59 protein-coding genes and 1 tRNA gene (2 of these 60 running past the window's edge) are annotated in these 54,370 nt (G+C 61.7%); 35 read left to right on the top strand and 25 right to left on the bottom strand.

Features of this window, described 5'->3' with window-relative positions; translation table 11 throughout:
• On the top strand, window positions 1-801 hold the 3' portion of the coding sequence (locus GTF44_RS03650) for a BMP family ABC transporter substrate-binding protein (RefSeq protein WP_145211825.1). It extends 279 nt beyond the left edge of the window; only the last 801 of its 1,080 coding nucleotides appear in the window; its start codon lies beyond the left edge, outside the window; the stop codon is at window positions 799-801.
• 91 nt (window positions 802-892) lie between these two features.
• On the opposite strand, the gene GTF44_RS03645 is transcribed toward GTF44_RS03650, so the two are convergent.
• Window positions 893-1,648 (bottom strand): cyclopropane-fatty-acyl-phospholipid synthase family protein, encoded by a 756-nt coding sequence (locus GTF44_RS03645; protein WP_171557591.1) that lies wholly within the window; start codon window positions 1,646-1,648, stop codon window positions 893-895.
• Between the two features lie 337 nt (window positions 1,649-1,985).
• Here GTF44_RS03645 and GTF44_RS03640 point away from each other — a divergent pair, with 337 nt between their 5' ends.
• The 4 genes from GTF44_RS03640 (at window position 1,986) to GTF44_RS03625 (ending at window position 4,783) form a co-directional block, all read left to right on the top strand.
• A complete protein-coding gene (locus tag GTF44_RS03640) occupies window positions 1,986-3,065 on the top strand; it encodes an FAD-binding oxidoreductase (RefSeq protein ID WP_171557589.1) in 1,080 nt (359 codons plus the stop codon).
• Entirely contained in the window at window positions 3,062-3,691 is a 630-nt protein-coding gene (locus tag GTF44_RS03635; RefSeq protein ID WP_171557587.1) for a DUF938 domain-containing protein, read from the top strand. The genes GTF44_RS03640 and GTF44_RS03635 overlap by 4 nt, the downstream gene beginning before the upstream one ends.
• Before the next feature lie 65 nt (window positions 3,692-3,756).
• Window positions 3,757-4,113 carry a carboxymuconolactone decarboxylase family protein gene (locus GTF44_RS03630; RefSeq protein WP_171557586.1) on the top strand — a complete coding sequence of 119 codons (357 nt, stop codon included), beginning with the start codon at window positions 3,757-3,759 and terminating at the stop codon, window positions 4,111-4,113.
• A gap of 139 nt (window positions 4,114-4,252) precedes the next feature.
• A complete protein-coding gene (locus tag GTF44_RS03625; RefSeq protein WP_171557584.1) occupies window positions 4,253-4,783 on the top strand; it encodes a dihydrofolate reductase family protein in 531 nt (176 codons plus the stop codon).
• Window positions 4,784-4,813: 30 nt separating this feature from the next.
• On the opposite strand, the gene GTF44_RS03620 is transcribed toward GTF44_RS03625, so the two are convergent.
• From GTF44_RS03620 to GTF44_RS03605, 4 genes are all read right to left on the bottom strand, one after another.
• The gene (locus GTF44_RS03620) at window positions 4,814-7,312 is read right to left on the bottom strand and encodes an FAD-dependent oxidoreductase (protein WP_171557582.1); all 2,499 of its coding nucleotides are present in this window, start codon (window positions 7,310-7,312) and stop codon (window positions 4,814-4,816) included.
• A 122-nt stretch (window positions 7,313-7,434) separates the two neighbouring features.
• Window positions 7,435-8,802, bottom strand: coding sequence for a mannitol dehydrogenase family protein (locus tag GTF44_RS03615; protein ID WP_171557580.1), 1,368 nt, complete (start codon window positions 8,800-8,802; stop codon window positions 7,435-7,437).
• A complete protein-coding gene (gene uxaC, locus GTF44_RS03610) occupies window positions 8,799-10,196 on the bottom strand; it encodes a glucuronate isomerase (RefSeq protein WP_171557579.1) in 1,398 nt (465 codons plus the stop codon). Before uxaC ends, GTF44_RS03615 begins: the two co-directional genes overlap by 4 nt.
• 104 nt (window positions 10,197-10,300) lie before the next feature.
• Entirely contained in the window at window positions 10,301-10,507 is a 207-nt protein-coding gene (locus GTF44_RS03605) for a ParD-like family protein (protein WP_171557577.1), read from the bottom strand.
• Window positions 10,508-10,593: 86 nt separating this feature from the next.
• Between GTF44_RS03605 and map the strand changes: the two genes are divergently transcribed.
• The gene (gene map, locus GTF44_RS03600; RefSeq protein WP_171557575.1) at window positions 10,594-11,448 is read left to right on the top strand and encodes a type I methionyl aminopeptidase; all 855 of its coding nucleotides are present in this window, start codon (window positions 10,594-10,596) and stop codon (window positions 11,446-11,448) included.
• Window positions 11,449-11,518: 70 nt separating this feature from the next.
• Here map and GTF44_RS03595 read toward each other — a convergent pair whose 3' ends face one another.
• A complete protein-coding gene (locus tag GTF44_RS03595) occupies window positions 11,519-12,505 on the bottom strand; it encodes a D-glycerate dehydrogenase (RefSeq protein ID WP_145211886.1) in 987 nt (328 codons plus the stop codon).
• Between the two features lie 276 nt (window positions 12,506-12,781).
• Between GTF44_RS03595 and GTF44_RS03590 the strand changes: the two genes are divergently transcribed.
• Complete coding sequence (locus tag GTF44_RS03590) at window positions 12,782-13,219, top strand: SH3 domain-containing protein (RefSeq protein WP_253261169.1); 438 nt, start codon at window positions 12,782-12,784, stop codon at window positions 13,217-13,219.
• Here the strand turns inward: GTF44_RS03590 and GTF44_RS22365 are convergent.
• A complete protein-coding gene (locus GTF44_RS22365; RefSeq protein ID WP_171557572.1) occupies window positions 13,216-13,779 on the bottom strand; it encodes a TetR/AcrR family transcriptional regulator in 564 nt (187 codons plus the stop codon). The two genes, GTF44_RS03590 and GTF44_RS22365, sit on opposite strands and share 4 nt — an antisense overlap.
• 112 nt (window positions 13,780-13,891) lie before the next feature.
• Between GTF44_RS22365 and GTF44_RS03580 the strand changes: the two genes are divergently transcribed.
• The gene (locus tag GTF44_RS03580; protein WP_171557570.1) at window positions 13,892-14,932 is read left to right on the top strand and encodes an aldehyde reductase; all 1,041 of its coding nucleotides are present in this window, start codon (window positions 13,892-13,894) and stop codon (window positions 14,930-14,932) included.
• Window positions 14,933-14,946: 14 nt separating this feature from the next.
• Here GTF44_RS03580 and GTF44_RS03575 read toward each other — a convergent pair whose 3' ends face one another.
• From GTF44_RS03575 to coaBC, 7 genes are all read right to left on the bottom strand, one after another.
• Complete coding sequence (locus tag GTF44_RS03575) at window positions 14,947-16,965, bottom strand: M3 family metallopeptidase (protein WP_171557568.1); 2,019 nt, start codon at window positions 16,963-16,965, stop codon at window positions 14,947-14,949.
• A 155-nt stretch (window positions 16,966-17,120) separates the two neighbouring features.
• Window positions 17,121-17,558: a DUF4399 domain-containing protein gene (locus GTF44_RS03570; protein WP_171557567.1), complete on the bottom strand. Its 438-nt coding sequence runs from the start codon at window positions 17,556-17,558 to the stop codon at window positions 17,121-17,123.
• A 57-nt stretch (window positions 17,559-17,615) separates the two neighbouring features.
• A complete protein-coding gene (locus GTF44_RS03565; RefSeq protein WP_171557565.1) occupies window positions 17,616-18,419 on the bottom strand; it encodes an amino acid ABC transporter permease in 804 nt (267 codons plus the stop codon).
• Between the two features lie 60 nt (window positions 18,420-18,479).
• A complete protein-coding gene (locus tag GTF44_RS03560) occupies window positions 18,480-19,268 on the bottom strand; it encodes an ABC transporter substrate-binding protein (protein WP_171557563.1) in 789 nt (262 codons plus the stop codon).
• 72 nt (window positions 19,269-19,340) lie between these two features.
• The gene (locus tag GTF44_RS03555) at window positions 19,341-20,390 is read right to left on the bottom strand and encodes a HesA/MoeB/ThiF family protein (protein ID WP_171557561.1); all 1,050 of its coding nucleotides are present in this window, start codon (window positions 20,388-20,390) and stop codon (window positions 19,341-19,343) included.
• Entirely contained in the window at window positions 20,390-20,857 is a 468-nt protein-coding gene (dut, locus tag GTF44_RS03550; protein WP_171557560.1) for a dUTP diphosphatase, read from the bottom strand. The genes GTF44_RS03555 and dut overlap by 1 nt, the downstream gene beginning before the upstream one ends.
• Window positions 20,854-22,056, bottom strand: a complete 1,203-nt coding sequence (gene coaBC / locus GTF44_RS03545; RefSeq protein ID WP_171557558.1) for a bifunctional phosphopantothenoylcysteine decarboxylase/phosphopantothenate--cysteine ligase CoaBC — start codon at window positions 22,054-22,056, stop codon at window positions 20,854-20,856. The genes dut and coaBC overlap by 4 nt, the downstream gene beginning before the upstream one ends.
• Before the next feature lie 63 nt (window positions 22,057-22,119).
• Here coaBC and GTF44_RS03540 point away from each other — a divergent pair, with 63 nt between their 5' ends.
• Window positions 22,120-22,590 carry a hypothetical protein gene (locus tag GTF44_RS03540; protein WP_171557556.1) on the top strand — a complete coding sequence of 157 codons (471 nt, stop codon included), beginning with the start codon at window positions 22,120-22,122 and terminating at the stop codon, window positions 22,588-22,590.
• 47 nt (window positions 22,591-22,637) lie between these two features.
• Here GTF44_RS03540 and GTF44_RS03535 read toward each other — a convergent pair whose 3' ends face one another.
• Entirely contained in the window at window positions 22,638-23,519 is an 882-nt protein-coding gene (locus tag GTF44_RS03535; RefSeq protein WP_145211924.1) for an RNA polymerase factor sigma-32, read from the bottom strand.
• 102 nt (window positions 23,520-23,621) lie between these two features.
• Between GTF44_RS03535 and cobU the strand changes: the two genes are divergently transcribed.
• The 4 genes from cobU to GTF44_RS03515 are packed head-to-tail and all read left to right on the top strand — an operon-like array spanning window position 23,622 to window position 27,058.
• On the top strand, window positions 23,622-24,167 hold the full coding sequence (cobU, locus tag GTF44_RS03530; protein ID WP_171557555.1) for a bifunctional adenosylcobinamide kinase/adenosylcobinamide-phosphate guanylyltransferase: 546 nt from the start codon (window positions 23,622-23,624) through the stop codon (window positions 24,165-24,167).
• On the top strand, window positions 24,164-24,736 hold the full coding sequence (locus tag GTF44_RS03525) for a histidine phosphatase family protein (protein ID WP_171558595.1): 573 nt from the start codon (window positions 24,164-24,166) through the stop codon (window positions 24,734-24,736). The genes cobU and GTF44_RS03525 overlap by 4 nt, the downstream gene beginning before the upstream one ends.
• A 58-nt stretch (window positions 24,737-24,794) precedes the next feature.
• Window positions 24,795-25,475, top strand: coding sequence for a glutathione S-transferase (locus tag GTF44_RS03520; RefSeq protein ID WP_171557553.1), 681 nt, complete (start codon window positions 24,795-24,797; stop codon window positions 25,473-25,475).
• A gap of 44 nt (window positions 25,476-25,519) precedes the next feature.
• Window positions 25,520-27,058 (top strand): YifB family Mg chelatase-like AAA ATPase, encoded by a 1,539-nt coding sequence (locus GTF44_RS03515; RefSeq protein ID WP_171557551.1) that lies wholly within the window; start codon window positions 25,520-25,522, stop codon window positions 27,056-27,058.
• Between the two features lie 52 nt (window positions 27,059-27,110).
• Here the strand turns inward: GTF44_RS03515 and gshB are convergent, their stop codons facing one another.
• The 3 genes from gshB to rsmI form a co-directional block, all read right to left on the bottom strand.
• The gene (gshB, locus tag GTF44_RS03510) at window positions 27,111-28,058 is read right to left on the bottom strand and encodes a glutathione synthase (protein WP_171557550.1); all 948 of its coding nucleotides are present in this window, start codon (window positions 28,056-28,058) and stop codon (window positions 27,111-27,113) included.
• A 75-nt stretch (window positions 28,059-28,133) separates the two neighbouring features.
• Window positions 28,134-28,487, bottom strand: a complete 354-nt coding sequence (locus GTF44_RS03505) for a YraN family protein (protein WP_171557548.1) — start codon at window positions 28,485-28,487, stop codon at window positions 28,134-28,136.
• Entirely contained in the window at window positions 28,487-29,380 is an 894-nt protein-coding gene (rsmI, locus tag GTF44_RS03500) for a 16S rRNA (cytidine(1402)-2'-O)-methyltransferase (RefSeq protein WP_171557546.1), read from the bottom strand. Before rsmI ends, GTF44_RS03505 begins: the two co-directional genes overlap by 1 nt.
• Window positions 29,381-29,473: 93 nt before the next feature.
• Between rsmI and GTF44_RS03495 the strand changes: the two genes are divergently transcribed.
• From GTF44_RS03495 to murJ, 3 genes are read left to right on the top strand one after another with little or no spacing between them, the layout of a single operon-like run.
• Window positions 29,474-30,646: a penicillin-binding protein activator gene (locus GTF44_RS03495; protein ID WP_171557544.1), complete on the top strand. Its 1,173-nt coding sequence runs from the start codon at window positions 29,474-29,476 to the stop codon at window positions 30,644-30,646.
• Window positions 30,627-33,437 (top strand): [protein-PII] uridylyltransferase, encoded by a 2,811-nt coding sequence (locus GTF44_RS03490; protein ID WP_253261168.1) that lies wholly within the window; start codon window positions 30,627-30,629, stop codon window positions 33,435-33,437. The genes GTF44_RS03495 and GTF44_RS03490 overlap by 20 nt, the downstream gene beginning before the upstream one ends.
• 3 nt (window positions 33,438-33,440) lie before the next feature.
• Window positions 33,441-35,036, top strand: a complete 1,596-nt coding sequence (murJ, locus tag GTF44_RS03485; RefSeq protein WP_171557541.1) for a murein biosynthesis integral membrane protein MurJ — start codon at window positions 33,441-33,443, stop codon at window positions 35,034-35,036.
• On the opposite strand, the gene GTF44_RS03480 is transcribed toward murJ, so the two are convergent.
• Window positions 35,033-35,716, bottom strand: a complete 684-nt coding sequence (locus GTF44_RS03480) for a rhomboid family intramembrane serine protease (RefSeq protein WP_171557539.1) — start codon at window positions 35,714-35,716, stop codon at window positions 35,033-35,035. The genes murJ and GTF44_RS03480 overlap by 4 nt on opposite strands.
• 97 nt (window positions 35,717-35,813) lie before the next feature.
• Between GTF44_RS03480 and trpS the strand changes: the two genes are divergently transcribed.
• The 4 genes from trpS to GTF44_RS03460 all read left to right on the top strand — a co-directional run bounded on the left by trpS (window position 35,814) and on the right by GTF44_RS03460 (window position 38,692).
• Window positions 35,814-36,836: a tryptophan--tRNA ligase gene (trpS, locus tag GTF44_RS03475; protein ID WP_171557537.1), complete on the top strand. Its 1,023-nt coding sequence runs from the start codon at window positions 35,814-35,816 to the stop codon at window positions 36,834-36,836.
• A gap of 187 nt (window positions 36,837-37,023) precedes the next feature.
• Entirely contained in the window at window positions 37,024-37,521 is a 498-nt protein-coding gene (locus GTF44_RS03470) for a VOC family protein (protein WP_171557535.1), read from the top strand.
• Window positions 37,522-37,644: 123 nt separating this feature from the next.
• The gene (locus GTF44_RS03465) at window positions 37,645-37,785 is read left to right on the top strand and encodes a hypothetical protein (protein WP_171557533.1); all 141 of its coding nucleotides are present in this window, start codon (window positions 37,645-37,647) and stop codon (window positions 37,783-37,785) included.
• Window positions 37,786-37,825: 40 nt separating this feature from the next.
• On the top strand, window positions 37,826-38,692 hold the full coding sequence (locus GTF44_RS03460; protein ID WP_171557531.1) for a branched-chain amino acid aminotransferase: 867 nt from the start codon (window positions 37,826-37,828) through the stop codon (window positions 38,690-38,692).
• Here GTF44_RS03460 and GTF44_RS03455 read toward each other — a convergent pair.
• A complete protein-coding gene (locus GTF44_RS03455; protein WP_171565950.1) occupies window positions 38,678-39,145 on the bottom strand; it encodes a YdeI/OmpD-associated family protein in 468 nt (155 codons plus the stop codon). The genes GTF44_RS03460 and GTF44_RS03455 overlap by 15 nt on opposite strands.
• A gap of 79 nt (window positions 39,146-39,224) precedes the next feature.
• Here GTF44_RS03455 and GTF44_RS03450 point away from each other — a divergent pair, with 79 nt between their 5' ends.
• From GTF44_RS03450 to GTF44_RS03390, 13 genes are all read left to right on the top strand, one after another.
• Window positions 39,225-39,680: a universal stress protein gene (locus GTF44_RS03450; RefSeq protein ID WP_145211972.1), complete on the top strand. Its 456-nt coding sequence runs from the start codon at window positions 39,225-39,227 to the stop codon at window positions 39,678-39,680.
• 135 nt (window positions 39,681-39,815) lie between these two features.
• Window positions 39,816-40,379: a NifU family protein gene (locus tag GTF44_RS03445; protein WP_171557528.1), complete on the top strand. Its 564-nt coding sequence runs from the start codon at window positions 39,816-39,818 to the stop codon at window positions 40,377-40,379.
• Entirely contained in the window at window positions 40,336-41,058 is a 723-nt protein-coding gene (gene tsaB, locus GTF44_RS03440; RefSeq protein ID WP_367383366.1) for a tRNA (adenosine(37)-N6)-threonylcarbamoyltransferase complex dimerization subunit type 1 TsaB, read from the top strand. The genes GTF44_RS03445 and tsaB overlap by 44 nt, the downstream gene beginning before the upstream one ends.
• Window positions 41,055-41,471, top strand: coding sequence for a ribosomal protein S18-alanine N-acetyltransferase (gene rimI / locus GTF44_RS03435; protein ID WP_171557526.1), 417 nt, complete (start codon window positions 41,055-41,057; stop codon window positions 41,469-41,471). The genes tsaB and rimI overlap by 4 nt, the downstream gene beginning before the upstream one ends.
• 180 nt (window positions 41,472-41,651) lie before the next feature.
• Entirely contained in the window at window positions 41,652-42,650 is a 999-nt protein-coding gene (locus GTF44_RS03430) for a BMP family protein (RefSeq protein WP_145211984.1), read from the top strand.
• A 144-nt stretch (window positions 42,651-42,794) separates the two neighbouring features.
• Complete coding sequence (locus tag GTF44_RS03425) at window positions 42,795-44,336, top strand: ABC transporter ATP-binding protein (protein ID WP_145211986.1); 1,542 nt, start codon at window positions 42,795-42,797, stop codon at window positions 44,334-44,336.
• Window positions 44,336-45,448, top strand: a complete 1,113-nt coding sequence (locus GTF44_RS03420; RefSeq protein WP_145211990.1) for an ABC transporter permease — start codon at window positions 44,336-44,338, stop codon at window positions 45,446-45,448. Before GTF44_RS03425 ends, GTF44_RS03420 begins: the two co-directional genes overlap by 1 nt.
• A 5-nt stretch (window positions 45,449-45,453) precedes the next feature.
• Window positions 45,454-46,080, top strand: a complete 627-nt coding sequence (locus GTF44_RS03415) for a LysE family translocator (protein WP_145217298.1) — start codon at window positions 45,454-45,456, stop codon at window positions 46,078-46,080.
• A gap of 4 nt (window positions 46,081-46,084) precedes the next feature.
• Complete coding sequence (locus GTF44_RS03410; RefSeq protein ID WP_171568470.1) at window positions 46,085-46,711, top strand: LysE family translocator; 627 nt, start codon at window positions 46,085-46,087, stop codon at window positions 46,709-46,711.
• Window positions 46,712-46,714: 3 nt separating this feature from the next.
• Entirely contained in the window at window positions 46,715-47,680 is a 966-nt protein-coding gene (locus tag GTF44_RS03405; RefSeq protein ID WP_145211996.1) for an ABC transporter permease, read from the top strand.
• 160 nt (window positions 47,681-47,840) lie between these two features.
• On the top strand, window positions 47,841-48,764 hold the full coding sequence (locus GTF44_RS03400) for a sulfite exporter TauE/SafE family protein (RefSeq protein WP_145211998.1): 924 nt from the start codon (window positions 47,841-47,843) through the stop codon (window positions 48,762-48,764).
• Complete coding sequence (locus tag GTF44_RS03395; RefSeq protein ID WP_216364852.1) at window positions 48,761-49,519, top strand: TIGR02186 family protein; 759 nt, start codon at window positions 48,761-48,763, stop codon at window positions 49,517-49,519. Before GTF44_RS03400 ends, GTF44_RS03395 begins: the two co-directional genes overlap by 4 nt.
• 3 nt (window positions 49,520-49,522) lie before the next feature.
• A complete protein-coding gene (locus GTF44_RS03390) occupies window positions 49,523-49,933 on the top strand; it encodes a GFA family protein (RefSeq protein ID WP_171557522.1) in 411 nt (136 codons plus the stop codon).
• 3 nt (window positions 49,934-49,936) lie between these two features.
• On the opposite strand, the gene GTF44_RS03385 is transcribed toward GTF44_RS03390, so the two are convergent.
• The 5 genes from GTF44_RS03385 to GTF44_RS03365 form a co-directional block, all read right to left on the bottom strand.
• Window positions 49,937-50,665 (bottom strand): SDR family oxidoreductase, encoded by a 729-nt coding sequence (locus tag GTF44_RS03385; RefSeq protein WP_171557521.1) that lies wholly within the window; start codon window positions 50,663-50,665, stop codon window positions 49,937-49,939.
• Entirely contained in the window at window positions 50,662-52,191 is a 1,530-nt protein-coding gene (locus GTF44_RS03380; RefSeq protein ID WP_171557519.1) for an ATP-dependent RecD-like DNA helicase, read from the bottom strand. Before GTF44_RS03380 ends, GTF44_RS03385 begins: the two co-directional genes overlap by 4 nt.
• A gap of 54 nt (window positions 52,192-52,245) precedes the next feature.
• Window positions 52,246-52,572: a hypothetical protein gene (locus GTF44_RS03375; RefSeq protein WP_171557517.1), complete on the bottom strand. Its 327-nt coding sequence runs from the start codon at window positions 52,570-52,572 to the stop codon at window positions 52,246-52,248.
• A gap of 327 nt (window positions 52,573-52,899) precedes the next feature.
• A tRNA-Ala gene (locus GTF44_RS03370) sits at window positions 52,900-52,975 on the bottom strand.
• Window positions 52,976-53,077: 102 nt separating this feature from the next.
• Entirely contained in the window at window positions 53,078-53,431 is a 354-nt protein-coding gene (locus GTF44_RS03365) for a TIGR02300 family protein (protein ID WP_171557515.1), read from the bottom strand.
• A gap of 113 nt (window positions 53,432-53,544) precedes the next feature.
• Here GTF44_RS03365 and GTF44_RS03360 point away from each other — a divergent pair, with 113 nt between their 5' ends.
• A complete protein-coding gene (locus GTF44_RS03360) occupies window positions 53,545-54,255 on the top strand; it encodes a M48 family metallopeptidase (RefSeq protein WP_216364850.1) in 711 nt (236 codons plus the stop codon).
• Window positions 54,256-54,283: 28 nt separating this feature from the next.
• Window positions 54,284-54,370, top strand: partial view of a GntR family transcriptional regulator gene (locus GTF44_RS03355; RefSeq protein ID WP_171557513.1) — the 5' end (the start) only. It continues 567 nt past the right edge of the window; the window shows 87 of its 654 coding nt (coding positions 1-87); its start codon is at window positions 54,284-54,286; its stop codon lies off the right edge, out of view.

Here is a 54,370-nt window from a genome sequence, read left to right as displayed (position 1 = left end):
ACCTCGTTTGGCTATATGGATGCGACCAACGCTGTGGCCGAACGCTTCCCCGACGTGCGTTTTGAACATGCCACCGGGTATCGCCGCGATCATCCGAACGTCTCGACCTATTCGGCGCGTTTCTATGAAGGCCGTGCCGTGATCGGCCATATCGCGGGTCATATGACCGAGAGCAATATCGTCGGCTACATCGCGTCCTACCCGATCCCCGAAGTGATCCGGGGTATCAACGCGGCCTATCACCATGCCCGCGCGGTGAACCCGGATGTCGAATTCCGCGTGGTCTGGGTCTATACCTGGTTTGACCCGGCGCAAGAAGCCGACGCGGCCCAGGCGCTGGTCGATCAAGGTGCCGATGTGATCATGCAGCACACCGACTCCACCGCGCCCATGACCGTGGCCGCAGAGGCCGAAGTTGTGGCCTTCGGTCAAGCCTCGGATATGGAGCAATTCGCCCCCTTCCCGCGCGTCGCCTCGATCATCGACAACTGGGCGCCCTATTACATCGACCGGACCCAGGCCGTGATGGATGGCACCTGGGAAAGCGTCGATACCTGGGACGGCATAGCGCCCGGCATGGTGGAGCTGGGTGAGTTCTCCGAGCGCATCCCGGCAGAGGTCCGCGCGTCGGCCCAAGCGCTTGCCGACAGCATTGCCGATGGCAGCTATCACCCCTTCACCGGCCCGCTGAACCGGCAAGACGGCACCGCCTGGCTGGCCGAGGGCGAAGTGGCCGATGATGGCACCCTGGCGGGGATGGATTTCTACATCGAAGGCATCACCGGCGAGATCCCGAACTGATCCGCCGATCGTCAGACAGTCGAAAGGCCCGCGATGTATGCGGGCCTTTCTTGTTTTTACGGCGCGGTCACAGCAGCCACTCGTGATCGGGTCAGACGGCCTTCAACACATAGAAGCTGTACCCGTAATAGGCCGCGTATTGCCGGAAGAGGTCGATCTCTCGTCGCGTGTCCGAGATGGCCTCTTGCATCGTCTTCGACGCAGAAGCGGCATGGACCTCAAGCTGCTTGAGAAGCGGATCGTAGTAGGTCGCCCACCATGCTCGCGCAGGCAGGCGCTCGGTGAACAAGAGGTCAAACCCATGCCGTTTCGCCGTGGCGATATTGGCCGCCTCACTGGCCATTTCAGGGTAGGCTTCGCCCCAATAGTCCAGAACCTCCTGCGGACGGTCGGGTCCGAACCAGCTCATCTCCGAGACGACGGCAATACCGTCCTCCGCCATCAGCGGCCGCCAGCGGCGCATCGCCCCATCGAAGGTCAGGTTATAGGCCGCCCCTTCGGACCACAGCAGGTCGAACTGATATAGCTCTGGGTCAAGCGCCCCCATATCCATGCAAAGCGGGGTGATCAGATGCGTCATCTCGCGACGTGCGGCCTCTTCGGCCAAAGCGCTCAGAAACGCCTCGGAGGTATCCACGCATAAGACCGGCTGCCGAAAATGATCGGCGAGCAGAAAGCTGGCAATGCCCGTGCCACATCCCAAATCCGCGATGGAGCAGGTCGGTGGCATATCTGGCAGCCGCCTGAGTATCTCTAAGGAAAACGCATCATCGCCGGGGCCTTGCCGGTCGGTCCCTTCGTGCAGAAAGGTCAATGCGTCATGCATCGTCATGTCGTCAGTGTTCATGTGAAGTCTCTTTCATAGGAACGTAAAAACACGGCCTTGGAAGCAGCCCCAAGCCGTTTCGAAAGCGCAACACCGCGGTCTCGCGCGTGTCGCTACGCTCCTACAATCTCCAACATCTTGTGCTCCTACCGGTTGAGCGATGAACCCCGGCAAAATAGGCACCGGGCAGGCCAGTTCAAGCCGCAAACGATCTGCGCAAGAGAACATATCGCGATGTGGCAAAAGCACATCGTGTTGCGCCTGTGGAGCCGCGGCAGGTGACGCTCAATTCGGCCTCAAATGGATCGGGGCGCATCCCCCTCTTGCTCCCCCTCGGCGCACATGCCACCACTTTGTCATGACTTATGATTTCCTGATCATCGGCGGCGGTATTGCGGGCGTTTCGGCGGGCGCGGAGCTGAGCAAACTCGGCTCGGTCCTGCTGCTTGAGGCCGAAGACGCGCTTGCCTATCACGCGTCTGGCCGCTCGGCCGCGCTCTTTGAAACGCATTACGGCCACCCCGTCACCATCGAGCTGAACAAAGCCTCCAAAGACCATCATATGACCGCCAATGGCGGCGTGCTGTCGCCACGTGGGTTGATGTTTGTGGGCAGCGCGACCGAGGCTGATACCTTCGCCCAAGACGTCGCCACGCTCCATCTCGATGAAATCGGCCTCGACGAGGCGCGCGGACTGATCCCGATCCTTGATCCGTATCACGTGGCCATGGCCGCCTATCACGACGCCGCTTGGGATCTCGACACCGACCGGTTGGTGCAGGACTATGTTCGCGAGATCAAAGCCAATGGCGGCACGGTTCAGAGCGGCGCGCGCGTGACCGAGATCACGCATAACCCCGGCCTCTGGCATGTCTCGGCAGGCACCGACAGCTTTGAAGCGCGGATCGTCGTGAATGCCGCCGGGGCCTGGGCCGATCATGTGGCGGCGCTGGCCGGCGTGCATCCTCTGGGCCTGAAACCACTTCGCCGGTCGATGGCGCGGATGCCGGCGCCGGGCGGTCATGATGTGAGCGGCTGGCCGATGCTGATCGGGGCGGGCGAAAGCTGGTATGCCAAACCCGATGCGGGCGCCTGGCTGGTTTCGCCCGCCGAGGAAGACCCGGCAGAGCCACATGATGCCTGGGCCGACGATCTGGTTTTGGCCGAGGGCATCGCCCGCTATCAGCCCTTCGTCACCGAGGAGGTCACACGGATCACGTCGACTTGGGCGGGTTTGCGCACCTTCTCGCCCGATCGTTGCCTGATCCTTGGCCCTGCCCCGGACAAGCCCGATTTCATCTGGGTCGCGGGGCAAGGCGGCTATGGGTTTCAGACCGCCCCGGCGGCCGCGCGGCTTGTCGCGGATGGGATGGCCGGTCGCGCCTCAGACCTGCCGCCCGAGATCGTTGCAGGGCTCAGCCCAGAGCGGTTCACATGACAGCCCCGCCAGACCTTCCGCCCGGTGCCCTCTCCGCGCCCGCTGCGCTCCGCAATCGTGAGGCGATCCTGTCGGTGTTGACGCGGATCGCGCCGCCAGAGGGGAACGCGCTGGAAATCGCCTCGGGCACCGGTGAACACATCATTGCCTATGCGCCCGCCATGCCGGGTCTGACCTGGCAACCGAGTGATCCAGATCCAGACCGACGCGCCTCAATCGCCGCTTGGAGCGCGGAACACCCCGCGCCGAACCTGCTGCCACCGATCGATCTGAATGCTTGCGCGCCCGGCTGGTCCGAAAACCACGGACCAAAAGACATGATCGTCTTGGTCAATCTGATCCATCTGATCTCGGATGCCGATACCGCGACCCTGCTTGCCGAGATTGCCAAGGCCCTCGCCCCCGGCGGTATTGCGGCGCTCTATGGGCCGTTCCTCCGCGACGGTGAGGCGACCTCGGAGGGCGACGCCACTTTCCATGCCAGCTTGCGCGCGCAGGATCCGGCGATTGGCTACAAGGATGTCATCGACGTGGCCGCGGCGCTGACCCGAAACGGGCTACATCTTTTTGAAACGGTGAAACTGCCGGCCAACAATCTCATGCTCTGCGTCGAACGAAAGATTTGACCCGGATCAAGGCGGCCTCGCCTCGCCATCCCTAAACCCTGGCCAAACACAAAAGGGGACAGAGAATGAGTTGGACCGAGAAAAACACCGAGATGCGGCAAAACCTGCGGGCGCTCTCGGGGGCCGCGCCGGACATGCTGAAAGGCTTCGGCGCGCTGTCGAAGGCGGTGAAGGCACCCGGTGCGTTGGATTTGAAGACCAAGGAATTCGTCGCTTTGGGGATTGCCGTCGCCGACCGCTGTGAGCCTTGTATCGGGTTCCATGTCGAGGCCTTGGTGAACGAAGGTGCGACACGCGAGGAGATCGCTGATGTCCTGTCAATGGCGGTGCAGATGGGCGGCGGCCCGTCGCTGATGTATTCGGCCAAGGCGCTGGCCTGTTTCGATGAATTGGTCAGCGGTATCGCCCAGGCGGCGGAATAGCCGGGGCTTGCCGCTTCCGGGGACGACCTGCTAGGATCGGCACCTCAAAAAGGAGTGCTCTGCCAATGATCAAGACAGCCTAAAACCGACACACGACCCGGATTGGGTCACAGGCTTTCTCGATCAAACGGAGCATTCCATGCATCCCATTATTTACGACGTGGCGGTTTCCGCCGACGGGTTCATTGCGGGCCCAAATGCCGACATTTCGGCCTTCCCAAGCGAGGGCGACGTGTTGAGCGATTACCTCGCGCGGCTGCAAAGCTACAAAACGGTCCTGATGGGTCGGGCGACCTATGAGTTCGGCTATGACTATGGCTTGGCTCCGGGCGACAACCCCTATCCTTGGGCAGAGAGCATTGTTGTCTCAACCGGGCTGAGCCTGCCCGACGGGGCCTCGGTCACGCAGTGGCGCGACCTGACCGACAGCGCGCTCCGTGAGCTTAGACAAGCCAGCGATGGGCCGATCTATCTTTGCGGCGGCGGTCATTTGGCGGCGCAGCTGATGAATATGGGCCAAATCGACCAATTGCGTCTGAAACGCGCGCCCATCCTGCTTGGCAGTGGGACGCAGCTTTTCGACGGGCTGGTCCGACGGCCCCGGCTCACGCTCTCGGACCAGACCGATTATGGTCACGGCTTGATCTATCAGGCGTTCACGGTCGGCTGATCCCCACGCCGCGTTTTCCGCGTCACGATCTCAGCCCGTGACGCGGATTACCGCATTTGTCGGATCATAGGGGCTGTCTTCGACGATTTCGGCCTTCCAAAGCTGGTTCAGCATTTTGACCTTCAGCTTCTGCCCCGTCACCGCCAAATCTGGCCGCACATACCCCATCCCGATGGACTTTCCAAAGGCCACGGAATAGCCGCCGGACGTCAGGCGCCCCACTTTGACATCCCCATCATAGAGCGCCTCTCGACCCCAAGGATCGGCATCTGCAGGCCCGTCAATCAGGAGCGTCACACATTTGGAGCGGATGCCAAGCGCCTCCATCTCGGCCTTGCCATGGAACGCCTTCGAGAGGTCCACAAACCGGTCAAGCCCGGCTTCCAGCGGCGTCGCATCCCGGCCCAGTTCGGTGCCGAAAGCTCGGTAGCTCTTCTCCTGCCGGAGCCAGTTCTGCGCCCGCGCGCCGACCAGTTTCAACCCATGCGGCTCACCCGCCGCCATCAGCTGATCGAACAGGTAAGTCTGCATCTCGATCGGGTGGTGCAACTCCCAGCCCAATTCGCCGGTATAGGCGACCCGGATGGCGCGCACCGGACACATGCCCAACTCGATCTCGCGGCACGAGAGCCAGGGGAACCGCTTGTTGCTCAGAGCGGTTTCCGGATCGGCATCCCTGACAAGGGTTTTCAACACATCACGCGATTTCGGCCCCGCTATCGCAAAGACGCCCCATTGGGTCGTCACATCCTGCTCGTTGATGCGGCCAAACTCGGCCTCTTTCTCCATAATCGCTTTGTAGAGATAATCCTGATCATAGGCGTGCCAGGCCCCGGCGGAGACAAGATAGTAATCCTCCTCGCCGGTCCGCACGATCGTGTATTCCGTCCGTGTCGTACCTGCGCCAGTCAGCGCATAGGTCAGGTTGATCCGCCCCACCTTGGGCAGGCTATTGGTGGTGAACCAGTCCAGGAACGCCGTCGCGCCCGGCCCGCTGATCCGGTGCTTGGTGAAAGCGGTTGCATCGATCAGGCCGACGCCGTTGCGGATCGCCTCCGCCTCGGATTTCGCATAATCCCACCAGCCGCCACGCCGGAACGACCGGCTGTCATGATCGAAGCTCTCCGGTGCGTCCACGGGCCCGAAATAATTCGGCCGTTCCCAGCCATTCACCTGCCCGAACTGCGCACCACGGGCTTTCTGTCGGTCATAGGCGGGCGAGGTCCGCAACGGGCGGCAGGCGGGCCGCTCCTCATCGGGATGGTGGAGAATGTAGACATGGTCGTAACATTCCTCATTCTTCCGCGCCGCATATTCGGTGGTCATCCAGGGGCCGTAGCGCTTGGGATCGAGCGAGGCCATGTCGATCTCGGCTTCGCCATCGACCATCATCTGCGCTAGGTAGTAGCCGGTGCCGCCCGCCGCGGTGATGCCGAAGCTGAAGCCCTCGGCCAGCCACATATTGTGTAGCCCCGGCGCGGGGCCGACCAGCGGGTTGCCATCGGGTGTGTAGCAAATCGGGCCGTTGAAATCGTCCTTAAGACCGCTCTCCTCACAAGACGGGATGCGATGGATCATCGCCATATACTGCGCTTCGATCCGCTCCAGATCGAGCGGGAAGAGATCGGCGCGGAAACTGTCCGGCACGCCATATTCAAACCGCGCGGGCGCGTTTTTCTCATAGACCCCCAAAATCCAGCCGCCGCGCTCTTCGCGCACATAGGACTGCGCGTCGGCATCGCGGATCACCGGGTGCTCGGGGTTGTCCTTGCGCCATTCCTGCAACGTAGGGTCCTGATCCATAACGATGAACTGGTGCTCGACCGGGATCGCCGGGATCTTGATGCCAAGCATTTGAGCCGTGCGCTGCGCATGGTTGCCAGAGGCAGTGACCACATGTTCGGCGGTGATCACGATCTGCTCGTCGGAGGCGACCAGATTGCCGCCCTTCTCCACCATCTTGGTGCAGGTGACTTCCCAGGCCGCGCCGGTCCAATGGAACCCATCCGCCTGCCATTTCCGCTCGATCATCACGCCGCGTTGACGGGCGCCCTTGGCCATCGCCTGGGTCACATCGGCGGGGTTAATGTAGCCGTCGGTGTTGTGATAAAGCGCGCCTTTCAGATCGTCCGTGCGGATGAGCGGCCAGCGGGCTTTGATCTCATCCGGCGTCAGCCATTCATAGGGCACACCAACGGTCTCTGCGGTGGAGGCGTAGAGCATATACTCATCCATCCGCTCTTGCGTCTGCGCCATCCGCAAATTGCCGACGACCGCGAAGCCCGCGTTCAGGTCCGTCTCTTCCTCCAGCGTTTTATAAAACTTCACGCTGTAATCGTGGATATGAGTCGTCGCGTAGCTCATATTGAAGAGTGGCAGGAGCCCGGCGGCATGCCAGGTGGAGCCCGAGGTCAACTCGTCCCGCTCCAGGAGCATCACATCGTCCCAACCCGCCCGCGCGAGATGATAGGCAATCGAGGTGCCGACCGCACCGCCGCCAACAACAAGGGCTTTCACTTGGGTTTTCATCACGTTCACTCCGGGCAGATCTTCGGGCCTGATCTTCCATGCCAGAGCCCGCGCTCGCAAGCCTCGCCCGCCCGACGCAATCCCGCGTAAAAACGACATTGCGCCATCGGTCGCGGGGCAGCCTAGGCCGGGAGCCGCGCCAAAACCCCCTCGCGGAACCAGTGGGCGTCGCTCAGATCGCCAAAGACCGCGCGCAGATCGAGCACCGCGTCAGGTCCTTTTGCGGCGGCCAGCCGCAGCTCATCGGCCATCGGGTCTTCCGGCGCAAACCGCTCCAGATAGCGCAGCCAGCCAGCGACACCCGTGGCCAGTGCGCCCCAAGGCCGTCCCGCTGCATGCGCCTCGGCAATCGGTGCCAAGAGTCGTTGCGGCAGCTTCTGACTGCCATCCATCGCGATCTGCGCGGTCTTGTGATGTAGCGCCGGGTTGCGGAACCGCTCCTGCAAGCGGGTTGCATAGGCCGACAGCTCGTCTTGCGGCAAAGACAGCGTGCTCGCGGCCTGGGTCATCACACCTGCCACAAGCTCGGCCAGTTCCGCATCCCCCATCACGTCCGCGACGGTCTCATGCCCCCGGAGCTGACCCAGATAGGCCAGCGTCGAATGCGCGCCGTTCAACATGCGCAACTTCATATGTTCATATTGTGCAACGTCGGAGACGAACTGCACGCCAGCCGCCGCTAAATCCGGTCGGCCAGCCGGGAACCGATCCTCCACCACCCATTGACAGAAGGGTTCGGTGACCACGGGCCAAGCATCCTCAAGACCGGTTAGTGCCGCAACCTCCGCGCGATCTGCCTCGGTCGTGGCGGGCACGATCCGATCCACCATGCTGGAGGGGAACGCCACCTCTGCCCTGATCCACTCCGCCAGCCTTAGGTCCCGCAACGCCGCGAATTGAAGGACGACCCGGGCCAGCGCTGCGCCGTTTTCGGGAAGGTTATCGCAACTCAGCACGGTGAAAGGCGGGGCGCCCGCCGCCCGGCGCAATCGCAGCGCTTCGACCAGCAAACCCGGGACAGACCCCGGCCTCTCAGGCGTCGCCAAATCTGCCGCAACCGCCGGATGGGCTTGGTCCAAGTCGCCCGCCCCATCGCGGTAATAACCCTTTTCCGTCACGGTCAGGCTGACAATCCGCGTCGCTGGATCCGTCATCGCCGCCAGCACCGACGCGATGTCCTCACCCGCGACCAAAACCTCCAAAACCGACCCGATCACCCGCGCCGCGGTCCCCGCCCCATCGCGCACCGCCAGGGTATAGAGCCCGCTTTGGGGCGCAAGCGCATCCCGCATATCGGGCCGGCGGAGGGAGATGCCGCGAATGCCCCAATCGGGCGTCGCCGTAAGACATTCATCGACATAGACAGCCTGATGTGCGCGGTGAAAATTGCCCAGACCCAGATGCACAATCCCCGGCGTGACATGAGCGCGATCATAGGCGGGCCGCTCGATGTTCCCTGCGCGGGCCAGCGCGTCCGGCGTCAATCTCATAGCCGATAGGCCTTGCGGGGCAGATCCACAGTCAGAACACGCGCCAGCTCAAACGCCTCCGGCTCGCGCAACTGTCCATCCGCGACCAGCCGGGCGAGATAGGCGCAATCCACCCGCCGCGCCATATCATGCCGGGCCGGGATCGAGGGGAAAGCGCGGGTGTCATCGTTGAAGCCCACCGTGTTATAGAACCCGGCTGTCTCTGTGGTCATCTCACGGAACCGCCGCATCCCCTCGGCGCTGTCATGGAACCACCAGGCCGGCCCAAGCCGCAGACAGGGATAGGCCCCGGCCAGGGGGGCCAGCTCGCGGGTATAGGCCGCCTCGTCCAACGTGAAGAGGATCAACGTGAAATTCGGATGCATCCCGACTGCATTCAACAACGGCCGGAGTGCATGGACATAATCGGTCCGGGTCGGGATATCGAAGCCTTTGTCCCGCCCGAACTCGTTGAAAACACGAGCATTATGATTGCGAAAACTGCCCGGATGGATTTGCATCACCATCCCATCCTCGGCGCTCATCTTCGCCATTTCGGTCAGCATCTGTGCCCGGAATAACGCCGCATCTCCCGCCTCGGCGCGCCCAGCGCGCAGGCGATCATAAAGCGCCGCCGCATCGGCCTGGCTCAAATCCGCCGTTTCCGCCGTCGGGTGCCCATGGTCGGTTGCGGTTGCCCCGTGATCCCGGAAATAGGCCCGACGCAGCCGATGCGCCTCCAGATACCCGGCCCAACTCTCGGTCTCGCCGCCGGTGATCTCCGCCAACTGATCAAGCGCACCTGCGAAGCCTTCATAGTCCGGGTCCGTCACCTGATCGGGCCGATAGGTGGTGATCACCCGGCCGGGCCAATCACTCTCGGCGATCGCCTTATGATGGGTGAGCGGATCAAGCGTGCCTTCGGTCGTGGCCAAGACCTCGATCTTGAACCGGTCGAACAGGGCCCGAGGCCGGAACACGTTATCGGCCAAACAGGCGGCGATCCGGTCGTAATATGCCGTCGCGGTGGACGGATTGAGCGGTTCCTCAAGGCCAAACAGAGTCTCGAATGTATAATCCAGCCACGCCCGGGTCGGAGTGCCCGCGAAAAGGTGATAGTGCTCCGCAAACCGCGCCCAAATCATCCTTGGGTCGGTCTCCACAGGGCCGCCATCCAGCCGCGCCACGCCCATATCCTCCAGCCGCACCCCCTGGCTCACCAACATGCGCAGCACATAATGATCCGGCACAATCAGAAGATGGGCGGGGTCGGAAAACGGCGCATTGGTGGCGAACCATTCCGGGTCGCAATGGCCATGGGGGCTGATAATGGGCAGATCGGCGACCGTGTCATAAAGCGCGCGGGCCAAGCCGCTCTGTCCGAGAATAAGGTGATCTGTACTGAGCTTGCCCATGGCGCCACCCTAGCCGGGCCATGCAAAGTGGCAAGAGAGTCGTTGGCATCGATTGCGGCTTTGCGGACGAAGTGAGCTTTCGCTGCGGTTACGCTAAGGTCGGCTTATGCTGCATCTACCTCTGGCACCTTCACGTCAGCTTCCTTGAGCTGTCGTGCGATAATCTCATTGAAGGTGAGATCGGCGTTTATTTCAGCCAGCATTCCGACTTTTATCCAGAATTCAGCCTGAGCATTGATCGACCGGCACATGACAGTGCTGGCCTTGCGGATATCTTCGTGCAGTCCGTCGCCAATCTTCACGATGCCCATTGAAGCGCCTCCAAATTGGAAATATACGAAACATATACGATTCGTATAGAGTATGATCTATACCGAGTATAGAGGCGGAATGTTAGATGGACAGCTATATCAACGTCCCTGTCGCGCCTGCTGCGAAAGACGCCCGCAGAACAGAACGCATCAAGCTCTACGGCCCGGATGCCTTCGAGGGGATGCGTCGCGCTGGTACATTGACGGCCGCTTGTCTGGATGGCGTGGCTGATTTGGTCCGCCCCGGTCTGCCACTCTCTGAGATCAACACATTTGTGTTGGATTTCGCTTCCGCTCACGATGCGTTACCGGCAACTCTTGGCTACAAGGGTTACAAATACGCGTGCTGCACGTCAGTGAATCATGTGGTGTGCCACGGTTTTCCTAACGAAAAGACGTTGCGCGACGGCGACATCGTCAACGTGGATGTGACGCTGATACGTAACGGATGGTATGGCGACTCCAGCCGGATGTATGTGGCGGGCAAGCCGAAGCGGGCGGCAGAGCGCCTGATCCAAATCGCATATGAGGCGATGATGCGCGGGATCGAGATCGTGCGCCCTGGTGCGCGATTGGGCGACATCGGCCATGCCATTCAATCCTACGCTCGGTCAGAGCGTTGTTCGGTTGTCCGAGACTTTTGCGGCCACGGCATCGGTCAGGTTTTCCACGACTCTCCAAACATCCTGAATTTCGGCAAGGCTGGCGAAGGGTTAGAGTTGCGCGAAGGCATGATCTTCACCGTTGAACCGATGATCAATCTAGGGCGCTGCGAAGTGAAGATGCTCGCCGATGACTGGACTGCTGTGACCCGCGATAAATCCCTGTCCGCTCAGTTCGAGCATTCGATTGGCGTCACAGCCGATGGGTTTGAAATTTTTACCGGGTCGGCCTCGGGGCGTCATGCGCCAGGCATCCGGATTGACTCATCGACGACATAGCCGCCATTCCAACAGAATGCAGCATCCATCATTTCGGGCTCAGAGCCGTCCTTCGACGCCGCAACACCGCTCACAACATCGACGGCACGACCAGATCCGGCGGGCGGTGTCCATCATCGAACGTCTTGATATTGATGATGACTTTCTCACCCATCTCGACGCGGCCCTCCAACGTGGCCGAGCCCATATGCGGCAACAACACCACGTTCTCCAACTCGCGAAGCCGCGGGTTCACGTCATGGCCGCGCTCAAAGACGTCCAGCCCCGCCCCCGCAATCTCACCGGCCCGCAGCATCCGGGTCAGCGCGTTTTCGTCGATCACTTCGCCCCGCGAGGTGTTCACGATCACCGCCGAAGGCTTCATCAGTTTCAACCGCCGCGCATTCATCAGATGGAAGGTCGACGGCGTGTGCGGGCAGTTGATCGACAGCACATCGACCCGCGCCAGCATTTGATCGAGGCTTTCCCAATAAGTCGCCTCCAACTCGGCTTCGATATCCTCATGCACCCGGCGACGGTTGTGGTAATGCACCTGCATCCCAAAGGCCGCCGCACGCCGCGCCACCGCTTGGCCGATCCGGCCCATGCCCAGGATGCCCAGCCGTTTCCCGCCGATGCGCCCGCCCATATAGGCGGTGGGTGCCCAGCCCTCCCACCGGCCCGCCTGCATCACGGCCAACCCTTCGGGAATGCGCCGGGTGACGGCCAGGATCAGCGCCATGGTCATATCCGCCGTATCATCGGTCATCACGCCGGGTGTGTTCGAGACCAAAATCCCCCGCTGCCGGGCGGTGGAGACGTCGATATGATCCACGCCGGCGCCGTAATTTGCGATTAGTTTCAACCGGTCACCGGCTTGGCCCAACATGCCCGCGTCGATCTGGTCGGTGATGCAGGGCACCAAAACATCCGCCCGCGCCATGGCCGCAACCAGCTCTGATTTGTCCATCGGGCCGACCTCGGTGCGCAACTCGACATCGAAAAGCTCGCTCATCCGCGTCTCAACGGCTTCCGGCAACCGTCGCGTAACGACAACACTCAGCTTCTGACCTGGCATCCCGGCAATCCCCTCACTGGCATTTCTGCGCCTGTCGTGACACTCTCTGATCCAAGGCGGGGGCGCAAGATGTCGCCACAGAACCGCGACAAATGAGCAGTGGAAGCCGCGAACAACAGCGGTCGGGACAACAGACAGGCGAACCCACATATGTGGACCAGATTTCTATCGGTGCTTTTTGCCCTGGCCCTTGGGTCCGCAGGTTTGGCATTGGCGCAAGGTACCGAGCCAACCCCGCGCCCAGAAACCCCCGAAGTCACGCAGGTTATTGCCACCATGGCCCCACGCGAAGGCCCGGTGACCGGTTTCCCGCTGCCGCGCTATGTCTCGATGAAAGCCTCCGAGGGCAATGCACGGCGCGGCCCGTCGCGCAGCCATCGGATCGATTGGGTGTTTCAACGCCGCAATATGCCGATGATGATTGTCGCCGAGCATGGCCATTGGCGCCGGGTCGTGGACCGCGACGGCGCCGGCGGCTGGATGCACTATTCACTGCTCTCCGGCGTGCGCACCGCGATTGTCGAGGTTGATATGTTGGAGATGCATCAACGCCCCGATCTTGAGTCTCCCGTTCGGGCGCAGGCGGAGTTGGGGGTCATCGGCCGACTTGAGGAATGCAATGGCGCATGGTGTCAGATGAGCACTGGCGGCCACCGGGGTTGGGTGCCGATCAGTGCGCTTTGGGGGGTCGAACCGGGCGAGGTCTTCGACTAATCCGCCGAGAGCAGGGCCGCGATGGATTTCGCCAAGAGCGTCAGCCGCGTCTCATAATGCTCGGGCGACCTCACCTCCTGCTTCATCGCATAGAGCGCCCGCAAGACCATATCGGCCAATGCGTCGGGCGCGATTGCCGGGTCGTCCGCCGATTGCACCTCGCCAAAATACCGGGCCATCGCGGCGACAAAGCGGTCATCCGCGTCGCAGCCAATATCATGGGCCACTTCCAGCCCCGTCCCCATCAACTCGGCCCCGTGGGGTGAGCTGAACACCTGCTCCATCAACGGCCCACTCTTTTCGTGAAACGCATGCAGCAAGGTCTCGTCGACCGGGCCGCCAGGAACCAGCGCGGCTTCGAACCGGGTGACGGCCTCGGCAAACATCATCGCCGCCGCCGACCGGAACACATCGCGTTTGTTCTTGAAATGCAGATAAAGCGCCGCGCGCGACACGCCCGCCTGCTGCGCGATATCTTCCATCGAGGTGCGCTTAAAGCCATAGAGCAGGAACGCTTCCATCGCCGCGTGGATCAGGTGCTCAGGCTTGTCGTCTAACATCGCTTCTAAACGCTCTTGACAGTTTTTGTTATTTTTGTCAGAACTCGACTGACAATTTCTGCCAAAAATGTCAGAAGCCTCCCACCGACGCAAGCCCGAAAGGACCTTTGCCATGACCGAGACCGCCGCCAAGCCCCTTGTTCTTGTCACTGGAGCCACCGGGTTCATTGGCCAACATGTGATCTTACAACTCCTGGAGACAGGCTACCGGGTGCGCGGCACGATGCGGTCCCTCTCCAAGGCCGATCATGTGCGCGAGACCTTGGCCCAGGTGACCGACAAGATCGACAATCTGAGCTTCGCGGCGGTTGATCTGACCTCGGACGACGGCTGGCCCGAGGCGATGGAAGGCGTGACCTTTGTTCAGCACGTCGCCTCCCCCTTTCCGATGGGCACCCCGGACAACCCAGATGACTTGATCATCCCGGCGCGCGATGGCGCGCTGCGGGCGTTGCGCTTTGCCAAGGCGGCGGGCGTCAAACGGGTGGTGCTGACCTCTTCGGTCGCGGCGATCGGGTATGGGCATGGCGATGATCTGCCGGAGGTGGTTGATGAAACCCTTTGGTCGCCAAGCGAGCTGGTAAAGGACCACACGGCCTATTCGCTCTCCAAAACCATTGCCGAGCGGGCGGCCTGGGACTTCATCGAAACCGAAGGCGCAGGGATGGAGTTGAGCGTCATCAACCCCGCCTTGGTTCTGGGACCGATGGTGGGCAAGGACGATTCCACCTCTCTGCAAATCGTCAATGGCTTGATGACGGGGATGTTCCCCGCCTATCCGGATTTCGGGTTTGGCGTTGTCGATGTCCGGGATGTGGCCAAGGCGCATCTGCTGGCGATGGAGCATCCCAAAGCGGCCGGCGAACGGTTTTTGGTCAGCGCGGAGTATATGATGCTGCGCGAGATGGGCGAGACGATCCGCGCCACCTATCCCGATCACGCCCGGAAGGTCCCGAAGTGGGATATGCCAAGCTGGCTGATGCGGTTGATGGCGATTGCGATGCCATCGGCACGGCAGATTTTGCCAGAACTTGGCCGCCGCCGCCGGAGCAGCGCGGCCAAGGCCGAGCGGGTTTTGGGCTGGCAACCGCGCCCGGCCCGTGACGCCGTGGTCGCGTCTGCGGGCGACCTGATCGAGAAAGGCTTCGTCTGACGCCGGGGCCCGGGTCAGGCGACCTGATCCAAGCCCCGGCCTTTCAACAGCGCCTCGACCCCCGGCATCCGGCCCCGGAAGGCGGTGTAGAGCGCATCCGCTTCCTGGCTGCCGCCAGCCGAGAGGATAAACGTCTCCAGCTTCCGCGCCATCTCGGCGTCAAACGCGCCGCCCGCCTCTTCAAAGGCCTCAAACGCGTCGGCATCCATGACCTCGGACCACATGTAGCTGTAATAACCCGAGGAATAGCCGTCGCCTGCGAAGACATGGGCGAAATGCGGCGTCGCATGGCGCATCCCAATCGCGTGCGGCATGCCGATCCTGCCAAGCGTCTCCGTCTGCGCCACCATCGGGTCCGTCGGGGCCTTGCCATCATGGAAATCCAAATCAACCAGGGCCGAGGCGACATATTCGACGGTCTGGAACCCCATATCATAAGTCTGCGCCGCCAAAAGCCGGTCGAGCAGGTCTTTCGGCATCGCCGCGCCGGTTTCCGCGTGGCGGGCGTGTTTCTCCAACACCTCGGGCACTTCCAGCCAATGCTCATAAAGCTGGCTTGGCAGTTCCACGAAATCGCGCGCGACCGAGGTGCCGGAAATCGAGCCATAGGTCACATTCGAGAGCATCTGGTGCAGCGCGTGGCCAAATTCATGGAACAGCGTCCGAGCGTCATCATAGGAGAGCAGCGCCGGGTCGCCCTTGGCGAAGTTGCAGACATTGACGACGATGGGCCGCGTGTCGCCGCCGAGTTTCTTCTGGCTCCGCATCGCGGAACACCACGCGCCGGAGCGCTTTGAGCCGCGCGCAAAATAATCGCCGATGAACACCGCGATATGCGTGCCGTTCCGCGTCACCTCCCAAGCGCGCGCATCCGGGTGGTAGAGCGTCACATCCAGCGGCGCAAACTCCAGCCCAAACAGGCGGTTGGCGCAGTCGAACGATGCCTCGATCATCGCATCGAGTTGCAGATAAGGTTTCAGCGCCGCCTCATCGAGATCATGCTCGGCCTTGCGCCGTTTCTCCGCATAATAACGCCAATCCCACGGCTCCAGATCGCCATTCACACCTTCGTCGCGCATCATCTGAGTAAGCGTCTCGGCATCCGCATCGGCCTGCGCCTTTGCCGGCTCCCAGACCTGCATCAGCAGGTCGCGCACCGCATCTGGCGTCTTGGCCATTTCGGTTTCCAGCTTGAAGGCCGCGAAACTGTCATAGCCCAGCAATCCGGCGCGCTCTTCCCGCAAGGCCAAAGTCTCCGCCGCAATCCCCAGATTGTCAGTCTCGCCACCATTGGCCCCACGCGCCGCCCAGGCCTTATAGGCAGTCTCGCGTAGGTCCCGCCGCGGGGAGAACTGCAAAAACGGCACGATAATCGAACGCGAGAGCGTCACGACCGGGCCGTCGACGCCCTTTTCCTCACCCGCCGCCCGCGCCGCAGCGATGGCAAACTCGGGCAGACCCTCCAGATCGGCCTCTTCCAGCTCCATGAACCATTCCCGCTCATCGGCCAGAAGATTCTGCATGAAGCTGGTGCCCAGCACCGCCAGACGGCTTTTCACCTCTGTCAGCCGCTCCGCCGCCGCGCCTTCCAGCGCCGCCCCCGCGCGCACAAAACTGCGATGGGTGAGCATCAACACACGGGCCTGCTCCGGCGTCAGATCGAGATCATCCCGCTGCTCCCAGAGGGTCTTGATCCGCTGCCAAAGCGCGCGGTTATTGGTGATCTCCGACGCATAGGCCGAGAATTTCGGCGCATAGTCCCGCTGCAACGCCTCGCGCATCGGGGTCGCGTCGGAGCCTGCGAGGTTGAAGAAGACCCCCGCCACCCGGTCGAGCGTTTCGTCGGCCAGTTCCATCGCCTCGATCGTGTTGGCAAAGGTCGGCGCTTCGGGGGTCTCTGCAATCGCCTGATAGGCCGCGCGGCCCTCCTCAAGCGCGGCGTCAAGCGCCGGCGCGAAATCCGCATCGGTGATCGCGTCGAAAGGCGGAAGTTGGAACGGTGTGTCCCAGTTGGACAGAAGCGGATTGGTCATCGGGATCTCCTTTGACCAACAGATAGAACGCCGCCGCGCCGGTCGAAAGAGATTTGATGCCTCCGGCGGCCATATTCTCCGGATCGTGAGGCCGGGCGTACCGGCCGTTTCTCCATCCGCTCAGAATAGGCCGCCGGAAGCCGGTTCAGCCCGCTTTACTCCACGGTGATCGTGATCACGTCGCTGACGATCGGCGGGCCATGGGGCACATGGCCCGCATCGCCTAGGACAAGCTGAAGCGTATGCTCGCCAGGCGGCAAATCCAAAGTGAACTGGGTCTGCCCACCGCCGAAATGGTAGTGATTATCATCGTTCGGTATGCCCAGCACCAGTTCCTCCGCGCCGAACTCCCCCTCGCCAAAAGGCGCGCGGTTCAGCAGCAGATGGTGATGCCCGGTATTCTCAGCTTCGGTGCCGGCGGGCGCCACGCCCATCCCACTCAGTCCGAAATAGAGTGTGACGGGGCTCGTCACGGTATCACCGTCTTCAAGCCCGACAAAATGAACCGCCGCACCCTCTGGTGCAGGTGTGCCCTGGGCAAAAACCGGCGCCGCTGCCAGCAAAGCGGCGGCAAAAAACACTGAACGTATCATGCTGTCCTCCTCCTCCGTCATCATGGTGCCGTAGGGGAAATCTAGCACAAATCCGCCTCAAGTCCGGCGATCTTGCCCCAGTCGCATGCGCTGCTCCAACCGCCGCAGCAAGATTGAGAGCGTAATGGTCATCGACAGATAAATCAGCGCCACCACGTTATATGTCTCGAAATAGCGGAAATTGCTGGCCGCCGTGACCTTGCCCAATTGGGTGATGTCGAGCACGCCGAGGACCGAGACCAGGCTCGAGTCTTTCACCATGGCGACAAAATCATTGCCCAAGGGCGGCAGGATCGTGCGGATCGCCTGCGGGAAGATGATAAAGCGGAAGCGGAGCCAGCGGCCCATACCAAGCGCTTCGGCGGCCTCGATCTGCCCCCGTTCGACCGATTGCAACCCGGCGCGGAACACCTCGGCTATGAAGGCCGAATAGCCAATGGCCAGCGCGATGATCGCCCGCCACAGGAGCGGAAAGTCGCGGGTTCGGATCGTCTCGGCACCGACAGCCTCGGCCAGCCAATTGTAAAATGCCACCAGGGCGGGGACGAAAACAAAGGCGACATAGAGCAAAAGCACGATGATCGGCACGCCGCGGATGATCTCGACATAGAACCGCGCCATTTGGCGGAGGATCACGCTGCGCGACAGGCTGGCCAGCGCCAAGAGCATCCCCATCGAGGCGGCAAGCGCGAACCCGATCAGGGTCACAAAGATCGTGATCAAGATACCCTGGCGGAGCGTGCTGAGCACCTGGGAATAGATGTCATCGGTCAGCACCTGCCAAAGCGCATAAGCACCAAGGCCGATGACGGCCAGAAGCCACCAGGGAAACTCCCGCTCGGGCGGGCTGGACGGGATCATGAGGGAGAATGGCCCCGGCCCGTTGGGGCCAGAGCAAAGGGGTGCATCATCGTATCAGACTTACTCGCCGAGGCTGTATTCGACGAACCAACGCTGGTCGAGCATATCCAGCGTCCCATCGGCCCGCATCGACGCGATGGCGGCGTTGAAGGGTTCTACCAGATCGGAGCCTTTGGGGAAGATGAACCCAAACTCTTCGGTCCCAAGCGGCTCGCCGACCATCTTCAGGCGGTCGGGATTGGCGTTCACATAGGCCTCCCCCCCCGCGCTATCGCTCAGCACCATATCCACATCGTCGCTCAAGAGCGCCTGGACCGCTGCCGGGATGGTTTCTAGAAGCACGATCCGGGGGTTGGCCTCGTTGCCGTCGAGCACATCATAGACGCCGACATAGAAGGGCGTGATGCCCGCTTGGGTGCCCAGAAGCAGGTCTTCATCGGCGGCAAACCCTGCGGCGGTATCGAACCGCTCTTCATCGGCGCGGACCAGCATCCGCATCTGGCTGACCATATAGCTCTCGGAGAAATCCACCAATTCGGCGCGGTCTTCGCGGATCGTGATCCCGGTCATCCCCAGATCATATTGCGCATCCGACACTGCCGGGATCATCGCGTCCCAGCTGATGTTTTCGTAGACGATATTGATGTTCAGGCGCTCGGCGATGATCTCCATCGCATCATATTCCCAGCCAATGGCCTCGCCCGAGGCGGGATCGACAAATTGCAGCGGCGGATAGGCGTTTTCGGTCACAATCACCACTTCGCGGCCCTCAAGATCGGGCACATCCTGCGCGATCGCGGGGGTGATAAACGCGGCAGAGATCGCGGCGGCAGCAAGCAAGTGTTTCATGGGGTCAGGTACTCCCTAGTTGGTCTGAGGCCGGAGTATGGCCCCTGGGGGGAGAAGAGCAAGGGGCGGCGCTCAATCCTGACCGCAAACCGCACAATCGGCCCGGCGTTTGAGCCGAATAATCCGGGTCTCGGCATAAAGCGCATCATAAATCAGCATCCGCCCGCGCAAGCCCTCGCCTGCGCCAGTGATCTCTTTGATCGCCTCCAGCGCCATCATTGTGCCGATCACACCGGGCAGCGCGCCGATCACACCCGTCTCAGAACAGGTCGCGGCCATGCCCGGCCCCGGCGCATCAGGGAAAATGCAGGCGAAGCAGGGCGCGCCTCCGGCGGGGTCGTAAAGCGTGACCTGCCCTTCCCAAGCCGAAATTGCCCCGGCCATCACAGGCCGCCCGCTGGCCTGCGCCGCGCGGTTGATCAGATCACGGGTGGCATAGCTGTCGGTCCCGTCAAGGATCAGATCGTATTCGGCAAAAAGCTCCACTGCGATCTCATCGGTCAACCGCCGATGATAGGGTTTGACGGTGACAAACGGATTTAGCGCTTTGATCGCGATCTCGGCGGAAAACACCTTCGGCATCTCCTGACGCTGATCGCTGTGGATGATCTGCCGCTGCAGGTTTGACAGATCGACCTCGTCATTGTCGATCACCCCGATTGTGCCAACACCCGCCGCCGCCAGATAGAGCAGCGCGGGGGAGCCCAGTCCGCCCGCGCCCACGACCAGGACTTTCGCCTCTTTCAGCGCCTTCTGCCCCCGCCCGCCGATATCCGGCAGCGTGATATGGCGCGCATAACGCTCCAACTCATCGCTGGTGAAGGGCCCCTGAGGCGCGGGCGGCGCGGCGCGGGCCTGCTCGGCCGCTTCGGCCCGTTCTCTGATCCGCTGCAACACCGCGCGATAGGCCAAGATCAAAGCGACACCGCCCGCCAAAAGCAGCCAAGGCGCAGGCGAGCCGCCGGTCCCCTCCCGCAGGGGATGGCCCGCTGGCAGCGCCACTTGCACCGCCAGAACCGCCACAAACAGCAGCCCCACCATGTAACCGCGCGCGCGCCAAGGCGCGCCCATCAGATGGCCGATCCCAAGGATCACGCCCGCGAGGATGAGAACAAACAGCATCAGCCGACCCCAGTGGAGCCAAACCCGCCGCCGCCCCGTGCAGTCTCCCCCATCTCATGGACCAGATGGAACTCAGCCTGCACGACCGGCGCGATGATCGCCTGGGCAATCCTGTCGCCATGGGCAATCGGGAACGGCTCCGCGCCGAAATTCACCAGCAAAACCCCCAGAGGCCCGCGATAATCGCTATCGATCGTGCCGGGTGTATTGGGCAGCGTGATCCCGTGTTTCAACGCCAAACCAGACCGGGGCCGGATCTGCATCTCGAACCCCTCCGGGATCGCCACGCGCAGCCCCGTCGGCACAATCCGCCGATCCATCGGTTGCAGGATGAACCCGGTGTCGCGCTCCTCCGGTGGGAAGTTCGCCCGCAGATCAGCGCCCGCGGCGCCCGCAGTGGCATAGGCCGGCAGCGCGATATCCAAATCCGCCCAGTCTTCGCGGAAAACCTCGATAACGGTGCTCATTCGGCGGCACCCAAGGCGTCAGCGATCCGCAGCGCCAATTGCCGGGCGGTCTCGGCCTTCGACATGCGCGGCCAATCCTCAACCCCATCGGCGGTCACCAAATGCACCGCATTCTCCGATCCGCCCATGATCCCGGTCTCGGGCGAGACGTCATTGGCGACGATCCAGTCGCAGCCTTTCCGCTCCCGCTTGGCCGTTGCATGGGCCCGCACGTCATTGGTCTCGGCAGCGAACCCAACCACCAACCTGGGCCGCCCCTTTGTCATCTGAGCGACGCTGGCCAGAATGTCCGGGTTCTCGGCGAAGGCCAATTCGGGCATCCCACCGGATGTCTTTTTCATCTTCTCATCGGTTGCGTTTTCCACACGCCAATCGGCCACGGCGGCAGCAAACACCGCCGCATCTGCGGGCAAGGCGGCCTCGACCGCCCCGGCCATCTCCCGCGCGGTCTCCACCGGCACCACGGTCACGCCATCTGGCGGCGCAACCGTTGCCGGCCCGGTCACGAAGGTCACCGACGCGCCCAAATCGCGCAATGCGGCGGCCAAAGCTGTGCCCTGCGCGCCCGAAGAACGGTTCGCAATATAGCGCACCGGGTCAATCGGCTCATGCGTCGGCCCAGAAGTCACCAACACATGGCGTCTTTTCAAAGGCCCGTCGCCCAATGCGGCACCGACCGCCGCAACGATCTCGGGCACCTCCGCCATCCGGCCCGGGCCATATTCGCCGCACGCCATGTCGCCCTCATTCGGCCCGACAACGAGAACGCCGTCGCCCTGCAACACGGCCAGGTTCCGCTGTGTCGCCGCATGCTCCCACATTCGCACATTCATCGCAGGCGCGATCAGCACGCGCTTGTCGGTCGCCATCAAAAGCGTCGAGGCCAGATCATTGGCATGGCCACCGGCCATCTTCGCCATCAAATCCGCCGTTGCGGGCGCGACCACCACCAAATCGGCGGCGCGGCTCAGCTCGATATGCCCCATCTCCGCTTCATCGGTCAGATCGAAGAGATCGCGATAGACCTTCTCCGCCGCCAAGGCCGAGGCGGAAAGCGGGGTCACAAACTCCTCCCCCGCCTTGGTCAGAACCGGCACCACTCTGGCGCCCTGATCGCGCAGCCGCCGGATCAAATCCAACGCCTTGAACGCGGCTATTCCGCCCCCAATTATGATCAAAATGCGTTTTCCGGTCAGCATGGCGGCCCTCTTCTCAGGTCTCCTGCTCCGGTGTAGGCCGCCCACCGCTTGGACACAACTGCAATGACCCCGCGCGTGATCCGTGAAACCTGTCACTTACCCGGGCCGCCCGATCTGGTTTGGGCGCTCTTGCAACGCCCCGATACGCTCCGCCATCTTACCAAAGGCTGGTTGAGCTTTCGTCCGCTTGATCTACCGGATTGGCCCGACATTTGGAAAGAAGGGGCCTATCGTGCCGCGGTATCGGGGCCGCTTGGCATTCCCCTCGGCTGGCAAATCCTCCGCGTCAGCTTCCCGCCACCCGATGGCGACACCCGGTTCATCCAGGATCAGGGCGAAGGGCAAATGGTCCGCGTCTGGGACCATGTGATCAGTCTCAGACCCGAGGGGGACGGCACATGGTATAGTGATGAAGTGACGGTCGAGGCCGGCTGGAGAACGCCCTTTGTCGCCGCCTTTGCCCGCGCCTTCTACCGGCGCCGACAGCGGCGACTCAAAGCGTTGGTCGCGCGTTCACATCGGGAGCATCAATAGGGCGACCAGAAACAGCCCTGCCATCAGGCCCAAAGGCGCGTGGAAGATTACGCGGCGAAGAATGACAGCACCTCTTTCGACTGCGCTTCGAGGTTCTTGCGCATTTTGCCAAAGGCGGCGGCTTCCAACTGCCGCACCCTCTCTTTCGACAGGCCCAACTCGTTGCCCAAGCTCTCCAGCGTGCGCGGGTCCTCGCGCAGCTTGCGCTCGCGGACAATGAACCGCTCCCGCTCATTCAGCGCCTGCATCGCCGTGATCAGCCAATTCCGGAGCTGCTCGGTATCATGCGCGTGCTCGACCAACTCGGCCGCCTGATCACCGTCATCTTCCAGAGCATCAATCCACTCACGGCCCTCATCCTCGACCGATTGCGTGGCGTTCAGCGAGTAATCCGACCCCGCAAGACGCCCTTCCATCATCTCGACATCATGCAGCGGCACGCCAACCTCGCTGGCGATCATCTCGCGAAGCTGATGCCGATCGAGCGTCTCTCCCGACGCCATTGCCTCGCGCTCGATCTGCGCCTGCACCCGGCGCATATTGAAGAAGAGCGATTTTTGACTGCTGGTCGAGCCGGTGCGCACCATCGACCAGTTGCGCATCACGTAATCTTGGATCGAAGCTTTGATCCACCAGACCGCATAGGTCGAAAACCGCACCCCACGATCTGGATCAAACTTGTCGGCGGCTTTCATCAGGCCCAAGCCCGCCTCCTGGATCAGGTCGTTCATCGGCGCGCCATAGCGTTTGAACTTCGCGGCCATCGAAATCGCCAACCGCATATAGGCCGTGATCAACCGATGCAGCGCGGCCTCATCGCGATGATCCCGCCAGGCATAGGCCAGGCGCAACTCCGTCTCGGCATCCAGAAGCTCCGCCTTCATCGCCCGGCGCGAAAAGGACCGATCTCCACCCATATCCAAAGCCATGACTCACCCCCCGGTAAGTATTTGATGTTGGACCACGCTTCCCACGGTCCTAAGAGTGTTACGCAGCATACCCGCATTCGGATCACATGAAGGGACACATAATTGCGATTGCCCTCTCTCAGCCTGGTGATTGGCGGAACCGCCTCGGGAAAATCCGCCTTTGCCGAGGGGCTGGTGCATCAATCCGGCTTGGCGAAAGTCTATCTTGCCACCGCTGAGGCACTGGATGCCGAAATGCAGATCAAGATCGACAGCCATCGCGAGGCGCGCGCGGGCCAGGGCTGGCGCACAGTCGAAGCGCCGCGCGACCCAGCCCCGCCGCTGGCGCAGTTGGAAGCCGAAGAGGTCGCGCTTTTTGACTGCGCGACGCTTTGGCTCACCAATGTGATGCTGGATGGGCGGGATTGGGAAGACGAGGCAGACCAGCTGATCGAGGTGATGACCCTGACGGTGGCCCCGGTGGTTGTGGTCACCAATGAAGTTGGTCAGAGTATCGTGCCCGACACCAAACTGGGCCGTCAGTTCCAACGCGCCCAAGGGGTTTTGAACCAGCGATTGGCCGCTGAGGCGGATTTGGTGGTGTTGGTCACCGCGGGCCTGCCCACCGTGCTCAAAAACACCCTCTCACAGGGTGGGACACCATGGTGACCCGCTGGTGGTGGGTGCGTCATGGCCCAACCCATGAAAAGGCCTTTGTCGGCTGGCGCGATGTGCCCGCCGATCTCTCCGACACCGCGGCACTTGCCCGGTTGAACGCATTCCTGCCTAAGACAGCGCTGGTCATTTCCTCCGATCTCGCGCGCGCCATCACCACCGCCGACGCCCTGAGCCCCGGCCGTACGCGCCTGCCCCATGACCCGGGCCTCAGGGAGTTCAATTTCGGTGCCTGGGACGGGCTGCGTTTTGATGCCGTCGCCGCGCGCGATCCGGATCTCTCGCGCTGTTTCTGGGAAGAGCCGGGGGACATTGCCGCCCCCGAGGGCGAAAGCTGGAACGCGGTCGCGGCACGGGTCGCGCCGGTGGTGGACCGGTTGAATGGCACCGCGACCGACATCATCGCTGTCGCCCATATCGGCGTGATCATGACGCAGATCGCGCGTGCCGCCGGGACCGATCCCTACCAAGCGATGTCACATAAGATCGACAACCTCTCGGTCACGCGCCTGGAGCACGGCGCCGAAGGCTGGAAGGTCAGACAAATCAATCACACCCCGTGATGACCCCGATCAGAAATCGCCGTTTGACCATGCGCGATGCGCACGGCTGAATGTGCCCATGACTTATGAACTCCTTATCGCCGACCGCTCTTACTCCAGTTGGTCCTTGCGCGGTTGGCTGCCCTTCGCCGCCTTCGACATCCCCGTCGAGGTCTCCGTCACCCGGCTTTATGATGACCGTTTCGCCTGCGATGTCAGTGCCTTTGCCCCTGGTCACACGGTCCCGGTGGTCCGCACGCCCGAAGGCGGACTTCTCACCGAAAGCATCGCCATCGCCTGGCATCTGGCCGAGGCATTCCCAGATCGCGGCCTTCTGCCCACCGATCCGGTCGCCTGCGCCCGCGCGCTCAGTCTGGTCTCCGAAATGCATGCCGGATTTGCCGCCCTGCGCGGCGCTTGTCCGATGAACCTGCGCACCGGTTGGGTTGGGTTTCAGCCCTCCGAGGAGGTGCAGGCCGATCTGGCCAGGCTGGACCTGATCTGGGGCGACGCTTTTGAGGCCCATGGCGGCCCATGGCTTTGCGGCGCCTATTCCCTCGCCGATGCATTCTTCGCCCCCGTCGCCACACGGATCGCCACCTATGATCTGTCGGTGTCCGAGAGGGCGCAGGCCTATGTGACCGCGCATCTCAGCCACGCCAAGTTCCGCGAATGGCGCGAGGCGGGCTTCACCGACGGGCCAGAACAGCCGATTTACGATATGGACCTGGAAAGACGCGCCTTCCCCATGCCGGACTAAACCCTGTTAACCGTTTCCTAACCTCGAGATCGTAGCGGTTAACCATGTTGGACGCCGCCCGCCCCGAGACGCTCGCCAAATGCCACACCGTCGCCTTCGACGGGTTGGAAGCGCGCCGGGTCGAAGTGCAATGCGCAGTCACCCCCGGCCTGCCCGCTTTCTCCATCGTTGGCCTGCCGGACAAAGCGGTCAGCGAGGCGCGGGAACGGGTCCGCACAGCGCTGTCCTCCATGGCGATCGCCCTGCCCTCGAAGCGGATCACCATCAACCTGTCGCCTGCGGACCTGCCGAAAGAGGGCTCGCATTTCGATCTGCCAATCGCGCTGGCGTTGCTCGCCGCGCTTGGGATTGTCCCGCGTGAACGCGCTGAAGAAGCAGTCGCCCTAGGGGAACTGTCGCTCGACGGCACATTGGTCGGCGTTATCGGCGCGCTGCCCACGGCCTTGGCGGCGGGCGAGGATGACCGCGTGCTGCTCTGTCCGTGTGCCTGCGGCGCCGAAGCCGCCTGGGTCGGCGCAACGCCCGTTTTCGCCGCAAAATCACTGGCCGAGATGATCGCACATCTCACGGATCGCGCGCCGCTCACGCAAGCCAAACCCGGCGAGGTGCGCAATGAAACGTCCCGCAAAGACCTGACAGAAGTGCGTGGCCAGGAGCGCGCCAAACGGGCGCTCGAAATCGCCGCCGCCGGGCGGCACCACTTGCTGATGGTCGGCCCACCCGGTTCCGGCAAATCCATGCTGGCCGCGCGGTTGCCCGGCCTGTTGCCACCGCTCTCGGCGGCGGAAGCGTTGGAAACCTCGATGGTTCATTCGCTTGCCGGTCTCTTGGATGAGGGCGGCATTTCCCGCACCCGCCCCTACCGCGCGCCGCATCACACCGCCTCCATGGCCGCGATTGTCGGCGGCGGGCGCGGTGCGAAACCGGGTGAGATCAGCTTGGCGCATAACGGTGTGTTGTTCCTTGACGAACTCCCGGAATACCCGCGCGCCGTTTTGGAGACCCTCCGCCAACCGATTGAAACCGGCGATGTCGTGGTGGCCCGGGCCAATGCCCATGTGACCTATCCGTGCCGGTTCCTATTGATCGCCGCGGCCAATCCCTGCCGCTGCGGCCATCTTTATGATGCGGATCAGGCCTGCGGTCGTGCCCCGCTTTGTGGCGAGGATTATCTGGGCAAAATCTCCGGCCCGCTGATGGACCGGTTCGATCTCCGCCTGGAGGTTCCGCCGGTGAGTTATGCCGACCTGGATCTCCCACCGTCCGGCGATGACAGCGCCACGGTAGCCGCGCGGATCGCTGCTGCGCGGGGCCGCCAATCCACACGATTTGACGACCTCGGTGTGAGCGCACGGTGCAACGCCGACGCGGAAGGCGCCCTTTTGGACGAAATCGCCACGCCAGATGCGGAAGGGAAAGAGCTTCTCACGAAAGCCGCCGACCGGTTCAAGCTGTCCGCGCGCGGCTATCACCGTATCCGTCGGGTGGCGCGCACGATCGCCGATCTTGACCGTGACGCGGAGGTCAGTGCGCCGCATATCGCCGAAGCGATTGGGTTCCGCCTGATCGGTGCGAAGAACTAACGGGCACCGCCGATAGGTTACAAAAACCGGATCATTTCGAAATTTTTGTAACCTATTTGGCCGCGACCTTGTCTTCGATCACCTGCCAAATCCGTTCCGCAATATTGACGCCGTCGAAGCGCTCCAACTCCTGAATGCCCGTTGGGGACGTGACATTAATCTCGGTCAGCGAATTGCCGATCACATCGATGCCCACAAAAATCTGCCCCTTTTCCCGCAAAAGTGGGCCGATGCGGGCGCAAATCTCCAACTCGCGCGCGGTCATCTCCGTTTTCTCAGGACGGCCGCCCACATGCATGTTGGATCGGGTCTCGCCCGCCGCCGGAACCCGGTTGATCGCGCCAACCGGTTCCCCATCGACCAGAATAATCCTTTTGTCGCCTGCGCTTACATCCGGTAAGAATTTCTGCGCAATCAACGGCTCACGATTGATGCTGGCAAAAAGCTCATGCAATGAATTGAGGTTCCGATCCTCCGGTGTTAGGCGAAACACCCCCGCGCCACCATTGCCATAGAGCGGCTTCAAGATGATGTCGTCATGCTCCGCCTTGAAAGCTTTCAGCGTGTCCAAGTCTCGCGCAATCGTGGTGGGCGGGGTTAGGTCGGGAAACGCCAGTACCAGCAGTTTTTCGGGGTAATTCCGCACCCAAAACGGATCATTGACCACCAATGTCTCGGGGTGGATGTGATCCAGCAAATGTGTGGTGGTGATATATCCCATGTCGAAGGGCGGATCTTGGCGGAGCCAAACCACATCCCAATCGGCCAGGTCGATCTCGGCCTCCGCGCCGAGTGAAAAGTGATCTCCTTCAACACGTTGCACCGTGAGCGGCCAGCCCCGCGCCGTGATCCGGCCAGCTTGATAGGCGAGCTTGTCCGGCGTGTAATAGAACAACTCATGCCCGCGCGCTTGCGCCTCTTCGGCCAAGCGGAAACTGCTATCCGCGTTGATGTCGATCGCATCGATCGGATCCATCTGAAAAGCAATTCTCAAGCCCATAACCGCGCTCCGTCCCAGTGTTGTTGTGCCTACATGGCGCGGTCTTGAGAGCCATGCAATGGGAGAAGGGCGTGATTAGGCAGAGAGGGCGTTTTCGATGATCTCTATACCACCGTGGGTATCGACAAGCGCGACGTCAAACCGGGCGTCTGAATTCTGACCACGGGGCATGTGGCCAAGAAAATCCGATGCGCTGGTATAAATCCGCTGCATTTGTCTCCGGGACAGGCGTTCCGCCGCCCGTGCAAAGCTCCGGCTTTTCTTAACCTCGACAAAAACGATCTCACCGTCTTTCTCGGTCACCAAATCCAGCTCCCCGGCTTGGCCGCGCCAGCGCCGGGACAGGATCACATGCCCGTCGTGCGCATAGCGCGCCGCGACCTGGTCTTCGGCAACCTTTCCGGCGAGGTAATTGACTTGGCCGGTCATCATCGCTCCCCCAATTTCAGGGCCAATTGATAGATCTCGCGGCGCGGCATTCCGAATCTATCCGCAACCTCGGTTGCGGCGTCTTTCACCCGGTTTGTTTTCAAAGCCTCTGTCAAAGCGGCCTCCACATCTTCTGTGGCGGCTTGGCGTGGTTTCCCTCGCCCAATCACCACCACGATTTCGCCTTTCAGGCTCCGGTCCTTGATCTGCTTGGCCACATCCGCGACCGATCCGCGGATCACCTCTTCGAAGCGTTTTGTCAGCTCGCGACACAGCGCCACCTCGCGATCCGCCCCGACAGTCTCCGCCAAATTATCTAACAACCGATGAATACGTTTGGGGCTTTCATAGAGCAAAAGGGTCGCGTCAATATCCCGCAGCCCCTCAAGCCAGCGCTTTTGCGCGCCGGACGCATTCGGGGGAAACCCGGCAAAGAGGAACCGGTCACTGGGCAACCCCGACACACTGAGCGCGGCCAAAGCGGCTGAGGCCCCCGGTGCCGCAAAGACTGCCGCGCCGGCTTCGATCGCCGCCCGCCCCAGTTGATAGCCCGGATCCGCCACAAGCGGTGTTCCGGCCTCCGATACATAGGCCAGGGATTTCCCTTCCGCTAAAGCGGCCAGAAGCCGGGGCCGTTGTGCCGGGCCGTTATGGTCGTAATAGGCGATCAGCGGACGTTCGCCCAATGGCACGCCATGCAGTTCCATCAGTTTCCGCGCCGTTCGGGTGTCTTCAGCGGCGATCACATCGGCGCTGAGAAGAATATCCAACGCCCGCAAGGTGATATCCCGGGCCGCCCCAATTGGTGTGGCCACAAAATAGACCCCGGGTGCAAGGCGCACGCGGCGGGCCGGAGTGGCACCGGGGTCGAGCTCAGCGGGAAAATCACTCATGGTCAGGCGCTCCGGCGGCGTTTACTTGGGGGGATGAACCCACTAGGCTCACGCCCATTGATGACAGGTGCCCTCAGGGAGACAAGGACCCTCATGATCTCTGCTTTGCGACATTTCCGCAAGCCGTTCCGGCTGCTTTCTTTTCTTGGACTTACCGCTCTTTTGGCCGCCTGCCAGGTGGGCGTTCCGGGCTCCGGCCCGACGGGGCCGCGCGTGTCGGGGCAAACCATCAATGTGGCGATGCTTCTGCCGTACGGCTCCGCCAGCGCGGGCGATGATTTGGTCGCGCGCAGCTTGGAAAACGCCGCACGGTTGGCGCTGACCGATGTGCCGGATATCCAGGTCAATCTGACGGTCTACAACACCGCCGCAAACGCATCCCAGGCGGCGGCGGTGGCGCAGCAGGCTGTGAGCGAAGGCGCCGATGTGATCCTTGGCCCGCTCCGCTCGGACGCGGCGGCTGCCGTGGGCGTCGCCGTGGCGCGCTCCAATATCAATGTCTTGAGCTTCTCGAACAACACCGAGATCGCGGGCGGCAATGTCTTCGTGCTCGGCCATACGTTCCAGAACACCGCGACGCGGATGATGAGCTATTCCGCCGCGCAGGGGCGCAATCGGGTGCTAATCCTGCATGCCCGCAATTTAGCCGGTGAAGTGGCACGCGAAGCGGTCGAACGTGCGGCGGTCGCGAATGGGGCCACCATCACGGGCCGGGTGAGCTATGAGTTCTCACAAAACGGCGTCGTGGCCGCGTTGCCCACGGTGATGAGCACTGTGCGCTCAACCGACACCAACGCGTTGATGATGACCGGAGACGCCGCTGGCGCCCTGCCGCTCTTTGCGCAGCTTCTGCCGGAAAACGGGCTGGATACCGAGGCGACCCGGGTCATGGGCCTGTCGCGGTGGGATGTACCGCCGCAAACGCTGGAACTGTCCGGGTTGCAGGGGGGCTGGTTCGCGCTGCCCGATCCGTCCGCAGCTGCGCAATTCAACGCGCGCTATGAGGCGGCCAATGGCACGCCCGCCCATATCTTGGCCGCGATCGGCTATGACGCGATGCGCGCCGTGGCCGAGACGGCCGCAACCCAAGGGCGGCTTGGTGTCGCTGAGTTGACCGCCTCCTCTGGCTTTGCCGGGGCGAACGGAGTATTCCGCCTGAGAGCCGATGGCACGAACGAGCGTGCGATGGCCGTCGTGCAAGTGGAAAACAACCAGGTGGCCGTGATTGACCCTGCCCCAAGACGCCTTGGCCCCGCGGGCTTCTGACCCCGCGCCAACGCCCTCCGAGACAGACCCGGGCGCCGCGCTGATCTGCGCGGCGTCTGAGATTTTCGACCAACCGACGATCCGGGCAGAGATCGAGGCCGCAATCGCCGATTGCGCCGCGACGGGCGGCGTCAGGAGCGCCGTTGTTGCCGTCTTGGCAAAGGCGCAAAAGGCCGGTCGGACTCGCATCGCCGAGGCCTTTGCAGAGGACCCCACGGCGGCGCGGCGGGTGCTGCGCGCCTATGCCTATCTGACCGATGGCATTCTGAAAGAAGTGTTGCACGTGGCCACTGCGCGGCTCCACCCAACACCAACGCCGACAGATGCCGAACGCGTCGCTGTAATGGCCGTGGGCGGATATGGCCGGGGCGAGATGGCGCCTTATTCGGATGTGGATTTGCTGTTCGTCACACCCTGGAAGATGACCGGCAAGATCGAAAGCATCATCGAGTCCACGCTCTATATGCTCTGGGATTTGCGGCTGAAAGTCGGTCATGCCAGCCGGACGATCAAGGAATGCCTCAGGCTCGGTAAAGAGGATTTCACGATCCGCACGACCTTCCTGGAAATGCGCTATCTGGCGGGCGATGCAGCGCTGGCTTCCGAATTGCAAGATACGCTGCGGGACCAGCTTTTCGCCGGCACCAGCTCGGAATTCATCGAGGCGAAGCTTGATGAACGTGCCACGCGGCACCGCAAACAGGGCGGTCAGCGTTATATGCTGGAGCCCAATGTCAAAGAGGGCAAGGGCGGGCTGCGCGATCTGCAGACGCTCTATTGGATCACCAAATATCTCTACGGGATCGATGACGTCGCCGCGCTGGTCGATCGTGGCTTGTTCACACAAGATGAGTTCGACGCGTTTGATGCCGCGGAGCGCTTTCTGTGGTCAATCCGCTGCCATCTGCATCTGATCGCCAATCGGGCGCAGGATCAGTTGACCTTCGACATGCAAGTCCAAGTGGCCGAGCGCATGGGCTACACCGATAGCGAAGACCGCCGGGCCGTCGAACATTTCATGCAGGCCTATTTCCGACATGCGACCAAGGTGGGTGAGCTGACGCGGATCTTCCTTACAGCACTTGAGGCCAGCCATGTGAAACAGGAACCCGGGCTTTGGGGCTTCCTCCGCGGGCGCAAACGCACGCGGCGGCGGAAGCTCAAGCCCGGGTATGAGGTGAAGCAGAACCGGCTGACCGTGGCGAATGAGGCGGATTTCTTTGCCGATAAGGTGAATATCCTGCGGCTCTTCGAGGAGGGGTTGCGTACCGGCTATCTGCTGCACCCCGATGCGATGCGGATGGTCACCGCGCATCTCGACCTGATCGATGATCAGTTGCGCCGCGACCCCGAAGCGAACCGGATATTCCTTGATCTGCTGCTGAAACACGGCAACCCGGAACGGGCGCTCAGGCGGATGAACGAACTGGGAGTTTTGGGCGCGTTTATCCCGGAATTCGCAGAGATCGTGGCGATGATGCAGTTCAATATGTATCACAGCTACACGGTCGATGAGCATACGATCCAAGTCATCTCGACGCTGGCGCAGATCGAGCGCGGCGAGCTGATCGAAGAGCTTCCGGTCGCCTCGGGCATTCTGGAGCGCGGCGTGAACCGGAAGGTGCTTTATGTCGCCTGCCTGCTGCATGACATCGGCAAAGGGCGCAAGGAAGATCACTCGATCTTGGGTGCACGTTTGGCCCGCGCGATCTGCCCCCGCTTGGGGCTGAAACCGGCAGAATGCGAGACTGTGGAATGGCTGGTGCGCTATCACCTCTTGATGTCGGACATGGCGCAGAAACGCGATATCTCCGATCCGCGCACAGTGCGCGATTTCGCCAAAGCGGTGAAGACGGTCGAACGCTTGGAACTGATGACTGTCCTGACCGTCTGCGACATTCGTGGGGTTGGGCCGAACACCTGGAACAACTGGAAGGCCACCTTGCTGCGCGGGCTCCATCGGGCAACGGCGGATGCGCTGAAAACCGGGCTGGAAGACCTCAACCGCGACAAGCTGGAAGGCGAGGCGAAGCGCGCGCTGCGCGAGGCGCTGGCGGGCTGGGCAAAGCCCGAATTGAAGGCGGAGATCGCGCGGCATTACGGGCCCTATTGGCAGGGGCTGGACCTTGCCAGCCAAGTCACCTTCGCGGAGATGCTGCGCGATTTGGGTGAGGACGAAATTCGCATCGATACCCGCCGCGATTTGGACCGGGACGCGACGCGGGTCTGCTTCGCCTTGGCCGACCATCCGGGCATTTTCAACCGGTTGGCAGGGGCGTTGAGCTTGGTCGGCGCGAATGTGGTCGACGCGCGCACCTACACGTCGAAAGACGGGTTTGCGACGGCGGTGTTCTGGGTCCAGGACAGCGAAGGCAACCCCTATGAGGAGTCCCGCCTGCCGCGCCTGAAAGGCATGATCGACAAGACGCTGAAAGGCGAAGTGGTGGCCAGCCAGGCCCTGAAAGGCCGCGAAAAAATCAAGAAGCGCGAACGGCCCTTTGATGTGCCGACCACGATCACTTTCGACAATGAAGGCTCGGAGATTTACACGATCATCGAGGTGGACACACGCGACCGCCCCGGCCTGCTTTATGATCTGACCAAAACATTGGCCGCGAACAATATTTACATCGCCAGCGCGGTGATCGCGACCTATGGCGCGCAGGTGGTGGATACCTTCTATGTGAAGGACATGTTCGGCCTGAAATTCTATGCCAAATCCAAGCAAGACGGGCTGGAACGCAAGCTGCGCGACGCAATTGCGCGCGTGGCCGAACGGGCCGGGGCCTGAGGTATGGCGGCTGCACGCCCAATCCGCTTGGTGACCGGGTTCCTGACCGTCGGCGTCTGGACCTTGCTCAGCCGCATCTTTGGCTTCCTGCGCGACATTCTGATCGCTGGGACGTTGGGCGCTGGACCAGTGGCAGAGGCGTTCTTGGTGGCGTTCAGCCTGCCCAATATGTTCCGCCGCTTCTTCGCCGAGGGCGCGTTTAACACCGCTTTCGTGCCGCTTTTCTCGAAGAAGCTCGAAGGCGGCGAGGACGCCGTGGGCTTCGCGCGGGATGCCTTTGCGGGGCTTGCGACCGTGCTGATCGCTTTTACGCTTCTGGCGCAGCTTGCGATGCCCTGGCTGGTCTTGGCGATGGCAAGCGGCTTTGCAGGCGATGCGCGGTTTGATCTGGCGGTCATCTTTGGGCGGATCGCCTTTGGCTATATCCTGTTCATCTCGCTAGCGGCGCTTTTATCTGGCGTGTTGAACGCCTCGGGCCGCTTCGCCGCCGCCGCTGCGGCGCCTGTTTTGCTGAACATGGTTCTGATCGGCGCGCTTGTGTTGGCGCAATCCGGGGTTTTGGAAGATGTCGTTGGCGTCTCGGGATTTGAGGCTTTGGACGGCGTGCATACCGGCGCGATGTTGGTTTGGGGGGTGCTGGTTGCGGGTGTGATCCAGGTGGCGCTGGTCTGGGTCGCCGCAGCACGGGCCGGGTTTCGGATGCGGCTGCAGATGCCGGTTCTGTCGCCCGATCTGAAGCGGTTGGCGATCATTGCCGCGCCCGCGATGCTGGCCGGCGGCGTGGTGCAGATCAACCTTTTGGTGGGCCGTCAGGTCGCCAGTTTCTTTGAGGGCGCGATCGTGTGGCTGAGCTTGGCGGACCGGCTCTATCAACTGCCCCTTGGCGTGGTTGGGATCGCGATTGGGATCGTGCTTCTCCCCGATCTGTCGCGACGTCTCAGGGCGGAAGATGGCGCAGGCGGGCGCGAAGCGCTTAGCCGAGCGGCGGAGCTGTCCATGGCGCTGACGATCCCGTCGGCGGTGGCGCTGATGGTGATCCCGATCCCGCTGGTCTCGGTCTTGTTCGGGCGGGGCGCGTTTGGGCCGGATGATGTGGCGGCCACGGCGCTGGCCTTGACGGTCTATGGGTTGGGCTTGCCGGCTTTTGTGCTGCAAAAGGTGCTGCAACCGCTTTATTTCGCCCGCGAGGACACCCGGTCGCCGTTCCGCTTTGCCGTCGTCGCAATGGTGGTGAATGCGGTGGTGGCTGTAGGCTTGGCCTTTGCCATCGGCTTTCTGGGCGCGGCGATTGGCACAACCGTGGCGGCCTGGGTCATGGTCTGGTTGCTGATACGCGGCACACGGCCGATGGGCGAGGTCGCGCGCTTCGATGCGCGCTATCGCCGCCGGGTCTGGCGGATCGTGGCGGCCTCGGCGCTGATGGGAGCGGTTTTGATGGGGTTGGAACTGTTGCTTGGGCCTCTGCTGGGCACAAGCGGTTGGCGCTATGCGGCACTGGCGGTGATGGTTGTCCTTGGGATGCTCAGCTATTTCCTCTTCGGGCGGATGCTGAACGCCTTCCACATCTCGGAATTGCGCAGCGCGCTCCGGCGGACTTAACGCTGCCGGAGCTTGGCCAGCACCCGGTGCCAGCCGCCGGGACTGACCAGAAATGACAGTATGAAACCGGTGGCGAAGCCGGAGAGATTGGCCACCACATTGCCAAAATCCCCGTCAATCACGCCAAAGATCAACTGGATCATCAAGAGCACGGCGATGAGTACGAAGGCGCGGTATTGGTTCGCCCCACGGGCCGTCAGATTGACCCAAAGCAGAAAGGTGAAAGCGCCTATCAACCCATAAACGCCCGGGTAGCCGCCGATCAGCGGATAGGGGCTATCAAGCAAGAGCGTAAAGCCAAGCGCGCCCGCAATCGCCGAGAGCATGAAGACGGCGAGGAAGGCCAGCGGAGAGAACACCTCCGCCACCATCTTGCCGATGGCCAGAACGAAAACCACTACAAAAAGCGCATGGACAAGGCCGCCATGGATCAGCGGATAGGTGACAAAGCGCAAGAGATGTTCGCCCGGATAGGTGTTGTTGGCCAACATCCAGTCGACGACTTCATTCAAGACGCCGTAATCGCCAATTGCCGCCAAGCGCCAGCCGACACCACCCTGCCCGCCCAAGAACCCGGCGGTCGCGGCCTGAAACAGCAACTCAAGCCCGATGATCACCACTGCCAGCGCGATCACCACCGGCGGCAAGGCGTTGAACGGGGAAGCGTTCGGGTCTGACATGGTTTGTCCCTTGGTTGACGGCCCGTGGCGTCATGGGTAAGCGAGGCCGGAGCCGAAAGCCAGAGGGCAGTTGGCACAGCGACAAGGCAGGCAAGAGATGTCCACATCATCTTTCACACCGCGGGTTTTCTCCGGCATCAAACCGTCGGGCGACCTGCATCTGGGCAATTACCTGGGTGCAATCAAGCATTTCGTCGAGATGCAAGAGGCAGGCAGCCACGAGACCGTCTATTGCATGGTGGACCTGCATGCGATCACCGTCTGGCAAGACCCCGCCGATCTCCAGCGGAGTACGCGTGAGCTTTGCGCCGGGTTCATCGCCAGTGGGGTCGATCCGGAAAAGAGCATCCTGATCAATCAGAGCCAAGTGCCGGAACACGCGCAATTGGCTTGGGTATTCAACTGCGTGGCGCGGATGGGCTGGATGGGTCGGATGACCCAGTGGAAGGACAAAGCGGGTAAAAACGCCGAAGCCGCGTCGCTCGGACTCTTTGCATATCCGGCCCTGATGGCGGCGGATATTCTGGTGTATCATGCAACGCATGTGCCGGTGGGCGAGGACCAGAAACAGCACCTGGAACTGACCCGCGACATCGCGACGAAGTTCAACCATGATTTCGGCGTCGATTTCTTCCCGATCACCGAGCCGGTGATCGAAGGCGCCGCCACGCGGGTGATGAGCCTCCGCGATGGGTCGAAGAAGATGTCGAAATCGGCTGGCGCCGACGCGTCCTGCATCTACATGACCGATGATGCCGACGCGATTGCCAAGAAGATCCGCAAAGCGAAGACAGACCCCGATCCGCTGCCCGACAATATGGATGGGCTGGCCGAGCGGGCAGAAGCGCGGAACCTGGTGAATATCTATGCCGCCTTGGCCGAGATTGAGCCGCAAGCCGTTCTCGACATGCATGCCGGATCGCTCTTCGGGCATTTCAAAGTCGCCCTGGCCGATGTGGCGGTGGCGAAGCTTTCCCCGATCGCGCGCGAGATGGCGCGCCTGATGGATGATCCCGCCGAGATCGACCGGATTCTCGGGCGTGGCGCGGAGCGCGCGCGCGAGATCACGGTGCCGATTTTGGAGCAGACCTATGACATCGTGGGCATGATCCGCAGCTGATCTGCGACGATCTTGCCGAGCCTGCGCCGGTTGACGCGGTGCGGCTTGCACGACGTCATCAAGTGTCTAGGCGGGTCGGCGGCAAGACCACGGTACAGCTTTGCGCAAAGATGCACGGATGCTCTGCATCTCTGCTGGTTTTATGACCCAGACCGGAGAGTTACCTTGGCGGGAAGGAGGACGTATCATGCCCTATACCGCGCCAGCCGGGACCTGCATCGGCCACATACATCTGAAAGTCGCTGATCTGGACCGGGCCATCGGGTTTTACCAAGATGTGTTGGGGTTTGAACTGCAGCAGCGCTACGGCGATCAGGCAGCCTTTCTTTCGGCAGGCGGGTATCATCACCATATCGGGTTGAATACTTGGTCGAGCAAAGGCGGCCGCCCCGCCCCCGACGGGCATACCGGCCTCTTTCACGCGGCCTTTCTCTATCCCAATCGCCCAGCATTGGCGCAGGCGGTGGCACAGGTACGTGCAGCCGGGGTGCCCATCGAAGGGGCGGCGGATCACGGAGTGAGCGAAGCGGTGTATCTCTCTGATCCCGATGGTAATGGGATCGAACTCTATCGAGATCGCGCGCCGGAAGATTGGCCGCGCGACCCGGACGGCGCTCTCGAGATGGTCAACACGCGCTTGGACCTTCAGGCGCTTCTGGCGGAAGCGACCTTCGAAGACAACTAAATGGCTGAGGGGTGTCTGTTCACTTCTGCACAAAACTTTTACACTATTCGGCTAGACTTTCAGCATCGCACACTTATATGCGTCTGCTCTGACCGCGACTTCAAACCCTGAGGGAGCATTTTCATGACATATCTTACAAAGAACACACCGGTACAGCCGGTTGCGGAAACACCGGTCAAACCGACGCCCAAACCACGCCCGGTCGGGCCCAAGAAAGGGTCCATGGATTATCAGCTTGGGTTTACGTCTGGACCTCTGACCTAACTTCCCCCATGCTCCCCTCCGACAGGCGAAGGAGGGGCGCATGGCAACCGGCAGCAATATCAAAACCTATTTCGACGGCGCTTGGCATGATGGGGATGTTCCGATTATGCGCGCCGCCGATCATGGATCCTGGCTGGGCACCACCGTGTTTGATGGCGCGCGCCATGTGGATGGCCTCGCCCCCGATCTCATGGCCCATTGTGAGCGGGTCAACCGCTCGGCCGCCGCTCTGATGATCACGCCGACGGTAAGTGCGGAAGAGATGGTCAAGATCACCTGGGAGGGGTTGAAGCGCTACCCAAAAGGCACGCCGATCTACATTCGCCCGATGTATTGGGGGATTGATGGCGGGCATATGGGGATCGTTCCCAAGGAGGGTGCGGCCGGCTTTGCCATCTGTCTGGAAGAAATTCCGATGGCCACGCCCGATGCCGCGTCACGCCTGACGACGACCCAATTTCACCGGCCTGTTTTGGCTGATAACGTCACCAATGCAAAGGCTGGCTGCCTCTATCCCAACAACGCCCGAATGCTCGCCGAAGTGATGTCGAAAGGCTATGACAACGCCTTGGTGGCCGATGTGATGGGCAATGTGGCCGAGACGGCGACCGCCAATATTTTCATGGTTCGGGATGGCGTGGTCTTCACGCCGATTGCCAATGGCACCTTCCTGAGCGGGGTCACTCGCGCGCGGCATATCAAGAACCTACGGGCCGATGGCTATACCGTGCGCGAAGAGGTGTTGAGTTTTCAGAACTTCCGGGAGGCCGATGAGGTGTTTATGTCGGGCAATCTCAATAAGGTGACGCCCGTCACCGAGTTTGATGGAACCAACTACCAGATCGGCCCGGTCACGCGAAAGGCGCGCGAGCTTTATTGGGACTGGGCCCATTCAACCGGCCAATAGATCCAGGATTTCTGCGACCCGTCTGGCCTTCGTCTCCGCGGCCTTGGCGCTTGTCACCCGATGGGCATGGCCGCGGCGTTTGCCCGGCGTCCAACTGTTCCAGATCTCGGCCAAATCGGGCGCCTCGTCGAACGCCTCGGCTAATTCCGGCGGCATATGCACCGCATCTTGGTCGGCGACGCCGAACTCGACCGTCACCTCGTCCCCAACCTCTTTGCCAAGCTTTTTCAGAAGCTTGCGCGGGGTCATCAGGTAGAAATAGCCGCCGCCGGGCATGAATGTGCCCTCAATCGGCACGCCATCCACCTCCCCCTCGACCCGCAGCCGTGGAAATCGATCAAACGGCAGGTGCGGCTCAAGATCGACTGGCAGGACCACGACGGTGTAATACAGCTCTTTGCCCATGTGCTGTCGCGTCACAGGCGCCTTGAACTGAAACGGGTAGAACGACATGTCGCAAGAGTAGCCGGTGTCAAAGCCGTTGCAAGGGGCGCCGCTTCACGCCATTCTGCCCCACCGGAGGGACTGACCCATGCGCAAGTTTCTAGTGGTGCTTGATGACACCCGCGAATGCCTGAACGCGATGCGGTTCGCCGCGATGCGGGCCGCCCATACCGGCGGCGGTGTGGAGATATTGTCGGTGATCCCGCCCGATGAGTTCAACCACTGGATTGGCGTGGGCGAGATGATGCGCGCGGAGGCCCGCGAGCGGATCGAGGCGCATTTCAACGTCTTCGCCAAGTGGATGCGGGACCGGCAGGGGGTGGATCCGGAGTTGGTCATTCGGGAAGGCGAGCCGGAGACAGAGATTTTGGCGCAGGTGCGCGATGATCCCGAGATCGGTGTATTGGTCCTGGGGGCGGGCACCGGCAAAGGCGGGCCTGGGCCGCTTGTGACCGCGTTGACGAAAAGCGCGGGCACCTTGCCTGTCCCGATGACGATTGTGCCTGGTGAGATGTCAAAAGAGCAGTTGGAACAAATTACCTGACACAGTGTCACCGCCCTATCCCGGCGGCGACGCGGCGTCGTTTCTATCGGAATCCTCTGATTTAGAATCATTCCAAAACTTGACTTCCCGCGCTGCGAGGCGCATATCTGACCAAACCGCTAAGGATATGCTGCGATGTTCATCCAAACCGAATCGACCCCAAACCCTGCGACGCTCAAATTCCTGCCCGGCCAGACCGTGTTGGAGATGGGAACAGCGGATTTCCCAAGCGCGGAGACGGCGGACAAATCGCCGCTGGCCAGCCGGGTCTTCGCAGTGGAAGGCGTCACCGGCGTGTTCTTCGGCACCGATTTCGTGACGGTCACCAAGGCCGAGGCCGTGGAATGGGATCATGTGAAACCCGCCATTCTCGGCGCGATTATGGAGCATTTCCAATCCGGTGCACCTGTGATGGATGGCGAAGGTGGCGGCACCGGTGGCCATGCCGAGCATAGCGGTGAAGACGCGGAGATTGTCGGCCAAATCAAAGAGTTGCTCGACACACGGGTGCGCCCCGCCGTGGCGCAGGATGGCGGCGACATCACCTTCCATGGCTTTGATCGGGGTGTGGTCTATCTGCATATGCAAGGCGCTTGCGCCGGCTGCCCCTCTTCGACGCTGACTCTGAAAATGGGCATCGAGAACCTGCTGCGCCATTACATTCCTGAAGTGTTGGAGGTCCGCCCTGTCGCGGTCTGACCCAATTCTACTGGCGTTTGATACATCGGCCGCGCATTGCGCGGCCGCTCTCGTCTCGGGCGATCAGATTTTGGCCACACGCCAGGAGGCGATGAAAAAGGGGCAGGCAGAGGCCCTGATGCCGCTGATCCAAGAGATAATGGCGGGCGAGGGCGTCGCGCCAAGTGATCTGACCGCAATTGGCGTCGGCATCGGCCCGGGCAATTTCACGGGGTTGCGCATTGCGGTTTCGGCCGCGCGTGGGTTGGCGCTTGGGCTTGGCATCCCCGCGATTGGCGTCTCTAGCTTTGAAATGATGCGTGGAATGGCTGGTGCCACCGGAGCAAGCGCGGAGTTGGTCAGCCTGCCCGGGCCGCGCAATACCGCTTATCTACAACTCTTCAGGGTGGGTGTGACCGATGGTGCGGCGACGCAAGCTGACCCTGCGGAATCGCTCGACCATCTTGATCTGCCAGATGGCGTCCGTGTTCTCGGTCACAATGCAGCGGGGATTGCTGAGCAACTTGGCAACGGCGCTGTGGCGCACCCCGCCGAGCTGATCGACATCGTGGAACCGCTTGCCCGGATGGCCATGGCCAAATTCATCGCAGGCGGGTCGCATCCACGCCCTGCCCCGCTCTATGTTCGGCCCGCCGACGCCGCGCCATCGCGGCATGCGGCCCCTGTGATCCTTGCATGACACCAAACCGACTCGCGCTGATCCACGCCGCCGCATTCGACACGCAACGCCCTTGGACTGAAGCTGAATTTGAAGCGCTTCTGGCGTCGCCCTCGGCCCATCTCTTTCATCATGAGAACGGCTTCCTGCTGCTCCGTCTTTTGCCGCCGGATGCGGAGATTCTGACCCTAGCAGTTGCACCAGAGGCGCAGCAGCAAGGCGTGGGGCGGCACCTCGTGATCGAGGCCATGCGTTTTGCGCGGGACGCAGAGGCCAGCAGGATATTTCTTGAAGTCGCCGCGTCAAATACCGCGGCCCGGTCGCTTTATGAGCGGACTGGCTTCGTCGAAACCGGGCAACGCCCAGATTATTACACTTTGCCAGATGGTGGCAAAGATCATGCCGTGATGATGGAGCAGGCAATCGGTGATTAAACCGGCATCATTCGCCGCGGAGTTGACCTTGGGTCGCACCAACACACCCGGCCAAACACCAGAATCCGGTTGACCACCCCGCCCGGCTTTGCCCTTATTCCGTGCAGAGATCACGAGATCTTTTGCTCGCGGGCGCTGAGACCGATCGGTTCGCGCCCGCCACCAACTGGGAGATACTAGATGAGCTTGATGAAATCATTGCTTGGCGCAGCTGCGGCAACGGCGCTGACCGCGACGGCGGTTTTGGCCGATGGCCCAGCCCTGGTCTTTGACCTTGGCGGCAAGTTTGACCGCTCGTTCAACGAAGCCGCGTTTAATGGCGCACAGGTCTGGGCCGATGAGACCGGTGGCGAATATCGCGAAATCGAATTGCAGTCGGATGCACAGCGTGAGCAAGCGCTCCGCCGCTTGGCCGAAGCCGGGTCCAACCCGATTGTGATGGCCGGCTTTGCCTTTGGTTCGACCTTGGAAACCATTGCGCCCGACTACCCGGATACCACCTTCGTGATCATCGACAGCGTGGTGGATCAGCCCAATGTGCAGTCGATCATTTTCCAAGAGCATGAAGGCTCGTTCCTGGTTGGCATGCTGGCCGGGATGGCCTCGGAAAGCGGCACCGTGGGCTTTGTCGGCGGTATGGATATCCCGCTGATCTCGCGCTTTGGCTGCGGCTATGCCCAGGGCGTCGTGGCGGCGAACCCCGACGCGACCGTGATTGCGAACATGACCGGCACCACCCCTGCGGCGTGGAACGATCCGGTGCGCGGCGGTGAATTGACCCGTGGCCAGATCGCGCAAGGCGCCGATGTGGTTTACGCGGCGGCCGGCGGCACCGGTGTCGGCGTTCTGCAAACCGCCGCCGATGAGGGCATCCTGTCGATCGGCGTGGACTCGAACCAAAACGGCATCCACCCCGGTCAGGTTCTGACCTCGATGCTGAAGCGCGTTGATGTGGCCGTTTATAACGCCTTCACCGCTGGCACCGATATCGAGCCCGGTCTCGTGGTTCTCGGTCTGGCCGAAGATGGCGTCGGCTATGCGCTGGATGAGAACAATGCCGAGCTGATCACCGAAGAGATGATGGCCGCCGTGGACGCGGCACGTGAACAGATCATCGCGGGCGAGATTACGGTGCACAACTTCTCTGATGACGGCACCTGCCCGGTGGCAATGCAGTGATCACGAACACGGCGCAGGGCATAGACATCTGCCCCCGCGCCGTTTCATAAAGACAAGGAAGGGCCGCCCCGGTCTGCCGGTGAGCGGCCCTTTCCATAGACTTATTCGTGCGTCGCAGACCCGCACCCCGGCCAGGACCATCACATGACCCAGACCGCCCCCGCGATTGAGTTGAAAGGCATCTCAAAAGCCTTCGGCCCGGTGCAGGCCAATAAAGACATCTCCATCTCCGTCCAGCCCGGCACAATCCACGGGATTGTCGGCGAAAACGGCGCCGGGAAATCGACGCTCATGTCGATCCTCTATGGTTTCTACAAAGCCGATGCGGGCGAGATTTTCATCAATGGGCAGCTTACCCCGATCCCCGACAGCCAGGCCGCCATTCGCGCCGGTATCGGGATGGTGCACCAGCATTTCAAACTGGTGGAGAATTTCACGGTTGTTGAGAATGTGATCCTCGGCGCTGAAGATGGCGCGATGTTGCAGCCCTCGATCTCCAAGGCCCGCAAGCTGCTGACCGAATTGGCCAGCGAATACGGGCTGGAGGTCGATCCCGACGCGATTGTCGAAGAATTGAGCGTCGGACATCAGCAGCGGGTCGAGATCCTAAAGCAGCTTTATCGCCAAGCCGACATTTTGATCCTGGACGAGCCAACGGGCGTTTTGACGCCCGCCGAAGCCGCGCAATTGTTTCGCATTCTTGAGCGGTTGAAAGAAGAAGGCAAAACCATCATCCTGATCACCCACAAGCTGCGCGAGATCATGGATGCGACCGATACCGTGAGCGTGATGCGCCGGGGGCAAATGACCGCCACGGTGAAAACCGCCGAGACCTCGCCGCAAGAGCTGGCCGAGTTGATGGTGGGCCGCAAGGTCTTGCTCCGCGTGGATAAACAACCTGCCAATCTGGGCGCAACGGTGCTGAGAGTCGAAGACCTGCGGGTCAAGGATGGCAAAGGCGTCGAGCGGCTGAAAGGCGTTTCGTTTGAGATCCGCGGCGGTGAGATTCTGGGCATCGCGGGCGTGGCCGGCAATGGTCAGACCGAGCTTTTGGAAGTGTTGGGCGGTATGATCCCGGCCCAGGCCGGCACTGTCGTGTTGAACAATGACGAGATTGACCTGACCGGCAAGCACTCCGATGGGCAATCACGCCGCAAGCGCGGCATTGCGCATGTGCCCGAAGATCGCCAGCAAGAAGGGCTGATCATGCCCTTTGAAGCTTGGGAAAACATGGCCTTCGGCTATCACCACGACGAAAAGTACCAGCGCAATCGGGTGCTGATGAACAACGCGGCGATCCGGGCGGATACGGCTGCGAAGATGGAGCAATATGACGTGCGCCCGCCAAATCCGCGCCTGCCCGCGCGGAATTTCTCGGGCGGCAACCAGCAGAAGATCGTTGTGGCCCGCGAGATGGAACGCAGCCCGGATTTGCTGCTGATTGGGCAACCGACGCGCGGTGTCGATATCGGCGCGATCGAGTTCATTCACCAACAGATCATCGCGCTCCGCGATCAGGGGAAGGCGATTTTGCTGGTCAGCGTCGAGCTTGACGAGATCCTCGGCCTGAGTGACCGGATCGCCGTGATGTTTGACGGGCATTTCATGGGCGAGCGTTTGCCCGCCGAAACAGATGAAAAAGAACTCGGCCTGATGATGGCGGGCATGACCAAGGGGGCCGCGTAATGGAGAAGATGCCAAAATGGGCCGATGTGGTCCTGATCCCACTGATCAGCGTGATCTTGGCTTTGGTCGTCTCGGGCCTGGTCGTGCTCTATATCGGCGAGAGCCCGATTGAGGCGATGCAGATCATGATCCGTGGCGCGATGGGCTCCGCCTATGGCTGGGGCTACACACTGTTTTATGCCACGAATTTCATCTTCACTGGCCTGGCTGTGGCCGTAGCGTTCCATGCGCGCATGTTCAACATCGGCGGTGAAGGTCAGGCCGCCCTTGGGGGGCTGGGCGTGGCGGTGATCTGCCTTACGGTGCCTTGGCCACATTGGTCCGTGGCGCTTGTTGCGGCCTGCACGGGCGCGGCACTGTTCGGGGCGGCCTGGGCCGCGATCCCGGCCTATCTACAAGCCAAACGCGGCAGCCATATCGTGATCACCACGATCATGTTCAACTTCATCGCCTCGGCTTTGCTGGTCTATCTCTTGGTCAATGTGTTCCGCGTGCCGGGCTCGATGGCGCCGGAAACCGCGCGGTTTGCCGATGCGGTGCACCTGCCCAATGCGGCCGATATCGCGCCCTGGCTCGGGTTCCGATCGTCGACGCCGCTGAACATTGCTTTCCTGATCGCGGTTCTGGCCTGTTTCCTGGTCTGGGTGCTGATCTGGCGCACGCGGTTGGGCTATGAGATCCGTGCCTTCGGGCACTCCGAAACTGCCGCGGTCTATGCCGGGATCAACCCGGTGCGGATCATCATGATCTCGATGCTGATCTCGGGCGGATTGGCCGGGTTGATGGCGATCAACGCGGTGATGGGGGAAGCCGAACGGCTGGTCATCGATAATGTGCAAGGCGCAGGCTTCGTCGGGATCGCGGTGGCGCTGATGGGGCGCTCGCATCCGGTGGGCGTGTTCCTCGCCGCAATCCTCTTTGGCGTGCTTTATCAAGGCGGCGCAGAGTTGGAATTTGAGATGCCTGCTGTCAGCCGCGAGATGATCGTGGTGATCCAGGCTCTTGTGATCCTGTTCACCGGCGCGCTCGACAATATGGTGCGGATGCCGATGGAGAAACTGTTCCTGAGCTTCCGGCGCGCCGAGCGCGGTCAAGAAACCCCGGCGGAGTGAGCGGCATGATTGCGGAGCATCTTCCCAACCTGTTTTTCGCCTTAGGGATTTTCTCACTCGGGTTTGTGGCCATTGGCCCCAATATCCTGGCCGTCATGGGCACCTCAATGGCGCGAGGGCGTAGCCAAGGCGCCGCGCTGGCCTTGGGCGTCGGGCTCGGCTCTGGGATTTGGGCGAGTTTGACCGTTGCCGGACTGGCCACATTGATGACCGCTTATGCTGGCGCAATGATCGTGCTGAAAATCTTCGGTGTCGCTTATCTGTTGTGGCTCGCGTTCAAAGCGTTCCGCTCCGCTGCCAAGCCGAACCCTGCCGCGATGGAGGCCGGGGCCGCAGACGGACGTAACATGGTTTTGCGCGGGTTGACCATTCAGATGACCAACCCCAAAGCCGCCCTGCAATGGATTGCGATTGTGGCCATTGGCCTCGGGCCGAATGCACCCTGGCAAATCGGGTTGATGCTGGTGGTCAGCGCCATGATCCTGTCGATCCTGGTGCATGTGGCTTATGCCGTCACCTTCTCGACCGGGCCGGTCATCGCTTTTTACACGCGAACACGCCGCTGGATTGAGGGCACGCTCGGCGCGCTTTTCACCTTCGCCGCGTTCAAACTCGCCACAAGCCGGGTATAGAGCGATGTCGGAGCTTCTCATATATCTCCCCGGCCTTCTGGCCGCTTGGGCCATCCAGATCGCCTCTGCGTTAATACCTGGACCCGTTGTGATGGCCATTCTTTCTTTCGGAGCGGACGGGGCCCGCAGGCAAGCTTTTCGCGTCGCCCTGGGCACGGCAAGTTCGGCCAGTTTGCTAGCCCTCGTCACGGCCTTTGGTTTGGCCTCCCTGGTTGCCACCTTCGGATGGGGTATGACCATCTTGCGCTGGATCGGCGTCTTGGTCCTGCTATGGCTGGCGTATCGCGCCTTCCGTAGGGCCGCGACAGCCCCGTGCCAGACCGCAAGCACAACACAAAGTGAGCGTCCCTTTGCGACAGGTTTCTTTCTAGGCGCCAGTTCGCCCAAGGCTCTTGCCTACTGGATGGCCATCGCGGCTGTGGCCTTCACGACACCGCCGCCCTTGGCCGTTATCATCTGTTTCGCTGTCGGAGCGTTTCTCGTCTCGCTCACCATCCATTCGTTCTGGGCGCTGGCACTATCCGCGAACCCGGTTCAGATGGGGTACGCAAAGGCGCGCCGCTGGATTGAGGGCACGCTTGGCGTGTTCTTTACCTTCGCCGCCTTCAAACTCGCCACAAGTCGGAGCTGATCCATGGATTTCCTCACTGTTCTGCAAATCCTCGACTCCAGTGTCCGGCTGGCGACGCCGCTTTTGTTGGCTTGTCTCGCGGGGCTCTATTCTGAACGCGCCGGGATCTTCGATATCGGGCTTGAAGGTAAAATGCTGGCGGCAGCGTTTTTCTCCGCCGCCATCGCCTATACCTCGGGCAATGTCTGGATCGGCCTTTTGGCAGGGATCACGGCCTCGATGGTGCTGTCCGGCATCCACGGGCTGGCCTCGATCACCTTCCGCGGCAATCAGCTGATCTCCGGCGTGGCGATCAACTTCCTGGCCGCGGGTATGTCGGTGGTCATCGCACAAACTTGGTTCCAGCAAGGCGGGCGGACCCCCGCCCTGCAAGGCGATGCACGGTTTCAGAACATCACCCTACCCTTCGCCGACGCGATGGCCGATGTACCGATCATCGGGCCGATCTATTCCGAGTTGATCTCAGGCCATTCGATCTTGGTCTACATCGCGCTGGCGATTGTGCCGCTGACCTGGTGGGTGCTGTTCCGGACCCGGTTCGGCCTGCGCCTTAGGGCCGTGGGCGAGAACCCGGCAGCGGTGGACACGGCCGGTGTGTCGGTCGTTCGCGCGCGCTACGCGGCGGTGATGATCTGCGGCGTGCTTTGCGGCATTGCGGGGGCTTATCTCGCCACCAGCCTGGCGGCGGGTTTCGTGAAAGACATGAGTGCAGGGCGCGGGTTTATCGCGCTGGCAGCGTTGATCTTCGCCAAATGGCGGCCCTGGTATGCGCTGATGGCGTGCCTTCTGTTCGGCCTGTTCGACGCGGTCGGCAACCGGTTCCAGAACATCCAAGTGGGTGAGTTCGTGGTGCCGGTGCAGTTTATGCAGGCGCTGCCCTACATCCTCGTCGTGGTCGTTCTCGCCGGGCTGGTCGGCAAGGCAATCCCGCCACGGGCGGGCGGCGAGCCTTACGTGAAGGAACGCTGATCACCCCTACCTGTATGGGCGGTAAGACTGTTAATTATTGAGAATTCCAGTCTCACCAGCCTGTTCCGATCTGTCGCAGGTGGCGCAGCCTGCGACACTCTGGCCATAATGCCGCAGCCACGCTAAACGGAGCTATAGAGACGGAGGCTCCAGCCGACATATGCAAATCTACCTGCCCATCGCCGAGGTCAGCGTTAATGCCTTTCTTCTGTTGGGGTTAGGGGGCATGGTCGGCATCCTTTCGGGGATGTTTGGCGTCGGCGGCGGGTTTCTTATGACACCGCTCTTGTTCTTCATCGGCATCCCACCTGCGGTGGCTGTGGCGACAGAAGCCAACCAGATCGTCGCCTCAAGCTTTTCCGGCGTATTGGCGCATCTCAGACGAAAGACGGTGGACCTGAAAATGGGCACCGTTTTGCTGATTGGCGGTTTGGTCGGTGCCGCCGCCGGTGTTCAGGTCTTTGCGATTCTGACAGCCCTCGGCCAAGTCGATCTGTTGGTCCGACTTTGCTATGTGGTGTTTTTGGGCCTTATCGGCGGCCTGATGTTCTTCGAGAGCCTTCGCGCCATTCGTCGCGCCCGCGCCGCAGGCGGCGCTCCGACACCCAAACGTCGGCAGCGCGGCTGGATTGACGCCCTACCCTTCAAAATGCGGTTCCGGACCTCGGGCCTCTATATCTCTGTGATCCCGCCATTGTTGGTCGGGCTTTTGGTCGGGGTTTTGGCCGCGATCATGGGTGTCGGCGGCGGGTTTATCATGGTGCCCGCGATGATCTATTTGCTGGGCATGCCCACCAAGGTCGTCGTCGGAACCTCGCTGTTCCAGATCATCTTCGTCACCGGCTTTGCCACGCTTCTGCATGCCACAACCAATTTTACGGTCGACATGGTGCTGGCTGTTCTGCTTTTGGTCGGCGGCGTTGTGGGCGCGCAGATCGGCACACGGATCGGCGTGAAGATGAAAGCCGAACAGTTGCGCATTCTTCTTGCGATCATGGTGCTGGCGGTCTGCGGGCGGCTGGCCATGGATCTGCTCTTAGAGCCCGCTGAGCTTTATTCGCTTGGTGCAGGGGGCGGACATTGATCCGTGCGCTCGCCATACTGGCCTTTGCCACCCTTTTGCCGACGCAAGCGCTGGCCGAAGAGGTAGTGGCCGGGCTCAGCCGGGATGAGATCGCCATCACCACGAATTTCGACGGCTCCGAGATTTTGATCTTCGGCGCGGTGCGGCGCGAAACACCGATCCCTGACAGCGCGCCCTTGGAGGTGATCATCACCGTGGAGGGGCCGAGTCGCCCAATCACCGTGCGCCGGAAAGAGCGTCGCTTTGGCATCTGGGTCAATACCGACGCTGCGGATGTTGACGAGGCCCCGACCTTCTATGCCGTTTCCACCACGGCACCTTTCAACGAGGTGTTGACCGACACGAATGATCTGCGCCATCGCGTATCTGTTCATCGCGCAGTGCGCGCCGTCGATGCGAATGTGTTCGACCAGGTGAATTTCACCCGCGCGTTGATCCGCATTCGGGAGGATGCAGGGCTTTATCAACTCAACGAAGGCGCCGTGACGCTGCGCGACTCGACCCTCTTTGACACTGCCGTGCGTCTGCCCGCCAATCTGGTCGAGGGCGACTATCGCACCCGGATCATTCTGACCCGCGACCGGGAGATCGTCACCGAGTTCGACACGACGATTGCGGTCCGTAAGGTCGGATTGGAGAGGTTTATCTACAATCTCGCCCATGAGCGGCCTTTGATCTACGGTATTATGTCTTTGGTGATCGCGATTGCGGCGGGGTGGCTGGCCTCTGCTGTCTTCCGCTACATTCGGACATAAGCGATGGCGTGGGCGGGCGGATGCCTTTGCGGCGCGGTCAGATATCGTTCCCAAACCGCGCCGACCTATGCCAGCTACTGCCACTGCACGATGTGCCAGAAAGCCTCCGGCGCGCCATTCATGGGATTTGTGGAGGTCGCCCCGGATGCGATGGATTGGGTCGGAGACGCACCTCAGATTTATCAGTCTTCACCGGGCGTCATCCGCCGGTTTTGTGGCACCTGCGGCAGCCAACTGAGTTTTGAAGCGGAAGGCGTGGTGTTCGTGACCCTTGGCAGCTTGGATACGCCGGATCAGGTCGCCGTACAGTGCCACACTTATGTTGCATCCCGCCTGCCGGGGATCACACTGGCCGATGGTTTGCCGGAGTTTCAGGGCCCGGCGGGCGGCAAGGGCGGCAAGCCGCTTGGCTAGGGTTCAACCGCGCCCGACATAGGGCATATTCGTCGCCATCACCGTCTGAAACAGCACATTGGCCGAGGCTGGCATATTGGCCATATGCAGAACCGAGCGCGCCGCATCCGCCACATCCATCATTGGCATCAGGGGTTTGCCCTCGGCCTCTATCCTGGCATTCAGCTTATCGACCAACTCGGTCCGCGCATTGCCAATGTCGATCTGCCCGGCCGCGATCCCAAAAGGGCGGCCATCGAGCGCCAGCGTCTTGGTCAGCCCAGTCACCCCATGTTTCGTTGTGGTATAGCAAATCGAGCCCTCGCGCGGGTTATGGGCCGAGAGCGAGCCGTTATTGATGATCCGTCCCCCTTGCGGCTCTTGCGCGCGCATCTGCGCAAAGGCGGCGCGGGCGGTGTTGAACATGCCGGTCAGATTGACGGCAAGTGAACGGTGCCAGTCTTCGGGATCGATCTCATCAATCGTGCCCTGAGGCGTGAAAATGCCGGCATTGTTGAAAACCGCATCTAGCCGTCCCCAGGTCGCGACCATCGCGGCGACAGCCGCCTCCATCTGTGCCAAATCGCTGACATCGGCGGGCAAGGGCAACGCGGTTTCCAACCCGCCTGCCATGTCCTCCAACATCTCGCCGCGGCGCGCCACAAGACCGACACACCACCCCTGTTCGAGGAACAATTCGGCGGTCGCCCGGCCAATGCCCGAGCTGGCCCCGGTGATTAGGATGGTTTTCATAGCAGAGCCTCCCCTTCGAGCGCGAGTGGTACGGTGGGTACCACCAGATCGTCCACGCCCAGCACCACTTGCGGCTTTGACAGCATATAGCGTGTGACCCATATGAGCCGATGCTCCGCCCGCGTGATCGCCACATAAGCCAAGCGCTTCCAAAGGGCCTGCCCCGCCTCCTCGCGCCCCGACCGGGCTGCGGCGTAGAGATCGGGGGCAAAGACCTGCACCGTCTCCCATTGTGAGCCTTGCGCCTTGTGGGTGGTCACCGCCGCGCCATGCAGAAACGCCGCGCCCATCCGCGCGGCGTAGGGAATGAACGGCTCTTCCTCATCCGGCTTTTCGATTTTCACAATCGAGGCGGCAGACAGGCGCGGGCTTTCTGCCCCAACCACATGCAGCCGCGAGAACCCGGGCTTGTTGCCGGGGCCGACATAGACCACCTGCGCACCCTTGATCAGGCCGCGTGCCTCCAGATCAATGCGTTTCTTGCGGTGCTTGATCGGCAACTCGATCCCATCACAAATCAGCGGCTCGCCGGGCAGGAGCGCATCCTCCGGCGCACCATGGGCCATGCGGAAGGCGCGGATTAACCGTATGCGGGTGGCGTTGCGCCAGACCAGAACCGGACTGCGCGCCATCAGATCGCTATCGGCGCGCGGCGCGACAACAACCCGGTCATCGCGGCGCGCGGCCTCTTCGACCATGCGCTCGAAGGCTTCAAAGCTGAGCGACGGATCGCCCAACGCATGGGCCAGATCAAGGATCGGATTGTCCGCCTCCTGCCGGTGCACCCGCGCCAGTTCCTGTTTACGCGGCCCCTTGAGTTGATCGAACACCATCTCGCCAGACTGCCCCACGGGGGCCAACTGCGCCGGATCACCGAAGAGGATCAATGTCGGGAAGATTTCGCGCAGATCCTCAAATTGCTTCTGATCCAGCATCGAGCTTTCATCGACCAAACCGATGTCGAGCGGGTCCTCGCGCCGTTTCCAGCCAGTGATGAAATCCGAGCCGCGCAGACCCGCCGCCGCGAGGGCTGCGGGTACGGATTTATGCGCGTCATAGACCTGTTTCGCCCGATCAAGCGCCGCGTCCGTCAGCGCCTCGATCTCTGGTCGCTCGCCTTGGCCTGCCAGCCATTCCGCGACCTTCTCATATTCCGGGTCGTAGACCGGTGTGTAGAGGATCCGGTGGATTGTGGTCGCTGGCACGCCGCGTGTCCGCAGAACAGAGGCCGCCTTGTTCGTTGGCGCCAGAATAGCCACGGTCCGCCGCTCGCGACGGCGGCGGCCCTCCCAATCGCCCGAGATCAAGTCAACACCGGCGTCTTCCAAGGCCCTCACCAAATGCGCGAGGAGCAGGGTCTTGCCGCTGCCCGCTTTGCCGATGACAGCCATCACGCTGGAGGTGCCCTCGGCGGCTGGTGTCATGGTCTCGCGATCAAGATCGACGCCAGCGCTGCGCAGCATCTCGGCAATCGCATCATAGGCGCTGGCCTGATCATCTGAAAAGGAAATGGCGGGTGACAACATGGGCCGACCCTAGCGGCCCGCGGATGCCTGCGCCATGCGAAAACCGCGCCGGCGTTACGCCGGGTTTTCCGCCCAGAAACTCAGAAGATCGGACGCCATGACCGGGCTGATCCCCCGCGCTTCCAGAGCATAGAGATCGATCGAAAGCATGACGGCCCGGCGCATGGCGCGTTCGGCGTCCAGACGAGCCGGGCTGCCAGCAGCATAGACCTGTTCAATGGCATTGGCCGCACTGATCAATGCGACCATAACTTGCAAACCCGACGCCTGCGGCCAGCGATGCACCAAGAGATGCACAACATCGGATTTCGGCACCGCATCGCCCAAGAGCGATTCGAGTGCGCACTCCACCATTGTATCGGTTCTCGAAACGATACTCATAAAAACGGCCCCCTGACCCCGCCGGAGGTATAAGCCAAGAGCTAGCCAAGATTCAAAAAGACTTTATGCTTTTAGAGAAGGTAGGCCTCGCGACCCAAGCGCTTTCTGACTGATCATCTGAAAAACACCGTTTCCGGATGCTGAACGATACTCGCCGTTCGTGCGGCGAGGTGCCAGATTCTCAATGGTGTTCTCAGCGAGTCCGCAGCGTTTCGGTGATCGACATATCAATGCCCACACGACTTCCGAAACGCACAGAATCAGCGTGCTTGATAGCGGTCTAAGCATTCGCGACGCACGCGCATTCAACCAAGGAATGAAAGGATTTGGTGGAGCCTAGCGGGATCGAACCGCTGACCTCCTGCATGCCATGCAGGCGCTCTCCCAGCTGAGCTAAGGCCCCAAACCAGCGTTGCCTAACCCGGCAACGAATGGCGGTTTATGGTGTCGCGCGGGGCAGTTCAAGCGAAAAATCCCCGTCCCGCGCCATTGCTAGTCTCGACGATCAGTCGTCGTCGCCATCATTGGCGGCCACATCGGCCAGATCGTCCAATGCGACGGTTTCAGTGTCGTCATCGTCTTCCAACACATCGTCGTCGTCCAGATCGACATCCGCGTCGTCATCCAGCACCAAATCTTCATCATCCTCCAGAACCACCTCTTCGGCGTCCTCGGCGGCGTCTTTCTTCGTGGCCAGTTTATCGGCTTTGTCCGCGACCAGTGTCCGCGAGCCTTTGCCCGTGTCCAATGTGACGACGTCGCCCGTATAGGGGCTGACGATCGGGTTCTTGTTCAGGTCGTAAAACCGCTTGCCCGTCGTTGGGCAAACACGTTTGACGCCCCATTCTTCTTTGGGCATGACACCCCCTTTAATCATCGATATCGAGAGAATTGCGCTCACGTGCCACAATGTCAGAGAGGTGTCAAAGCCTTTCAAGCCCATCCATGTCAAGCCCGGCCTGCCAAAGAAACATGCCCAAAGAGACCGACGCCATTCATATCCTGCCAGGCGAGCCACCGGTCTCGGTGCTTTTGCGCCGATCCACGCGGGCGCGGCGGTTTTCTTTGAGGGTGTCGCGGGCCGATGGGCGGGTGAGTTTGAGCTTGCCGCATTGGGCGCCAGAGGCCGAAGCGCTGGCGTTTCTTCGGGACCGGGAAGCTTGGCTGAGAATGCAACTGGCTCAGACGCCAGACCTGAGGCGGCCAGAGATCGGTGGCACAGTCCCGATCTGCGGCGTCGACCGCAGGGTCTTTGTAGGCACCGGGCGTGCCGCGCGGTTGACGCAGGAGGGAATTTTTGTGCCAGCGGGCCCTCGCGTTGCGCCGCGGGTTCGGGCTCTGCTGAAAGCCCTGGCGCGGGACCGCCTCGCCTCCGCTTGTGACCGTTATGCGGGCCAGCTCGGCAGGTCTTATGGTCGGCTGACACTGCGCGACCCGCGCAGTCGTTGGGGCAGCTGCTCATCGAAAGGCGATTTGATGTTCTCCTGGCGTTTGATCATGGCACCGCCAACAGTGTTGGATTACGTCGCCGCTCATGAAGTGGCCCACCTGGCGGAAATGAACCATTCTGCCCGGTTCTGGGCCGTCTGCGCCGATCTCTACCCCTGTTATGAGACGGAGCGGGATTGGTTGAAAACCCACGGGCCCGCGCTTTTGGCGTGGCAGTTCGACCCCTTGCCGTGACCCGGATCTTTGTGATCACATCCGCCTCATGTTGACCAACCCGCGCCCGACCGAGACCGGAGCGGCGGTGGCCCATGATCGGGTTTATCGCGCGCTCAGAACACAAATCATGCAT

This window comes from Roseobacter sp. HKCCD6576-2, from assembly GCF_013179285.1.
In the GTDB taxonomy this organism is placed as follows: Bacteria; Pseudomonadota; Alphaproteobacteria; order Rhodobacterales; family Rhodobacteraceae; genus Rhodophyticola; species Rhodophyticola oceani.
Note: the sequence above shows the minus strand (reverse complement) of the source record. Positions and strands in the feature narration are given on the sequence as shown.

What these genes read in the sequence shown, in the direction of transcription:
- GTF44_RS03645 (WP_171557591.1), bottom strand. Translation starts at nt 1,648, where the DNA reads ATGAACACTGACGACATGACGATGCATGACGCATTGACCTTTCTGCAC.
- GTF44_RS03640 (WP_171557589.1), top strand. Translation starts at nt 1,986, where the DNA reads ATGACTTATGATTTCCTGATCATCGGCGGCGGTATTGCGGGCGTTTCG.
- GTF44_RS03635 (WP_171557587.1), top strand. Translation starts at nt 3,062, where the DNA reads ATGACAGCCCCGCCAGACCTTCCGCCCGGTGCCCTCTCCGCGCCCGCT.
- GTF44_RS03630 (WP_171557586.1), top strand. Translation starts at nt 3,757, where the DNA reads ATGAGTTGGACCGAGAAAAACACCGAGATGCGGCAAAACCTGCGGGCG.
- GTF44_RS03625 (WP_171557584.1), top strand. Translation starts at nt 4,253, where the DNA reads ATGCATCCCATTATTTACGACGTGGCGGTTTCCGCCGACGGGTTCATT.
- GTF44_RS03620 (WP_171557582.1), bottom strand. Translation starts at nt 7,312, where the DNA reads ATGAAAACCCAAGTGAAAGCCCTTGTTGTTGGCGGCGGTGCGGTCGGC.
- GTF44_RS03615 (WP_171557580.1), bottom strand. Translation starts at nt 8,802, where the DNA reads ATGAGATTGACGCCGGACGCGCTGGCCCGCGCAGGGAACATCGAGCGG.
- uxaC (WP_171557579.1), bottom strand. Translation starts at nt 10,196, where the DNA reads ATGGGCAAGCTCAGTACAGATCACCTTATTCTCGGACAGAGCGGCTTG.
- GTF44_RS03605 (WP_171557577.1), bottom strand. Translation starts at nt 10,507, where the DNA reads ATGGGCATCGTGAAGATTGGCGACGGACTGCACGAAGATATCCGCAAG.
- map (WP_171557575.1), top strand. Translation starts at nt 10,594, where the DNA reads ATGGACAGCTATATCAACGTCCCTGTCGCGCCTGCTGCGAAAGACGCC.
- GTF44_RS03595 (WP_145211886.1), bottom strand. Translation starts at nt 12,505, where the DNA reads ATGCCAGGTCAGAAGCTGAGTGTTGTCGTTACGCGACGGTTGCCGGAA.
- GTF44_RS03590 (WP_253261169.1), top strand. Translation starts at nt 12,782, where the DNA reads ATGGCCCCACGCGAAGGCCCGGTGACCGGTTTCCCGCTGCCGCGCTAT.
- GTF44_RS22365 (WP_171557572.1), bottom strand. Translation starts at nt 13,779, where the DNA reads ATGTTAGACGACAAGCCTGAGCACCTGATCCACGCGGCGATGGAAGCG.
- GTF44_RS03580 (WP_171557570.1), top strand. Translation starts at nt 13,892, where the DNA reads ATGACCGAGACCGCCGCCAAGCCCCTTGTTCTTGTCACTGGAGCCACC.
- GTF44_RS03575 (WP_171557568.1), bottom strand. Translation starts at nt 16,965, where the DNA reads ATGACCAATCCGCTTCTGTCCAACTGGGACACACCGTTCCAACTTCCG.
- GTF44_RS03570 (WP_171557567.1), bottom strand. Translation starts at nt 17,558, where the DNA reads ATGATACGTTCAGTGTTTTTTGCCGCCGCTTTGCTGGCAGCGGCGCCG.
- GTF44_RS03565 (WP_171557565.1), bottom strand. Translation starts at nt 18,419, where the DNA reads ATGATCCCGTCCAGCCCGCCCGAGCGGGAGTTTCCCTGGTGGCTTCTG.
- GTF44_RS03560 (WP_171557563.1), bottom strand. Translation starts at nt 19,268, where the DNA reads ATGAAACACTTGCTTGCTGCCGCCGCGATCTCTGCCGCGTTTATCACC.
- GTF44_RS03555 (WP_171557561.1), bottom strand. Translation starts at nt 20,390, where the DNA reads ATGCTGTTTGTTCTCATCCTCGCGGGCGTGATCCTTGGGATCGGCCAT.
- dut (WP_171557560.1), bottom strand. Translation starts at nt 20,857, where the DNA reads ATGAGCACCGTTATCGAGGTTTTCCGCGAAGACTGGGCGGATTTGGAT.
- coaBC (WP_171557558.1), bottom strand. Translation starts at nt 22,056, where the DNA reads ATGCTGACCGGAAAACGCATTTTGATCATAATTGGGGGCGGAATAGCC.
- GTF44_RS03540 (WP_171557556.1), top strand. Translation starts at nt 22,120, where the DNA reads ATGACCCCGCGCGTGATCCGTGAAACCTGTCACTTACCCGGGCCGCCC.
- GTF44_RS03535 (WP_145211924.1), bottom strand. Translation starts at nt 23,519, where the DNA reads ATGGCTTTGGATATGGGTGGAGATCGGTCCTTTTCGCGCCGGGCGATG.
- GTF44_RS03520 (WP_171557553.1), top strand. Translation starts at nt 24,795, where the DNA reads ATGACTTATGAACTCCTTATCGCCGACCGCTCTTACTCCAGTTGGTCC.
- GTF44_RS03515 (WP_171557551.1), top strand. Translation starts at nt 25,520, where the DNA reads ATGTTGGACGCCGCCCGCCCCGAGACGCTCGCCAAATGCCACACCGTC.
- gshB (WP_171557550.1), bottom strand. Translation starts at nt 28,058, where the DNA reads ATGGGCTTGAGAATTGCTTTTCAGATGGATCCGATCGATGCGATCGAC.
- GTF44_RS03505 (WP_171557548.1), bottom strand. Translation starts at nt 28,487, where the DNA reads ATGACCGGCCAAGTCAATTACCTCGCCGGAAAGGTTGCCGAAGACCAG.
- rsmI (WP_171557546.1), bottom strand. Translation starts at nt 29,380, where the DNA reads ATGAGTGATTTTCCCGCTGAGCTCGACCCCGGTGCCACTCCGGCCCGC.
- GTF44_RS03495 (WP_171557544.1), top strand. Translation starts at nt 29,474, where the DNA reads ATGATCTCTGCTTTGCGACATTTCCGCAAGCCGTTCCGGCTGCTTTCT.
- murJ (WP_171557541.1), top strand. Translation starts at nt 33,441, where the DNA reads ATGGCGGCTGCACGCCCAATCCGCTTGGTGACCGGGTTCCTGACCGTC.
- GTF44_RS03480 (WP_171557539.1), bottom strand. Translation starts at nt 35,716, where the DNA reads ATGTCAGACCCGAACGCTTCCCCGTTCAACGCCTTGCCGCCGGTGGTG.
- trpS (WP_171557537.1), top strand. Translation starts at nt 35,814, where the DNA reads ATGTCCACATCATCTTTCACACCGCGGGTTTTCTCCGGCATCAAACCG.
- GTF44_RS03470 (WP_171557535.1), top strand. Translation starts at nt 37,024, where the DNA reads ATGCCCTATACCGCGCCAGCCGGGACCTGCATCGGCCACATACATCTG.
- GTF44_RS03465 (WP_171557533.1), top strand. Translation starts at nt 37,645, where the DNA reads ATGACATATCTTACAAAGAACACACCGGTACAGCCGGTTGCGGAAACA.
- GTF44_RS03460 (WP_171557531.1), top strand. Translation starts at nt 37,826, where the DNA reads ATGGCAACCGGCAGCAATATCAAAACCTATTTCGACGGCGCTTGGCAT.
- GTF44_RS03455 (WP_171565950.1), bottom strand. Translation starts at nt 39,145, where the DNA reads ATGTCGTTCTACCCGTTTCAGTTCAAGGCGCCTGTGACGCGACAGCAC.
- GTF44_RS03450 (WP_145211972.1), top strand. Translation starts at nt 39,225, where the DNA reads ATGCGCAAGTTTCTAGTGGTGCTTGATGACACCCGCGAATGCCTGAAC.
- GTF44_RS03445 (WP_171557528.1), top strand. Translation starts at nt 39,816, where the DNA reads ATGTTCATCCAAACCGAATCGACCCCAAACCCTGCGACGCTCAAATTC.
- rimI (WP_171557526.1), top strand. Translation starts at nt 41,055, where the DNA reads ATGACACCAAACCGACTCGCGCTGATCCACGCCGCCGCATTCGACACG.
- GTF44_RS03430 (WP_145211984.1), top strand. Translation starts at nt 41,652, where the DNA reads ATGAGCTTGATGAAATCATTGCTTGGCGCAGCTGCGGCAACGGCGCTG.
- GTF44_RS03425 (WP_145211986.1), top strand. Translation starts at nt 42,795, where the DNA reads ATGACCCAGACCGCCCCCGCGATTGAGTTGAAAGGCATCTCAAAAGCC.
- GTF44_RS03420 (WP_145211990.1), top strand. Translation starts at nt 44,336, where the DNA reads ATGGAGAAGATGCCAAAATGGGCCGATGTGGTCCTGATCCCACTGATC.
- GTF44_RS03415 (WP_145217298.1), top strand. Translation starts at nt 45,454, where the DNA reads ATGATTGCGGAGCATCTTCCCAACCTGTTTTTCGCCTTAGGGATTTTC.
- GTF44_RS03410 (WP_171568470.1), top strand. Translation starts at nt 46,085, where the DNA reads ATGTCGGAGCTTCTCATATATCTCCCCGGCCTTCTGGCCGCTTGGGCC.
- GTF44_RS03405 (WP_145211996.1), top strand. Translation starts at nt 46,715, where the DNA reads ATGGATTTCCTCACTGTTCTGCAAATCCTCGACTCCAGTGTCCGGCTG.
- GTF44_RS03400 (WP_145211998.1), top strand. Translation starts at nt 47,841, where the DNA reads ATGCAAATCTACCTGCCCATCGCCGAGGTCAGCGTTAATGCCTTTCTT.
- GTF44_RS03390 (WP_171557522.1), top strand. Translation starts at nt 49,523, where the DNA reads ATGGCGTGGGCGGGCGGATGCCTTTGCGGCGCGGTCAGATATCGTTCC.
- GTF44_RS03385 (WP_171557521.1), bottom strand. Translation starts at nt 50,665, where the DNA reads ATGAAAACCATCCTAATCACCGGGGCCAGCTCGGGCATTGGCCGGGCG.
- GTF44_RS03380 (WP_171557519.1), bottom strand. Translation starts at nt 52,191, where the DNA reads ATGTTGTCACCCGCCATTTCCTTTTCAGATGATCAGGCCAGCGCCTAT.
- GTF44_RS03375 (WP_171557517.1), bottom strand. Translation starts at nt 52,572, where the DNA reads ATGAGTATCGTTTCGAGAACCGATACAATGGTGGAGTGCGCACTCGAA.
- GTF44_RS03365 (WP_171557515.1), bottom strand. Translation starts at nt 53,431, where the DNA reads ATGCCCAAAGAAGAATGGGGCGTCAAACGTGTTTGCCCAACGACGGGC.
- GTF44_RS03360 (WP_216364850.1), top strand. Translation starts at nt 53,545, where the DNA reads ATGCCCAAAGAGACCGACGCCATTCATATCCTGCCAGGCGAGCCACCG.